Below are 56,199 nucleotides of genomic sequence, written 5' to 3' on the forward strand. Positions count from 1 at the left end.
AACGCCATACGCAGCGGCAAGACCGCACATATGAGCGATCGGACGAGAAAAACCAACGCATCACGATCCGTCCAATGGTCACTTACACTTATCCTCGACAGCCGCACCTGTCTCTTCCGCGGCTGGCCGACCTGGTGGTCATAGCGAGGGGCCCGCACCCGATCCCATCCCGAACTCGGCCGTGAAAACCCTCCGCGCCAATGGTACTGCGTCTTAAGACGTGGGAGAGTAGGTCGCCGCCAGGTCCGCCAGCCGCGGAAGAGCACAGACGACAAACAGCCGGAAAGCTAACGCTTTCCGGCTGTTTGTCGTTTTAGGTTCTCTGGCTCGGTCAATCTCTGGAAGGGCGGGAAGAAGTTTTGTAAACAAGCATTTCTGGTCCTGCTCCTTTTACAAGCGGTTACAAAACTCCCTGATACGTAGATGTTTGGTCAATCAAAGCAGGCCGATGATCGGATAGTTTCCAATAGGGGAGAAACCCGATGATCCAGAGTGTGGGCGGCCAACCGCCCGGCGGTCCGGGCGGACCGCCGCCATCCAAGGCGATGACCGACGAAGCCAAGAAGCAGGTCACCGATATCCTGAGCCAGTATGATCCGGAGAACCTCAGCACCGAAGACATGGACGCCATCAACAAAAGCTTCAAGGAAGCAGGTGTCCGCCCCAGTGGCGAACTCAAGTCGATGCTTGAGGATTCCGGTTTCGATGCTAAAGCCTTGGGCGACCGCGCTCGGGAAACTCAGGGTCCCAACGGTGGACCACCCCTTGGCGGACCTCCTCCAGGCGGTGGCGCTCCTCCGGGCGGAGGTGCCCAGCAGGCCTCCACCGACCAGCTCAAGCAGTTGAGTTCGATGCTCGAACAGTACGATCTCAATGACCTGAGCGAGGACGATCAGACCAACATCAGCCAGAAGCTGACCGAACTCGGTTTCAGCGCTTCAAAATCCAAGGTTTCCTTCACGGTCTGACACGCTTTCGATCATAGTAGTGCCACCGAGCAGCGGCTTTCCCGTCGGAAAGCCGCTGCTTTTTTGCCTGGACCGCACCACCGTCAACCGCTACCACCACCAACTGTCGGCCCGGTTATCATTCGGGATGCATCAAGTAAGGGGAGGACGCGCTTGTCGGCGCTGGCTTTATTCGTGCGCATCGTCAACCAGCTCAACGAGTGGATCGGGCGCACGGTTTCGTGGCTGACCCTTGGTGTCGTCCTGGTCTGCTTTTCCGTCGTGGTGTTGCGCTACGCCTTCAACATCGGGTTCGTGTGGATGCAGGACATCTATGTCTGGCTCCATGCCATAGCCTTCACCCTGGGCGCAGGCTATGCCCTGCTGCATGACCACCACGTCCGGGTCGATATCTTCTACCGGCCGGCCAGCGAACGCTACAAGGCCTGGCTCAACCTCTTCGGCGTCCTGCTGCTTTTGCTGCCCTTCGTGACGATCCTCGTCTACTGGGGCTGGGGTTATGTCGTGCGGTCCTGGATGCTCCAGGAGCGGTCGCAGAACGTCGGCGGCATGCATGGCCTCTATGTCATCAAAAGCTGCCTGATCGCCTTCGCCGTCCTTGTCGGACTCCAGGGCCTTTCGATCGCGTCGCGCAGCATCTTGATCCTCACCGGCAACAGGACGCTCCTGTCCCCACGCGATCTTCCGCCCGCCGAAAATATGGAAGGGGCCTGATCCCGTGGACAGCATCCTGATCGGCGAGGCGCTGAGCGTCGCCATGTTCTTCGGTGTCGTGGCGGTCCTCATGCTGGGGTTTCCCGTCGCCTTCACGCTTGCGGGCACATCCCTGATCTTCGCCGGCATCGGCTGGCAGTTCGACGCATTCAACCCGGCCCTGTTCGGCACTCTGGTCTCGCGCTACGTGGGCGCCATGGTCAACGAGGTGCTGGTGGCAGTTCCGCTATTCGTCTTCATGGGCGTCATGCTGGAGCGCTCCCGGATCGCTGAGCAACTCCTGGTGACGATGGCGCAACTCTTCGGCAGCCTGCGCGGCGGTCTCGGCCTGTCGGTCATCATGGTCGGCGCCTTGCTGGCCGCCTCGACCGGCATCGTCGGCGCCACTGTCGTGACCATGGGGCTGCTGAGCCTGCCCGCCATGCTGAAGGCCGGCTACGATCCGAAACTCGCCTGCGGCATCATCTGCGCCTCTGGCACGCTGGGCCAGATCATCCCGCCCTCGACCGTCCTGATCTTCATGGGCGACATCCTCCAGGGAGCGAACGCCCAGGCTCAGATGGCGCTCGGCAACTTCGCTCCCAACCCGGTGTCGGTCGGCGACCTCTTCGTCGGCGCCTTCATTCCGGGCTTCATCCTGGTCGGCCTATACATGGGCTGGACCATCCTGATCGCGATCCTACGGCCGCAGGCCGCTCCGGCGCTGGAGATGACCGCCGAGGAGCGCCGTGACCTTCCGAAGAATGTCGTCGTAGCGCTCGTCCCAGCGCTGGCTCTGATCGTCGCGGTGCTCGGCTCGATCCTTACCGGCATCGCAACCCCGACCGAATCGGCGTCGGTCGGTGCCGTCGGAGCCATGCTGCTTGCCGCCATCAGGAGGCAATTCAACTACGCGATCCTGCGCCACGTCATGATGTCGACAATGCAGATCACCTCCATGGTGTTCGTGATCCTGTTCGGCGCCTCCATGTTCGCGCTGGTCTTCCGGACCCTGGGGGGAGATGCCCTGCTAGAGGAGTTCCTGACGGCGCTGCCAGGAGGGGCAACCGGGGCAATGCTCTTTGTGATGTTCTTGATGTTCGTCCTGGGCTTCATCCTGGACACGTTTGAGATCATCTTCATCGTCATGCCGCTGACTGCGCCGATCCTGTTGCAGATGGGGATCGATCCGGTCTGGCTCGGCGTCATGGTCGGCATCAATCTCCAGACGAGCTTTCTGACCCCGCCGGTCGGCTTCTCCCTGTTCTACCTTCGAAGCGTGGCGCCGGCGTCGATCGGGACCAATCAGATCTACCGGGGCGTCGTTCCTTTCGTGGCACTTCAGGTAACCGGTTTGGCCCTGGTCTGGATATTCCCCCAACTTGCCACTTGGCTGCCGGCGCTCGTGTTCAAGTAAGCGGTCAGACCCGCCGCAATGCAACGATAGGGTCCAACCTGGAGGCCTGCCATGCCGGGTAGAGCCCGAAGGTAACTCCGATCAACCCAGCCCCCAAGAACGCTCCCAGTGCCGTCAGGGGATCGATCCGGGGCGCGATCTGAGTTGCAGCATCGACGGCAAGGACGCCACCGAAGCCGAGCAGGACACCAAGCAACCCACTGACCAGCGCCAATGCCGCCGCTTCAATCAGAAATTGCGACAGGATATCCCGGCGACCGGCACCGACCGCGAGGCGGAGCCCGATCTCGGCGGTCCGTTCGGTCACCGAGACCAGCATGATGTTCATGATGCCGATCCCGGCGATCAGCAGCGACAAGGCGGCGATCCCGACCAGCAGCGCTGTCAGGATACGAGCGGAGGCAGCGCGGGCTTCGGCGACTTCCGACAGGTTTCGGATATCGAAGTCGTCAGGCTCCCCCGGCATCAGCCTGTGGCGCTGACGGAGCAGTTCGCGGACTTCGTCGGTCGTGGTCCGTAGGCTGCCGGCGTCATGTGCCTGGATCATGATCGAGTTGACGGCGCCCGCGAAGACGACGGATGGGTTCGCCTTGACCTGCTCGACCTTCTGGAAGCCAGTCTTGCCGCTGCCGTCGAACCGCTTCTTGCCGGCGATGGCGCTGGCGGACTGGATCTGGGGAGCGGGCTTGTTGTTGAGGCGCATGCGGGCTGTCGCCAGGGGTACGTAGACGACGTCGTCCTGGTCCCAGCCCTGGGTCGACTGACCCTTGGAAGCCAGGACGCCGATCACCTGGAACGGCACGTTGCGCAGCCTGATGACTTGGCCGACCGGATCCTCTCCCGGTTCGAACAACCGTTTCACGACCGTCTGGCCCAGCAGCGCCACCTTGGCGACCGCGGCATTGTCTTCGTCGGTGATCAGCCGGCCAGAGACCGCTGGCCATGCGCGCACCTCCATGAAGCCCGCCGTAATGCCGTGCATCCGCGACCAGGAGTTGCGGTTGCCGTTGATCGCCTGACCGCTGCCCCACCACGTAGCGCCGACTTCCCGGACCGACGGAAGCTGCGCGCGGATGGCGACCGCATCGTCCTCCGTCAGCAGGACATTGGTGTCGCCGCTGAGACGGACGCCGCCGGGACCGGTCCGCTGGCCGGCCACCACCATCATGACATTGGCGCCCAGGTTCTGGATCTGGTCGATCACCTGTTTCTGGGTTGCGGTGCCGATCGCGACCATCAGGATCACCGCCGCGATGCCGACCGCGATCCCGGTCATTGTCAGGATGCTGCGTAGACGGTGCAGCCAGAGGGCACGGAGCGCAGTGCGCAGGGCCATCGTCATGCCGCACTGTCCTCCATCACCTGACCGTCGCGGAAGGCTATCCGGCGCTTGGCGTGCTCGGCGACACCCCGGTCGTGGGTGACCAGGACGACGGTACGCCCCTCGTCGTTGAGGGATTGGAACAGCGCCATGATCTCCTCCCCCGTGGCCTGATCGAGCGCTCCGGTCGGTTCGTCCGCCAGCAGGATGCGCGGATCGTTGACCAGCGAGCGGGCGATGGCGACGCGCTGCTGCTGTCCGCCGGAGAGTTCGGCCGGGCGGTGATGCGCCCGGTCCGCAAGACCAACGGCAGCCAGATGGCGCATCGCCCGTTCCCGCCGTTCGCGTGCGGCGACGGGAGCGTAAGTCAGCGGCAGCTCGACATTCTCCAGCGCGGTATGTGTCGGTAGCAGGTGGAAGCTCTGGAAGACGAAGCCGAGCTTGCCGTTGCGGATTTTGGCCCGACTCTGCTCCGGCAACCGCCCGACCTCTTCGCCATCGAGCAGGTATTGGCCGCCGCTGGGAGTGTCGAGGCAGCCGAGGATGTTCATGAAGGTGGACTTGCCGGAACCCGACGGACCCATCACGGCAACGTAGTCGCCGGCATCGATCGTCAGGTTGATGCCTCGGAGCGCGTGGACCGTCTGGCCGGCCATGCTGTACTGCTTCTTCAGATCAATCGCTTCGAGGAGCGCGCTCACGTCCCGGCTCCTCCGGCGGACGGCTTGCGGCCGACGACGACCTGCTGGCCCTCGGTCAGCGTGCCGCCGGCGATCTCACTGAAGCCGGTATCCGCGATGCCAACCTTGACCGGGACTGCCGTGAACGTGCCCTTCGAGTCGAGCACGTAGACTTCGCTCTCGCCGGCGCGCCGGGGGGCGGGCGAGGGGAGGGACGGCGTCGGGCGGAAGCGCAGGGCGGCGGACGGGACCCGCAGCACGTCGCGGTGTTCCGTCACCTTAATATCGACCATGGCCGTCATGCCGGGATAGAGCTGCAAGGTGTCATTGCCGGCCGTGATGACGACAACATATGTCACTACGTTCTGGATGACCTGCGGCGCCTTCCTGACCTGTGCGACGGTGCCGGTGAACTCCATGCCGGGGAAAGCGGCGACGGTGAAGCTGACGGACTGCCCGGCTTGGACTGCGCCGATATCCGCTTCATCGACGAAAGTCTCGACCTGAAGCCGGCGGAGGTCGCGGGCGATCGTGTAAAGCACGGGAGCTTCCAGGCTGGCCGCGACGGTCTGGCCGACATCGACGTTCCGCTCGATCACCACGCCGTCGATGGGCGAGCGGATCACCGTCCGGTCCAGATCGACCTGCGCCTGGGCCAGCGCTGCGACCCGCTGCTGAAGCGTGGCCTCCGCCACTAAAACTTGGGCTTCGGCGGCGCTGACCGAAGCGTCTGCTCCCTGGATTACGGTGATCTGGGCGTTGTGCTCAGCCTGAGCTGCCGCCAGGGCAGCCTGAGCCTGATCGAAGGCGCTGGTGACCCGCTCCCGCTCCGCCACCGCGACGTAGTCGGCCCGGCCGGACGCCGAAGCCCGCTGCAACTCCCGTTTCGCCTGATCGGAGACCGACTGGGCGCTCCGGACATTGGCTTCCAGGACTTGGCGGGTCGCCCGTGCGTTCTCGGCATCGGCGCGTGCCCGCGCCAGTTGCGCCTTGGCGGCGGAGATGCCGGAGGCGGCGACGTCGCGCTGGGCGGTCGCCTCTGCCACTCGAGCGGCGAAGCCTTCGGGGGCGATCTGGGCGACGATCTGATCCTGACGGACCACGGAGTTGAAGTCGGCATCGAGCGAGAGGATGCGTCCGGAAACGGCGGAGCCGACCTGGACCAGCCCGACGGCGTTGAGCGTTCCGGTAGCCGCTATGGTCCGGACGATGGTGCCCCGGTCGACGGTCGCCAGTTCCACGTCGGGAAGTTCCCGCTGGTCCTCGATCAGGGACGCGTAGCCTACGCCACCGGCAAGTACGGCGATGCCGCCGATTGCCAGCCATATTGCGAACGCACGCTTCACTCCGCACCTCTCGACCTGAACGAGAAGAGCTTATCCCACAAGATCATGGCGTTGGAATGGCGGCGGCGCCGCAGCGACGATCAGACCGCACCGGTCGGCAAGGTCACGTCCTCAAGCGCCATGCGGAACCACCCGTCGGCCCCAAGCGCCTCTAAAGGTTGAAAGCGTGCCTTATACGCCATCTTCCGGCTGCTCCTGATCCAGTAGCCGAGATAGACATGGGGAAGTCCTTCGGCCAGCGACTGGGAGATCAGCGACAGGATCATGAAGGTGCCGAGGCTCCGCCTGTCCTGGTCGGCATCGAAGAAGCTGTAGACGGCTGAGAGGCCGTCGCGCAGCCGGTCGGTCAGGATGGCGCCGACCAGTCGGTCCCGACCGTCCCGAACCTCGAACAAGCAGGTCTCCGCCCGTCCCTCATCGACCATGGCGCTATAGTCGGCCAAGCTCATGCGGGCCATGTCGCTGTCGCCATGGCGCGACATCTGGTAGGCGTGGAACAGGCGGAACTGCTCGTGCGTCGCGATGGCCGGAACCTCCGCGACGGTAAGGTCGGCATTGGCCTTCAGGATGCGCCGCATGCTGCGGCCCGGCTGGAACTCCTTGACCGGAATGCGCACCGGCACGCAGGCGGAGCAACCCGGGCAGACCGGCCGGTAGACGATGTCGTGACTCCGCCGGAACCCCGCCCGCGACAAGGTGGAATTCACTTCCGACGCAAAGGGCGCGCTTAAACGCGTGAACAGTTTACGCTCGACCCGGCCGGGCAGGTAAGGGCACGGCATCGGGCCGGAACGGAAGAACTGCTGCAACGGCCGCGGGGGCGGCGGAATGACGGACATTGCTCCTGCCTATGGCTCCAAGCCTACTGTTCCTGCTCTGCCAGTGCTCCGGCGGGGACCGCGCCGAAGAAGGCCTTGCTGATCTCCTGAGTGACATCGTTGAGGTGGAGCTGCAACCAGTCGAGATACTCGTGCAGTCCGCTTTTGATGACATCCTCGATCGAACGGGAATGGAGCGCCGCCTGGATCTCGTCGACCCGTTCCATGGCCTTGCTCCCCCCCTTCAAGATATAGCGCGACTTCAGCCTTACCAGCAATCCATCGATCTGCCGCACACAAGTGGTAACCGACCGGGGGAAGCTTTCATTGTAGAGCATGAAGCCGGCCACGGCCGACGGGGTCATGCCGCGGGGATAGACGCGGCGGAATGCGTGGTAGCCGGCGGCGGAGCGAAGGACGGCATTCCACTGGCTGACATCCAGCGGAGAACCGACGCCGTCGGCGAAGGGCAGGAGCGTGTGGTACTTGATGTCGAGCAGGCGTGTCGTCTGGTCGGCCCGCTCCAGATACTTGCCTAACTGATAAAAATACCATCCCTGGTCACGGTAGAAGGTGCCCTCCGTGATCCCGGTATGGGCTTGGCAGGCTTCCTTTACCATGCTGCACAGCCGGGTCAGGTTGTGCGGGGCGATGTCGGACGGACCCAGCGACAGCAGCTTGTTGTAGAACACGTTGATCTGCGTCCACATCTCGGTGCTGATCAGCGGGCGGAGAGTCCGGGCGTTTTCGCGGGCGGACCGGATCGCCGAGACGATGGAGGTCGGGTTCTGCGTGTCGAGGACGTAGAAGTTGACGACGTTCTGGGCCGTCGCCGACTCGTAGCGGCTGAGAAAACGCTTCTCGTCGGCATTGAGCTGGACGATCGACATCCAGTTCTTGGCGCCCCGGCTGTCGCGGGAAAAGGTTTCGTGGACGTCGAGGATACGGGCCAGATTCTCGGCGCGCTCCATGTAGCGCGCCATCCAGAAAATGCACTCCGCATAGCGGGCAAGAAGATTACTCAAGGACCCACGTGTCTTTCGACCCGCCCCCCTGCGAGGAGTTGACAATCAGCGTACCTTTGCGAAGTGCTACGCGCGAAAGGCCGCCGGGCAGGACCCACGTGCTTTTGCCGGTGATCGCGAAAGGCCGAAGATCCACGTGACGCGGCTCGACCCCTTCGTCCACCAGCGTCGGGCAAACCGACAGCGGGATCATCGGCTGGCTGATGTAGTTGGACGGATCGGCCAGCAGCTTGGCCCGGCAATCCTCCAGCTCCGCCTTGGTGGCGCGCGGGCCGATCGTGATGCCGTAGCCGCCGGCCTCGCCGACCGGCTTGACCACCAATTCGTCTAGACGGTCGAGCGTCAAGGCCAAGCCATCGGGTTCACGGCAGATGTTGGTCTCGACATTGGGGATGATCGCGTCCTGGTCCAGGTAGTACTTGATCATCCGGGGGACGTAGCAATAGACCGCCTTGTCGTCGGCGACCCCGGTGCCGATCGCGTTGGCCAGCGTGACGTTGCCTTTTCTGTAGGCTTCCATCAGGCCCGGAACGCCGAGATGACTATCCTTTCGGAACGCCAGCGGGTCCAGGAAGGCATCGTCGACACGGCGGTAGATCGAATCGACCCGGGCAAGACCGTTCGTGGTCTTCATGTAGACCCGGTCGTCCTTGACGACGAGATCTCGCCCTTCCACCAGCGGCACGCCCATCTCGCGCGCCAGGAAGATGTGTTCGAAATAGGCCGAGTTGTACGAGCCCGGCGACAGCAGGACCACCTGTGGATCATGGATATCCGCCGGAGCCACCTCGCACATCGCGTCAAGCAGCTTGACGCCGTAGTTGTCGACCGGACGGATGCCGATGTCGCTGACCAGATCCGGGAAGGCGCGCATCATCATGTGGCGGTTTTCGACCACATAGGAGACGCCGGACGGTACCCGCGCGTTGTCTTCCAGCACGCGGAAGATGCCTTGGCCATCGCGGACCAGATCGACGCCCATGATATGGACATAGGTGTCGAACGGCACGTCGATGCCGATCATCTGCGGCCGGAAGTTCTGGTTGCCCAGGACCAGATCGGACGGAATGATGCCGTCCTTCAGGATCTTCTGGTCATGGTAGATATCGTGCAGGAACATGTTCAGCGCGGTTACGCGCTGGACCACGCCGGCTTCTACCGCGGCCCATTCCCGGGCGGATATGACCCGGGGAATAACGTCGAAGGGAAGAATCCGGTCGACAGCATCCTGGTCGGAATAGACCAGGAATGTTATGCCGAGATTGTACAACTCCCTTTCTGCGTCCTTTGCCCTGCGCTGAAGGTCCGCGAAATCCATTGAGGAGAGACGCTGGCGGATCGCCGAAGTATGTTCGGCCGGATTGCCCGAACCACCGAACAGCTCATCGAAGAATCCACCAGGATCGTAGTTAGCGAGTAGGTCCGAATGGACGGTACCGGATGGGTTCACGCTTTTTCCTCGGAGCTTGACGCACGTAACGGGAATAAACCCGCAGCCGAGCAGTTGGTAGCTGAGTATGAACCGATTTTTCCGGTATTGACCAGAGTTTCCGCAAGATTTTTGCGCCGCGATAGTATTTGCCGTTATTTTGTGCGGTTGTCGAAAAGTAGGGCGGTCTCGTGCTGTGAACGAGGGGTTTGCCGAGTACCCGACGCTGCCTTTTTGCGGGTCGGTATGGACCGGTGAAATGCGCCCCTCCCTCTGAGAGACGCGCATGTCATCATTTGTCTACATTCGCCCATCGGGCGGCCTGGAGCGGCGGACCGCGACTCAGGGATTTAGACGTAAGGCACGACCTTGATGACCGTGTGATGGAAGGCGCTGTTGAAGACGTCTTCGCATTCCAGGACGTATTCCCACCAGCCTCTCTGGCGGTCCATCTCGACCTCGTAGAATTCGATGTGGGTGGCCCCGTCCGGCGGTGGTGCGGGCTGGCTTGAGGCGATCAACTGGTTGATCAGCTTGATGTGGCCCTTTTCACCCAGATAGCTTCCGTGGAAGTTGACCTCGGTCTGCATGTCGCGGAGTTCCGTCAGGCTTGACGGAGCATCGCCCAGCCAGCGCGAGGTCAGTGGGCGGCCGACGACGATGCTCTTGATGCCGTTCCCGGAATGCGGGATTTCGTTCAGGATGATGCCGCGGAGATAGGCTCCGTCGATCAGGTTGCCCGGCAGGTCGAAGCCATATTCGTAGAGGCGCAGGGCGTCGCGGACCGCGTCCGGAGTGATGGCTTCGTAGCGCACCCATTCCCTGCTGTTGCTTTTGGTGCCGAATGCGTGCCCCGTCAGATCCGCTGCCTTCCTGTTCATGAATACATATTCAAATCCTTCGACGAAGTCGTAGGCATTGAAAATGATCCCGATGCCGTGACCCTTTTCCGAGTCATCGTTAAACAGGTCGGAGATCTGCTTGAAAAGGTCGGGATGCAGGATCTTGTCCTGCGAAACCAGGGATCGGGCCGGCATCATCCTGTAGAATTCTTTCCACATCGAGAACGTTGCCGGTGCCCTCAGGAAGTCGCGCATGCTGCGCGCCATGTTGCTGGCGATGTCGCGGCCGAATTCCGGAACCGACGGCCGGATCTGCTGCATCGGCCATGTCATGAGCTTGAAGTTCAGGTTGGGGTCGATGAAGTCACTGAAGGGTTGAGCAGTTTCGAAATGCTTTGAGAGAAGCGTGTAGGGATTGAGGGTCGACCCGGGTTTCAATCCGCTCAGATAGGCGTGGACGTACCGGATCTGGCCCGAAGTGCAGGTAATGAGTTTCGGCTTCTTGCCATGCCGAAAAAGCGCTTCGATCACACCGGCGCCGTGCGCATTGTTTCCGGCCAGACCTCCAAGAGCCAGGGCGAAAGGCTTTTCTTCCTGTTTCGGCTCGGAAGTTCTCGGGCCGACTTCCTGGTATTTTTTACGAACGACTTTGGACAATGGCATCGCTGCACCGCTTGATTGAAGATGTAGTTCTTCGGTTGGCGATGGCATTGTCCGATCAAGTGATTAAGCCGAAATAATCAAATAGTAATAAAATGTCTCGAAAGCTGCGTCTTAATGTCACCAATCCCATCAAATACAACACATGGGTATGCGATAGGCGTCTCGATACAGCATTTCGTTGAAACTAGATAGTTTGATAGCAAAGATTATGCTGGAACGACGATTTGCTCTGGTGCGCCTATCGAAGAAATATGTCCTACGCCGACTTCAACCGGCAGGCGAACCAGTATATGCAAGGCGCCGGTCTCGCCCGCCACGACCGCCTCTCCGCCATGGCTGCGTGCCACCTGCCGGACGATGGCCAGCCCCAACCCGGAACCCGAACTTGCCGCCTGTCCTTTCCGGAAGCGTTCGAACACCGTATCGCGCATGTCTTCGGAAATGCCGGGACCTTCATCGGTGACTTCGAGCAGCGTAACGCCGCCGACGCGCTGCAGAGTGACCTTGATGCAGCCGTCGCCATGGGTGAAGGCGTTGTCCAGGAGGTTGCGCACCATGTCCCGCAGGTCGTCGGCGCGGCCCGTGACCGGCACGGCACCATGGGGCGCTTCGACCTCGATCGTCCTGCCGGCCTTTTCGACCACGGGCAGTACCGCCGCTGCCGCCTCGCGCGCCGTACGGGCAAGATCGACCGTCACCAGATCGCTGGCGGAGGCATAGCGCGACGCCGCTTCCTTGCGCGCCAGATCGAGCAATTGGCTGACGAGGCGTTCGATCTCCGCAAGATCGCGCCTGATGGCGCTCCAGTCTTCGACCCCGCTCAGTTCCATCCTTTGCAGGCGGAGGCTCAGCACCGAAAGCGGCGTACGCAACTCGTGGGCGGCATCCGCCGTGAACCGCCGTTCCATGTCGTATGCAACGGCAAGCCGGTCGAGGGCACCATTGACGGCATCGACCATCGGCAGCACTTCGGCGGGCAGCCCGGCAGGCGAGATGCGGGCGGATGAACATCCCGGTACGATCGCCGAAGCTTCCTGAGCTGCCCTCGCCAAAGGCTTGAGGCTCCAGCCCGCAACGAACCAGCCTATGACGAGCGCGCAGCCGATGGAGAGGACCAGCACGAAGATCGGTTCGCTGTTCTCTTCCATCAAGGTTTCGGCCAGAGCTTCAAGGTCGGTGTCGCCCCTGCCGACTACCAGAGTGTACCCGCCGGGGAGGGAGGCTCCCAGCAGGGCACGTCCCTCCGGTCCGTTGAGTTCGAGCGAACTGAAGCTCTGGCCGAATGGAACGGGGATCAGCGGCAGGGGCGCCTCGAGGCTGCTCGATCGCGCGACCGGATTGCCGTCCGCCGTGAACACGGTGTAGGAGTATCCGCCGCCCGCCCTGGAGTATGCCTGCGCCCACGATCCCGGCGGCTCGATCGTGATGGCGCCGGTGACGATGTGAATGCCACCAATCAGGTCGCGAGCCTGCTGGGTCAATGTCTGGCTGGCGATCCCGGACGTCGTTTGCCTTGTCTCGTGCATGAAGATGAAGCCAGCGGCCGTGAGGCCGATCGTGAAGACCAGCAGAAGCGCCATGGTCAGTCTCTGGCGAAGACTGTGGTTGACCCGTTTCATTCCGGCACGTCCATTTCGGACAAGAGGCGGTATCCGATGCCGCGCCGCGTTTCGATGCGCAGACCGGCTCCCGCAAGGCGGCGGCGAAGGCGCGATACCGTCGCCTCCAGCGCATTTGGAGTGACGGGCTCGTTGAAGGAGTATAGGCGTTCCTCCAGCACGTCGCGAATCACCACTTGGCCGGCTGCTTTCAGCAAGGCGTCCAGGAGGTCGGCTTCCCGCCTGGTCAGGTCGACCGGATCGCCTGCTATCGTGGCAGAACGCCGCGACGTATCGAAAACCAGGCTACCGCACGACAAAAGGAGGTTGGATCGCAAGCCCGGGCGCCTCAGTACCGCCCGGATCCGGGACTCGAGTTCGACCAGGTCGAAGGGCTTGACGACATAGTCGTCGGCGCCGGCGTCCAGACCGCGCACCCTGTCGCCGACCGCGTCCCTTGCCGTGACGATCAGGATCGGAAGCTGCCCTTTGGTCAGGGTCCGCGCCTTCATGAGGACGGAGAAGCCGTCGCCGTCCGGAAGCCCAAGATCGAGCACCATCGCGTCGTAAGTCGCCGTATCCAGCGCTTCGCAGGCTTCATCCGTCCGTGACACCGCGTCCACTGCGAAGCCGCGCTTCGCAAGATGATCCGAGACCATTTCCCTCAGCGCCGGGTGATCTTCGACCAGCAGAATCCTCATTCAACATCTCTCAAGAAGAAGTTCGGGAGCATCCCGTCGGTGCCGCATCCGTGCCCAGGGTCCGGCAAATTCATCTCACGTCAGGTTCCTGTCAGCTTCCTGGTGTCCATTGCCTGCCGGCAGAACCAGCAAGGCAGGATCATCAGCGTGTCCCCGGCGTTTTTTCCAGTCGAAGGCCTTCCGCCCAGTGCCGGTGAAATTAGTACTGGTGAAATTAGTTCCGGCGAAAGCAGCGTCCCCTCTGCGATGCGATCGGTTTCCATCGTAGCGTGTGCCAGACACGCTGCCGTGCTGCTGGGCAGTTTCTTGAGCGTAGGTCTGGGTTGGGCGGTTTTATACCTCGCGGCTCTCCAGATGGGTGATAATTTCTACGCTGTGATTCCAGGTGAGTTCTACCGTTCCGCGCAGCCTACGGCGGCAAAGATCGCCGAGTATTATCAGAATTATGGCCTCAAAACGATAATCAACCTGCGCGGAGAGAATAGCGGAAGCGGCTGGTACGATGCCGAAATCGATGGAGCCAGGAAGCTTGGCATCGCACATGTCGATTTTCGGATGTCTGCCCGGCGTGACATGACGATGGAGCAATTCGACCGGCTGATGGACGTCTTCCGGAAAGCGGAGAAACCCATTCTGGTGCATTGCACGTCTGGAGCGGATCGCTCGGGACTGGTGTCCGCCCTCTATGTCGCCGCCATCGCCAAGCTCGGTGAAGACCCGGCGGAAAGCCAGATCTCGTTCAGGTTCGGGCACCTTCCGCTGCCGATCACTTCGGCATATGCAATGGATCGCAGCTTCGAGGCACTGGAGCCGGCGCTTGGCTTTCCAGGCTCCTGATTTTGAGGACCAGGGTCGGGTTGGGCTGATCCGGGGCAGTGAAGAAACCGTTGGAGCAAGGCAGCCGGCCGGTGCTATGGCGTCGTGATCCCTTCACCGCCTCCGGTATGGCACTCCCCGGTTTCCAACTGCCCTGATGTCTCCGCATTCAAGCCGACGCCCTGAGGACTTCCGACCGGCGCTACCGCCGTGGAGCCGACCGGCGCGACCGCCGTGGAACCGGGCGGTGCGGCCATGACGGCCGGACGCCCGTCGCGCCTGGCTCTGTTTCTGCTGCTGTTCGCTCCCCTGCTGATGTCCAGCAACATGCTGGCGGCACGGTGGGTCGAGGGCAGCGTGCCGCCCGTGGCGCTCGCTTTCGGGCGCTGGTTCCTGACGCTCCTGTTCCTGCTGCCGTTCACCGCACGGGCGCTCTGGCGCTGCCGCGCCGTCATCGGCCGCGAGTGGCGCACCCTGGCGGCGCTCGGCGCCCTCGGCATGGGTGTCTGCGGCGCTCCGGTCTATCTTGCCGGACAGACCACGACGGCGACAAACATCGGATTGATCTATTCGACGACGCCGATCCTGATCGTCGTGTTCGCACACCTGTTTTGGGGTGAGCGCGTATCGTTGCGTCAGGTCGCGGGCATATCGCTGTCTCTGGTGGGCGTCGTCGTGATCGTCACGCGGGGCGATCCCGGCAGTCTCGTTCATCTCGCCTTCATGGCCGGAGATTTGTGGACCCTGCTGGCGACCGTCGGCTGGGCGCTCTATTCCGTGCTGCTGAAGTATCGGCCGTCGAAGCTCGATCTGACTGCCCGCTTCGCTGTCATCACGGCGATGGGATTGCTGATCATGCTGCCGTTCCTGGGATTGGAGATGGCGCTTGGCTATGTGGCGGACTTCGATCGGCGGACGGCGGCGACCTGGATGTTTCTGGCGCTCGTGCCGGGGCTTGGGGCCTACCTGCTATACGGAAAGCTGGTCGCGATAGTCGGGCCGGGCAGGACCGGGCTTCTGATGTATCTTGTGCCGATCTATATCGCCGGCTTGGCCTATGTGCTTCTGGGCGAAGCGCCGCAGCTTTTCCACCTGATCGGCATCGTGATGATCCTGCCGGGGATCTGGCTGGCGACGGCGGCACCGGCAACGGCACCGGCGCGGGACGGATAAGCCGGCGCGCCCATTGCGGGCGCGACCGGTACAGCTACATCCAGCCGATGTCAGGCGGCGAGGAACTCGTCGGCGGGACCGAAGAACTCGTAATGGATGCGGTTTGCTGGAACGCCGGCGGCGCTCAAGCCTTTGACGAAGGTGCGCAGGAAGGGACGGGGGCCGCACAGGTAGTAGTCGGCTTCAGCCAGCGGAGTGTGCTCGCGCAGCCAGTCGATGCTGATGAGGCCGGCGTGGTCATAGTCGCGGCCCGCCCGGTCTTCGGCCCTCGGCTCGGCATAGAAGGTCGTCGTGTTCGAGCTGGCCGCCGTGAGGGCGCGGGCATGGGTGGCGCCGTTCAGCGTACCGTGGATATGCCGGACGGGAACGGCGCGTCCGGTCCGGACGACGGTGTCGAGCATGCTGACCATCGGGGTCAGGCCAACGCCGCCGCTGATCAGGACGACGGGACGATCGGGGTTTTCCGGCAGGAAGAACTCGCCCGCCGGAGGTGCCGCCTTCAAGACCTCACCTGGTTCCACCCTGTCGTGCAGCCAGGTCGAGGCGATGCCGCCCGGTTCCCTTTTGACCGAAATTCGGTAGCCGCGGTCGTCGGGCGCACTGGAAATGCTGTAGTTCCGCTTCAGCGGGTGATGGCCGGGAATTTCCAGCCAGAAGGTCAGGTACTGGCCGGGCCGATGCCGCAGGACCGGGCCGCCGTCCCGCGGGCGCAGGACGAACGAGGTGATGATGTCGCTTTCCTTCTCCTTGCTTTCGACCACGAAATCGCGCCATCCGGACCATCCGCCGGGAGCGGTCGCCGTGGTGTCGTAGATCTGCTTTTCCCGGCCGATCAGGATATTGGCAAGGAACCAGTAGGCTTCACCCCAGGCCGCCAGGATCTCGTCGGTCGCCGCGTCGCCCAGGATGTCCTTGATGGCTCCCAGCAGCGATTCCGCAACGGCGGGATAATGCTCGGGCAGGATCTGGAGGCCGGCATGCTTCTGGGCGATCCGCTCGATCGCAGGCCCAAGGACGTCGAGCCGTTCGATGTTCTGCGCATAGGCCAGGACGGCTGACGCCAGGGCCTTGGGCTGAGAGCCGGTCTCGCCATGGTGGGACTGGTTGAAAAGGTCGCGAATGGCCTCGTCCGCGAACATGCGCTGGTACATGCGCCGGGTGATTTCCAGGCCATGGGCCTCCAGGGCAGGGACGGTCGCTTTGACCAGTGCGATGGTTCGTGCGCTCAAGTGGGCGGACATAGCGGTTCAGGTCCTTATGAAGATGTATTATTCATACATGTTAACAGGCGTTGATGAAGGTGTATTTGATCTACATCAAATGGTCCGGCAGTTAAATCCCGGATGTCAGCGGCTTGGCGGAGGCTTGATGTCCCGCAGCAGCACGATGCTGATCCGGCGGTTGCGGGGAGATTGGGGATCGTCCGGGTACAGGTGGTCCCGGTCGGCGCGGCCGACGACCGTCTCGATCCGGTCGTCCGCGATACCGCCTGCGATCAGGGCACGGCGGCTGGCGTTGGCGCGGTCGGTCGAAAGTTCCCAATTGCCATAGACATCCCCGCGCGCGAACCGGGTGGCATCGGTATGCCCGCTGATCGACAGCTTGTTCGGAAGTCGGCCGACGGCTTGGGCGACCAGACCGAGGATCTGGCGGGTCGGCGCATACATCTGGGAACTGCCGAGCGGGAACATCGAATAGTTCGCTTGATCGAGGATCTGGATGCGAAGACCTTCCGGCGTCTGTTCGATCATCAGGCTGTCCGAGAGCTGCGCCAGTTCCGGTATGCCCTGGATCGCTTGGCGAAGGGTCTTCTCCGCCTGCTCGAACTGACGCTGCTCCCGTCGCGCCATCTCCTCGCGCAGCGCCTTCTCCTCGATCTGCTGGGTGCTCATGCCGGCGCGGTCGTACTGTTCCTGCGACGTTTGGTTCGGCTCCTTGTCCGACTCGCCGGCCCGGCTTGGCGTCGGCTGAGCGAAGCTGACCGGGGCGCCGGGCGAGATCATGGCGCCGGGAACGGTTATCGTAAGGCCGCCCAGTACGCCGCCGCTGCCGCTGGTCGAGCGGGAGACGCTTGCCGGGCTGAAATAATCAGCGATGCCGGCACGCTGCTCGCGCGTCGTGACATTGAGCAGCCAGAGCAGCAGGAAGAACGCCATCATGGCGGTCACGAAGTCGGCGTAGGCCACCTTCCAGGCGCCGCCGTGATGGGCTGCATGGGGGCGCTTCCTTCGCTTCTTGATGATGATGACCGGCTGCTGATTGCCGGGGAGGGGAGGCGGGGCCATGGAATGCGCCGGTCAGGTCGGCGGCAGGGCTGAGGTAGCCTCTTCGACCTCGTAGAAGGTCGGGCGGACGTCGGACAGCAGCGCCTTGCGGGCATACTCGACCGAGACGGCCGGAGCATAGCCGTGCAGGTGCGCCAGGAGGCCGGCCTTGAGGCACTGGAAGTACTTTGCCTCGGCGTCGTGCACGGCTTTCAGCGAACTGGCGATCGGAGCCAGGAAGCCGTACGAGATCCACACGCCCAGGAAGGTCCCGACCAGCGCGCCGCCGATCAGCTTGCCCAGCACTTCCGGCGGCTCCGTGATGGCGCCCATGGTCTTGATGACGCCGAGCACGGCCGCGACGATGCCGAGAGCGGGCATGCCGTCTGCCATGGTCTGGATGGCGCCAGAGATCTGGGCGTGTTCCTCGTGGTGGGTCTCCAGTTCCTCCTCCATCAGGTTTTCCAGTTCGTTCGGATTGTCCGAACCGAGCGACATCAGGCGCAGGTAGTCGCACAGGAAGACGACGGCATGAGGGTCGCTGTAGAACTTGGGAAACTGCTGGAAGAGCGCGCTTTCCTCCGGCTTCTCGATGTGCTGCTCGAGTGCCAGGAGACCGCGCGTCTTGGCGATCTTGAAGACCTGATACTGGAGGCTCAGCAACTCCAGGTAACTATCCTTGTTGTAGCGCGACCCTCTCAGCACCGTCAGCATGGCCTTGCCGGTGCGTCCCAGCACGGTCTTGGGGTTCGATATGATGAAGGCGCCGATCGCGGCCCCGACGATGATGACGGCTTCGAAAGGCTGCCACAGAACGGCCAGATGCCCGCCCATGGCCACATATCCGCCCAGCACGCAGACTAAGACGGTAATGGAGCCGATGATGAACAACATGCCGTAAAGCGCCGCCGCCGTTATACCCGCGATTGGAAATTGCAGAGTGGGCGAGTTTCGTTAAGAAGCTTTTAAGTGCGACCGTGGCCCCCTATCCCACTTGCGCGGCGTCCTCCGCTACGATACCGAAAGGCACGACCCGTTCTTCAGCCTGAACCGAGCGACTGAGCGCCATGGAATTTGACCGGCGGGCATTCCGCAATGCCCTTGGATGTTTCGCTACCGGAGTGACCGTGGTCACCACGGTCACCGATGCGGGCGAACCGGTCGGGCTGACCGCGAATTCCTTCAGTTCGGTATCGCTGGAACCGCCGCTGGTGCTGTTCTGCCTGGACCGCTCGTCGCATAACCTGGATGCCTTCCGCGCTTCCGGTCGTTTCGCCGTGAACGTCCTGGGCGACGAACAGCGCGACCTGTCCGTGCGGTTCTCCACGACGATCGGCGACCGCTGGGACGGCGTCGCGTGGGAGCGGTGGGAGACGGGCGCCCCGGTGCTGGACGGGTGTCTGGCGACGCTCGACTGCGAGACGGAAGCCGTCCATGACGGCGGCGACCACGTCATCCTCGTCGGCCGCGTCAAGCGGCTGGCGTCGACGGCGGACGGCAAGCCGCTGCTCTATTTCCGGGGCAACTACGCGACGGTCGAGGACTGAGGAACCGCCGATTTCGCCGCTACGATGGCGATGAGGCGCGCCCGGTAGGCCGCTGCCGCGGAGCCGACGTCGCGCGCCAGCGACTGCGGGTCCTTATCGGGGCTCAGCGCCTGCATGATTTCCAGCGCGCTCTGCCGCAGGCGGTCCGGGTCCGAAGGCGGCCTGCCCGAAAGTCCCTGCGAACGGGCAATCTCAACCGAGGCGGCAAGGTCGTGCGCCAGATCGGGGATTCTGGCACGGCTGCCGGATATCGGGCTCGGCAGCCGGCGGACGATATCTTCCAGCACCGGCCCGACCCGTGCGAGATGGTCGAGCGCCAGCTTGTCGGCTTTCCCGTCGGCACCATTTCCCCCTGCCTCGGCAGGCAACGCGAATTCGATCAGGAACGCAGCCTGGAAGGCGTGGCGCAGGAGTTTCTGTTCGTTGACGTCGCGGATGCCGGCTTCGATCAGCGCCTGGGGATTGACCTTAGCGAAACTGCTGGTCGCCTTCATCTTCAACGTGTTGGGAACTTCCAGCAGCGGGATCGGACTGCCTTCGCGTGGTGCCCTGCGGCGGTCTGGTCCGATGAAGTCGCTGGTCACCACGAAGTTGCGGGGCTGGTCGATCAGGCCGTTGATCCGGTCCTGGATCTGCCGGAAGGCCACCGGCTTGACCAGCAGTGCGTCGGCGCCGCAGTTGGTCACCTTGGTCAGCAGGGCGCCGGTAGGATGGAACGCGGTCACGATGATCCCGATGAAAGGATTGGCGCCGACCAGGCTGTGCCGCACCGACTGGACTAGCTTGAAGGTTTCGCTGTCGGGACTGGTGGCGTCGGCGATCAGCAGGTCGGGGTTGCCTCCCTGAAAGGCCTTCCAGACATCCTCCATATGCCCGAAGACCTGGAGGTTCTGAATCCGGAGTCGGCTCAGGGCCTCGCGCAGGAGATGCCTGACGTTCGTTTCCGGTTCAAACAGGACGCAGTCGATCTGGCTCAGATCGTTGTCGGGCATGGTGGACGGTGTTCGATCTCAGCGGTTCCGGCGCGGCAGGGCGCCGTGTCCGGTCCGCCAGTATCGGCCGAATATACTAATGCTTTGTATCTATCAGCACGAACAGCAGAGCCGAGCGCCCGGCGACGTCGAAGCTGGTCCCGGCAGGATGCCCTGTCGTATCCGCCCGGCCGACGTCGTCGACGGTATTCAGCAGGCATCGCCACGCGGTACCGCCCGGTACCGCGGGCAGCTTGAAGGGCACCGTGTCGTGGAACGCATTGAAGACGATCAGCAGCCTGTCATCGGTTGCCGAATTGCCATCGACCGTCATGTAGTTTCCGGCCCCGCCGTTGAGCAGCAGGCCGATGCAGCGGGCCAGCCGGTCGCCCCACTGCTCGCTGGTCTTCTCGGTCCCCTGGGGCGTGTACCAAGTGATGTCCTTGACGCCGTCGGCCGAGGTCTTGGTACCGTGAAGGAACGCCGGCCGTCGCAGCGCCGGATGGCGGCGGCGAAGGTCGAGCAGCAGGCGGGTGAACTCCTCCAGGTCGCGGCCCTCTTCTCCGGCGCCGGCCCAGTCGATCCAGGAAACCTCGTTGTCCTGACAATAGGCATTGTTGTTGCCGCCCTGGGAACGGCCGATCTCGTCGCCGGCCAGCAGCATGGGCGTACCCTGTGACAGCAGCAGCGTTGTCAGGAAGTTGCGGCGCTGGCGGGCGCGCAGGATCAGGATATCGGGATCGTCCGTCGGTCCCTCGACGCCGTGGTTCCAGCTATGATTGCCAGAATGACCGTCGCGATTGCCCTCTCCATTGGCCTCGTTGTGCTTATGGTTGTACGAGACGAGATCGTTCAGCGTGAAGCCGTCATGGGCGGTGACGAAGTTGATGCTGGCCCAGGGGCGCCGCCCGTGCCGCTCGAACAGGTCGCTGGATCCCGTCAGACGGCCGGCAAGCTCCGGCAGCATCCCTTCGTCGCCGCGCCAGTAGCGCCGGACGGTGTCGCGGTAGCGGTCGTTCCACTCGGCCCAGCCGGGCGGAAAGCCGCCGACCTGATAGCCGCCGGGGCCGACATCCCAAGGCTCCGCGATCAGCTTGACACCGGAAAGCACGGGGTCCTGTCCGATCGCGTCCAGGAAGCCCGAGCGTGGATCGTAGCCGTTCGGCTCGCGCGCCAGCGTGGTGGCGAGATCGAAGCGGAAGCCGTCCACATGCATTTCCGTGACCCAGTAGCGCAGGCTGTCCATCACCATCTGGAGCACGCGCGGATGCGTGATCGCCAGGGTGTTGCCCGTGCCGGTATCGTCGATGTAGTAGCGCTTGTCGCCCGGCGCCAGCCGGTAGTAGCTGGCGTTGTCGATGCCCCGGAAGCTGAGCGTCGGCCCCATCTGGTTGCCTTCGCCCGTGTGGTTGTAGACGACGTCCAGGATGACCTCGATCCCCGCCTCGTGCAGGCGGGCCACCATTGTCTTGAACTCCGACAGGACGCCGGTGGTCATGAACCGGGGTTCGGGCGCGAAGAATCCCAGGGTGTTGTAGCCCCAGTAGTTGCGCAGCGTCCGTTCGACCAGATGGCGGTCGTCGCAGAAGGCATGGACGGGCAGCAGTTCCAGCGAGGTGATCCCCAGCCGGCGCAGCTTGTCGATCACAGACTGGGTGCTGAGGCCGGCGAAGGTGCCGCGAAGCTGCGGCCCGACATCCGGGTTGCGCATGGTGAAGCCGCGGACATGGGCCTCGTAGATGACGGTATCGCTCCAAGGTACGCGCGGTGCCCGGTCGTCGCCCCAGGTGAAGGCCCGGTCCACCACCCGGCACTTGGGCATGCCGCGCGCATTGTCGCGGCGGTCGAAGGACAGGTCCTCGCGAGTCGAACCGACGCGATAGCCGAAATGGGCATCCGACCAGCGGAGCGCCCCGAACAGGGCCTTCGCGTAGGGGTCGATCAGCAGTTTGTTGGGATTGAAGCGGTGGCCGGCGGACGGCTCGTACGGGCCATGGACGCGGTAGCCGTAGAGCGTGCCGGGACGCGCTTCCGGCAGATAGCCGTGCCAGATCTCGTCCGTGTATTCCGGCAGCGTCACGCGGTCGATCTCGCGCGTGCCGGTCTTGTCGAACAGGCACAGCTCGACCTTGGTGGCATTGGCCGAGAACAGGGCGAAATTGACGCCGAAGCCGTCCCAGGTCGCGCCGAGGGGATAGGGCCGGCCCGGCCAGACCACGGTACGCGGCGAGCCCGTCGTCTTCATGGAAGGTCACCAGGGATGGTCGGATAGCGGAGGGAGCGGGGCGTATCGGCTGTCACGGGTCCTGCTGCGCTGGTTTGTGCGTCCGGACGGCGCTGTCGGGGAACCGAAAGGTGTGGGAAATCGCCCGGCGGCGCAAGGGGTTCCGTTCGGGTCGGCTTTACGACTATCCGGCTAGATTGGCCGGCTAGATTGGCCGGCCGGATCCCCTGACTGGATCGGCGGCTCGGATCCGGCGGCTGTCCGGCGGCTGGGAGAGGACCTTGCGCCCGGCTAAGGCATCGGCGGACGCACTCTCGGCGCCGCGGCGCCGGCTGCGCGTTCATAGGCGTCGATCGCCTGCCGCCATGGTTCGATGTGGAGGCCCGACTTGAGGACTTCCTGAGCCAGGACCTGCGTGACGAAGGGGGCGGTGCCCGGTGCGGACCAGCCGCGCCGGGCAGCGTCGGCTTCAGGTGCGGCGACGGCTTCCCGCGGGAGGAATTCGGTTTCGGCGTTCCGGACCGGCGCCTCGGCCCGCTCGCTTCTGGTCTCGGCGGCGGCCTTGTCGGAGTCGTCGTCCGAAAGCTTGCGGACCTTCCTGGCTGCTTCCCGTTCGGCCTTGCTCGCCCGCGCCGGCGCGCGAACGGCAGAAACCGGCACCAGACTTCGCGAGTCGGGCAGCGGCATGATCGGCAAACGTGATACTGGGCCTACGGCCATCCTTCAGCCGAATCCGTTGAAGATGAACACTCAGGGAATAGAACAATACCGTCCGCGAAAATGCCTTAAGGAATTCCGAATCACGGCGGCGACGGCGGATTATCCGAACGGGCACGCTTCCCGCATGGGGGCCGACAAGGCTGTTCAGCCGTCGCGGCCGGACGGAGCCGTGGCCGGACGGCTCTCCTGGTTGTCGCCGGATCGCCGGCCCGCCTAGTCGGACTTCGGCTTGGTGATCGTCACGAGCTGCTTTTGGAGTTCTTCCAGCTGCTTCTGGAGATCGCTCAGGGTCTTCTCGTTTTCCGCCCGGGTCTGCTGCATGAACGCTTCGGTCTGGTCGCCCGGACCCTTGCCGCCCTGTTCGCCCTGCGGCCCGAACGGCGTGAACATGCGCATCGCCCGCTCGAACATCGCGAGGTTTTGCTTGCCCATCTCCTCGAAGGTCGTGCCGAACGGGAAGATCCCGCCGATCGTGTTCGAGAAGTAGTCGCGCATCTGCTCCTGATTGCGGGCGAAAGACTGCATGGTGTGCTCAAGGTAACGGGGCACGACCCACTGCATGTTGTCGCCGTAGAAGCTGATGAGTTGACGCAGGAAGCTGATCGGCAGAAGGTTCTGGCCCTTGCTTTCCTCTTCCACGATGATCTGCGTCAGCACGGACCGGGTGATGTCCTCGCCCGTCTTGGCGTCGTAGACGACGAAGTCCATCCCGTCCTTGACCATCTGGCAGAGGTGGTCAAGCGTGACGTAGCTGCTCGTCGCTGTGTTGTACAGCCTACGGTTGGCGTACTTCTTGATCGTGATCGGGGCAACTTTGACGTCGTCTTTTTCGGCCATTTTGTATGCTTTCACGCGGTGGCATTGCGCTTAAATCCCTCAAGACATTAGAAGTACGCGAACGGAGCGCCTTTAGGCAAGCGTTCTGCCGACCCATCCCCCGCAATTGGGATGCACCGCATCATGGGACGCATAGGCTCCGCTCTGTTCAAACGCGGTAATTCTTCATTATATTGACGGGCATGGGCAACTCACCGGATTTCGATCCACCAACCTTGGAAAGTCTGGCGCGCCGCTATCTCGATCTCTGGCAGGACCAGTGGTCGGCGCTTGCGGTCGATCCGGATGTGGCGGAAAACTTCGCCCGCCTGTTCCAGATCATGGGACAGGGTGCGGCCGCCGTGGCTCCCTTCACCGCGTTCGGCATGAACGCCGGTTCCGCTCAACGTCAGCAGTTTCATGACCCATTCGCCGCCCCCTCCATGGCCAGCCGCCCCGCCGCGGACCCTTCGTCAGGGTCCGCGTCCGCTCGCGCTCCACATGGCGGCGACGCTGACGACGCTGCTGACTTCGCCCGCAGGATTGCCCTTCTTGAAGAGCGGCTCGCCGCTCTGGAAGACGGCGCTGCGCGGCCGGGTGGAGGAACTCCGCGCGGAGGTCGCCGGAGTCGATCCTGACGATTTCGCCCGGGCCGTCGACCGCGAGATGCGGTGGCGCTTCGACGCCGTCCTGACCGGGCTGGAGCGCTATCGGAGCCACCCCTACCGCCGAAGCCTGGCCGATCCCCCTACCGTCTGGAGCGAGGGACCGGCCAGGCTGCTGGACTACGGCGCCGGTCGCGGCGGCAAGGGTGGCGGCGGTGGACGTCCCGTGATGTTCGTGCCGTCGCTGATCAACCGGCACTACATACTCGACCTGTCCGAAAACTGTTCGCTGATGCGGTGGATGGCTGGGCGCGGCATCCGGCCGCTGCTGCTGGACTGGGGCAGCACGGGTCCGCTGGAACGCAGGTTCACCCTGACCGACTTCGTCGCCGGGCGGCTGGAGCGGGCGCTCAACGCCGTGCTGGAGTTCGGGGAGCGGCCGGCCCTGGTCGGGTACTGCATGGGCGGGCTACTGACGACGGCGCTGGCGCAGCGCCGGCCGCGCGACATCGCCGGGCTGGCGCTGCTGGCGACGCCCTGGGACTTCCATGCCGACAATGCGGCGGCGGCGAAACGGACGGCGGCGGCTCTGGCGCCGTTCGAGCCGGCGCTGGACAGCTGGGGCGAGCTCCCGATCGACGCGATCCAGGCGCTCTTCGCCATGCAGGACCCGTTGCAGATGGCGAACAAGTTCACGAAGTTCGCCCGGATGGACCCGGACGGCGAGCCGGCGCGCCGGTTCGTGGCCCTGGAGGACTGGGTCAACGACGGCGTCACCCTTCCGGCGGCCGTGGCGCGCGATTGCCTGACCGGCTGGTACGGCCGCAACGATACCGCGACCGGACGCTGGCTGATCGCGGGCGAGGCCGTGGACCCCCGGCGCCTCCGGCCTCCCACATTGGTCATGATCCCGGAGAAGGACCGCATCGTGCCGCCCCGGTCGGCGCGGGCGCTGGCCGAGGCGGTTCCGGGTGCATGCATCTGCAATCCGCACCTGGGGCACGTGGGCATGATCGTCAGCGCCGGCGCCGCCGCTCTGGTGTGGGAACCGCTGGCCGACTGGCTTTGCAATTTGGAATAAACGCAGCGTTGCAGGTGGATGAGGATTTCCCCTTTTCGGACGCGCGACGTAGTGGCGCGGGTATAGCCCGATAGCGGGTAAACCGCCGCCCTGCCTTGCGCCGATAAATTGCCGGGGTTAGTTTAAACCGTGCTAAAGGCAGACCATAATAAGAACCGCCATCAGCTAAGGAGCGTTCCCCATGACCGAAGTCGTAATTGCCAGCGCCGCGCGCACGCCCATCGGTGCGTTTAACGGCTCGCTGAGCTCGGTACCCGCCCACTACCTGGGCGAAATCGCGATCCGGGAAGCGCTGAAGCGCGCAGGCGTCGATCCGAGCGAAGTCTCCGAGGTCGTGCTGGGTCAGGTGCTGAGCGCCGGCGCGGGGCAGAATCCCGCCCGTCAGGCCGCCATCAACGCCGGCATCCCGGTCGAAAAGACCGCCTACGGCATCAATCAGCTCTGCGGTTCCGGCCTGCGCACCGTCGCCCTCGGCTTCCAGGCGATCAAGCTCGGCGATGCCGACATCGTCGTCGCCGGCGGCCAGGAAAGCATGAGCCAGGCGCCCCACGTCATGCATCTGCGCAACGGCGTCAAGATGGGCGACACCCAACTGATCGACACCATGCTCCGCGACGGCCTGCTGGACGCCTTCCAGGGCTACCACATGGGCACGACCGCCGAGAACGTGGCCGAGAAGTGGCAGATCACGCGCGAGCAGCAGGACCAGTTCGCGGCCGCCTCCCAGAACAAGGCCGAAGCGGCCATGAAGGAAGGCAAGTTCAAGGACGAGATCGTCCCGGTCACCATCAAGGGCCGCAAGGGCGACGTGGTGGTCGATACCGACGAGTTCCCGAAGGCGGGCGTCACGGCCGAAAGCCTGGGCAAACTGCGCGCGGCCTTCTCCAAGACCGGCACCGTGACGGCGGGCAACGCTTCCGGCATCAACGACGGTGCCGCGGCCCTGCTGCTGATGGGGGCCGATGCCGCCGCCAAGCGCGGCATCAAGCCGCTGGCCCGCATCGTGTCGTGGGCGACCGCCGGCGTCGATCCCGCGATCATGGGTTCCGGCCCGATCCCCGCGAGCCGTCTGGCGCTTCAGAAGGCCGGCTGGTCGGTGGACGACCTGGACCTGATCGAGGCGAACGAGGCTTTCGCCGCGCAGGCCTGCGCCGTCAACAAGGACCTCGGCTGGGACCCGTCGAAGGTCAACGTCAACGGCGGCGCCATCGCGCTCGGCCATCCGATCGGCGCTTCGGGCGCCCGCGTCCTGATCACCCTGCTGCATGAAATGCAGAAGCGGGATGCCAAGAAGGGCCTCGCCACCCTGTGCATCGGCGGCGGTATGGGCATCGCCCTCACCGTTGCCCGCGACTAAGGCGGTTCGTTCGCGTTGACGTTGTGTCGATGGCGGAATGACGGCGGTCACTGGATCGTGGCCGGCGGATCATCTTCGGGATGGTTCGCCGGCCCCGCCGGATCCGTTTGATACACGTCAAGGCGAACCTTTCATCCTTTGAACCATATTGCCTGATCGAAGCATGTACAATCATGCGAATTCGGGCATGAACATCTCATCAAATCATCGCTTTAGTGGGGAGGAATCAATGGCAAGAGTTGCAGTGGTCACCGGCGGAACGCGCGGTATCGGCGAAGCCATCTCGCTCGGTCTGAAGGAAGCCGGCTACAAGGTCGCCGCCGTCTATGCCGGCAACGACGAGAAGGCCAAGGAGTTCTCCGAGCGGACCGGGATTGCCGTCTTCAAGTGGGACGTCAGCAGCTTCGACGCCTGCAAGGAAGGTCTGGCGAAGGTCGCGGCGGAACTCGGTCCGGTCGAGATCGTCGTCAACAACGCCGGCATCACCCGTGACGGCGTGCTGCACCGGATGACCTTCGAGCAGTGGAACGACGTCATCGCGACCAACCTGACGTCCTGCTTCAACATGGCCCGCAACGTGATCGACGGCATGCGCGAGCGGGGCTTCGGCCGGATCGTCAACATCGGCTCGGTCAACGGTCAGGCCGGCCAGTACGGCCAGGTCAACTACGCCGCGGCAAAGTCCGGCATCCACGGCTTCACCAAGGCGCTGGCCCAGGAGGGTGCGGCTAAGGGAATCACCGTCAACGCCATTGCGCCCGGCTACATCGACACCGACATGGTCCGCGCCGTGCCGCCGAACGTACTGGAGAAGATCGTCGCCAAGGTGCCGGTCGGCCGTCTCGGCAAGGCGTCGGAGATCGCGCGCGGCGTGCTGTTCCTGGTCGCCGACGAGGGCGGTTTCGTCACCGGTTCAACCCTGTCGATCAACGGTGGTCAGCACATGTATTGATCGACCATCCTCTTCACGATGGTAAGATCCGCGGGGCGCCCATCAGGGCGCCCCGTTTGCATTCGAGCACATGCCTGTTTCCTGGAGGCCCCATGGTCGAGTACGAGGACGCCAGTCCCGAAGTCCGCGCCGTCTACGATGACATCATGAAGACGCGCGGTACCGATCTGATCAACAATTTCTGGAAAGCGCTCGCCAGCCATCCGCCGACGCTCAAACGGACGTGGGAGAGCCTGAAGGAGGTCATGGCGCCCGGAGCGCTCGATCCGCTGACCAAGGAAATGCTCTATCTTGCCGTCAGCGTCACCAACAGCTGCGAGTACTGCATCGCCTCCCACACCGCGGCTGCCCGCAAGGCCGGCATGACCGACGAGATGATGGGTGAGCTGATGGGCGTGGTCGGCATGGCCAACGAGACCAACCGGCTGGTAACCGGTTACAGGGTGCCGGTCGACGAGCGGTTCAAGTCGTGAGCCGGGCAGGGCGGGAGTATCCCGATCGTCCCTGGGTCGGCGTCGGAGTCGTCGTCTGGCAGGGCGAGCGGGTACTGCTGATCCGGCGTGGGCGTGCCCCCAGGCTCGGACAATGGGGATTGCCGGGCGGCGCGCAGTCTGCCGGGGAAACCCTGTTCGAGGCGGCAGTCCGCGAAGTGCTGGAGGAAACCGGGCTGGAGGTCGTTCCGCATGCCGTCGTGACGGCGCTCGACAGCATCAGCCGCGACGATGCCGGCAACGTCCAGTTCCACTATACACTGGTGGAAGTGGTGGCGGAATGCGGCCCCGGCGAGCCGGTCGCGGCGGACGACGCCATGGACGCCCGCTGGGTTCCAGCCGATCGGGTCGGCGATCTTGTCGAGTGGGACGAGACCGTCCGTGTCATAGAAATGTCCAGGGAGTTCAGGGCATCCGGCTTTCAGTACGGCGGGTTCTCGGACGCCGGGGGCTGAAGCCCCCTATTCCCAGTTCACCTCGGGAATGCGCATCAGCCGAACCGGACCGAAATAGAGCCAGCCGTCCTGCGCCGTGACCGATGCCTCCACGATCGGCTGCTTGTCCGGCGTGGTGCGACGCGAGAGCAATCCTAGGGCCACTTTCGCCATGGCCGCATCGCCGGGCCGGACGATGCCGGCGCTGGCAAGACTGTCCATGGTCGGGTTGATGCCCTGGACTTCGGCGCTCAGCGCGCCGATCGGCTGGAGCGCAGGGTCCAGGGCCAGCGTTCCGGTCCCGGCCATCCGTAGCGGTCCCCAGGCAAGGTCGAGCTGGTCGATGTCGATGGTCCCGCCGTTCCGGCTCCAGGCGGCAATTTCCGGCTCGGTGAAGCGGGAGGGAAGTTGGCCCTTTATCCTGGCGACGAAAGCGGCAGTGTCGATGGTGCGGCCGAGCGGGGATTTCTGGTCGGGGGGAAGCCCGAGCTGCGAGAGATCCGCCCTGAGCGTGACGGCGGTCCCGGCATGGTCGGCCAGAGCATCCTTGGGAAACTCGGCGCTGAGCTGGACGCCGTCGGCGGTCGCTGCGTTGAGGCCACCCGGCAAGCCGGCAGTTACCCGGTTCAGGCGCAGGGAGACGTCCTCGACTCCTCCACCCATCTTCAGATTGACGTGGCCGATGCCGCCGTCCTTCGCCATGATGCTGAGCGGCGGAGCGGCCCCCCGTCCCATGATGGCCGCTTCCTGTTCGCCCGGCAGGTCTATCGTGAACTCCAGGGGGTTCCAGGGACGTGCGCGGGCAATCAACCCGGGGCCGCGCCAGCTCAAGCCGTCGGCACGCTGGATCGAAAAATCCGTTGTGGTCGCGGTCAGGGACAATGGGTAGCCGGACAGCTCCAGTCCCTTGTACTCGATGAAGCTCGCATTTGCCCGCTCAGCGGCGATCCAGCCGTCGATGCTGTCGCGCACGACGCCGGCGGCGTAGAACCACCACGCCGTATAGCCGGCGCCGAGGACGGCAAGCAGAAGAAGAGAGAGCAGGATGGGTCTGGCGCGCATGACTCGACCGGTATGGGGAAGGGCGCTGACTTATACCGGGTAGCGGCGATGGAGGTCGAGCGCCGTGTCGATCTGTGCTACGGTGGCATCTGCGCTGAGGGGACACTATCTGAGGGTCATGTCTGCCGAAGATTCCAAACGCGGCGCGATCGAAGACGATTCCGCCACCCTTTCCCAGGAGCTTGCCGAGAGCGACTTCGGCGCCACTTTGGGCGTCGAGTCGGCAATGGTCTTCCGGCCCTCCCGCGGCTCCGTACTCTTTCCGAAGATCAAGGTGCCGCCGGGAACCGACCTTTGGGTGTTCGGCTACGGATCGCTGATGTGGAACCCCGAGTTTCCCTATGCCGAGCGGCGGCAGGCGTTGCTGAGGGGCTATCACCGGCGGTTCTGCGTCTATTCGCATCGCTATCGAGGTACGCCCGACCGGCCGGGACTGGTTCTGGGCCTTGATCGTGGCGGTTCCTGCCGGGGCATCGCCTTCCGGGTCGAACCGCCGCATGTCGACTCGACGATCGACCTGCTCTGGGACCGCGAAATGGTCAGCGGCGTCTATTCTCCCAAGTTCATCAAGGTCTCGACAGATGAGGGCCGGATACCGGCCTGCACGTTCGTCGCGGACCGCGCACACCGGCAATATTGCGGCGAACTGGGGCCGGCGGATGTCGTCCGGTTCATCCGGCAGGGCGTCGGAGAGCGTGGCCCCAACCGCGACTATCTTGCCAATACGGTTGGTCATCTACGCGACCTTGGCATCGTCGATCAGGGACTGGAGAAATTGCTGGCTCAGGTCGGCAAGGCTTGAAGCGGGATCGGTTGTAACCATATAATTTTCGATGCGGGGACGACCCTGCATTTTCCCATGAGCACTTTTCGGCCGGGACGACCCAGCCACGGACAATGGAGGTCTGTGATGGCTTGGGTATTTCTGTTCCTCGCCGGAGTTTTCGAAATCGGCTGGGCCTTGGGGTTGAAGCAGACGGAAGGCTTTACCCGCCTCGTCCCTTCCGTTCTCACCGCCGGCTGCATGGTCGTCAGTCTGGGACTTCTCGGGCTGGCGCTCAGGACTCTGCCGCTGGGTACGGCCTATGCGATCTGGACCGGCATCGGCACCGTCGGAACCGTGATCGCCGGCATGGCGATCCATGGCGAGCCCGCCAACGCGCTTCGCCTTGGCTGCATCACCTTGATCGTGGCCGGCATCGTCGGCCTGAAACTGGCGCCGGGCCACTGATTCGACACCGTATTCTACGGTTACATACCTGAAGGATGGGCGGTGCAGCCGCTACAGTCGGCGTCTGAAGTTGGTTTTCACCTGGGAAAGCGTCGGCGTGTGGAGGCCAGGATGAGCGGGACGGCCGGGTTCGTATTGCACCGCTTTCCCGCCTACAGGGACGTGATCCTGCTGCGGCTCCGAACCGACTCCCGGTTCAGGACGATGTGCGCCGACTACAAGGAAGCATCGGATGCGCTGGCGTCCTGGGAACAGTCGGCAACGCCACGTGCGGGGGACTTCGTACGGGACTACAGGCGTCTGGTGGCGGAACTGGAACGTGACATACTCTCGGATCTGCTGGAGCATGACACTTGAGCGGGGGCCTGCTACCTGCGATGGAAACCTCCAAAGGGTTTCGAAAGGGGTATGACTTGCATACCGTTAAAATGTTATATTCTTTTCAACCGGGCGAGTCAGCAGTGACCACCGGATGAAGCCCCGACTAAAGACCCCGCTGCGATGCCTCCGCACCGGGGTCTATTTATGTCCGGAGTCTGTCTTCCTCCGGGTCTCGTAGCGGCACGGCGAGATGCGGATCGGTATCTGCGCTCAGCGTGCCGGTTCGCCGGTGATCGCCGGCTTGATCGCCGTCTCTTCGGCCGCCAGCGCCCGGTAGGTGAGCCCGCCCAGCACGCCGCCAATCAGGGGTGCCACCCAGAACATCCAGAGCTGCTGGAGAGCAACGCCGCCCTGGATCAGGGCCGGTCCCGTGCTGCGCGCCGGATTGACGCTGGTATTCGTGATCGGGATGCTGATCAGGTGGATCAGCGTCAGGCCCAGACCGATGGCGATCGGCGCGAAACCAGCCGGGGCGCGGCTGTCGGTCGAACCCAGGATGATCATCAGGAAGCCGAAGGTCAGGATGATCTCGATGGCGATGCCGGAGTTCAGCGAATAGCCGCCGGGAGAGGCAGCACCGAACCCGTTCGCGGCGAGCCCCTTGACCGCCAGATCGTAATCCGCCTTGCCGCTGGCGATGAGGTACAGGGCACCTGCCGCAAGGATGGCGCCGGCTATCTGGGCGATGATGTAGCTCAGGATATCCTTGGTCGGGAAACGTCCGCCCGCCCACAGGCCGATTGTGACGGCCGGATTCAGATGGCAGCCACTGATATGGCCGATCGAGTAGGCCATCGTCAGCACAGTCAGTCCAAAGGCGAACGAGACACCGAGCAGGCCGATGCCGACTTCAGGAAAAGCCGCGGCGAATACCGCGCTGCCGCACCCTCCAAAGACAAGCCAGAATGTGCCGATAAGCTCGGCGGACGCTCGACGAAGCTGCGACATTGTTTTCTCCTGATTTGATTGGTGTGTAGCGCCGTTTTCGTCGTTCTGCCTGTCCGACCGGATCATCCGCGTGCCGGATCGGTGCTCATCGCCGAAACGATCCAGGCATGTATCCCCCGAGTCCCGGGAGCGCAGCCTTGGGACACCTCCGAGACTTCAACATCGCGACCTGGATGTGCACGTACTTTACCGTAGTTTACCCGTTATCACGGTTGCCGAACGCGGCTTTGAGCCTACTGGAGGTTACCTTCCTCCGCTTGCGCTTCCATGCGTGAGGAAGTCGGCACACGGGTCGTCCCGACCGTCGGGATCGGCAGCCGGGCACCAAGACTGGCTGCCAGTGCCGTCTGCAACGTCAAAACCGGCGCGTCGGCCGGCATGTCATACGCCTCAGTCCAGACGTACGTTCCCATACGTGCATCGACGAGGCTCGCGGTGAGCCTGATAACTCCCGCATTGGACCTCACGCTGCCGGTCAGGAACATGTCGGCCTGGATCTGCGGAGCCGTGCCGTCCTTGGTGGAGTGAGCCAGAACGTCCACCGTGCCGTTCCGGATCAGCACTTGAGTGACCTCCTCCGCCAAACCGTTGGCGATCATGCCGCTCCGGTCGTCGGCAGTCGTGGTCGAGAACGGGATGATATGGATACGGGAACCGGTTTTGAGGCCGGCACCCGTCTGATATGACGGGTGGGCATACTGCCGGGACCATGCGAAGGCGGCGATGCTGACGGTCAGCAGGGCCGTTCCCATAATGGCGGCAGGTTTTCGCCATTTGTCGGATCGAGCGGGGGCGACGGATCTTGGACCGGGAGGAACAGTAACCCGGGCCATCCGGAAGACAGGAACATAGCCGCCTTTGGGCAGGTCGATGACGACCGGATCGTTGATTCCCTGCGTCAGGTAATAGCGTTCCAACCGGCGGCGCAACTGGCTTGCCTCGATGCGCACCATCGGATCTGTCTGCGGATCGAAGGTTTCGTCGCGATCCAGTACCGATATAGCGACTGAATATGCCTTGATGCGCCCGGCACGTCCTGCAAGGGTTTCCTCGACGATGTAGCTGAGGAACCGCAAGCTACGTTTCGAGCGGCGGAACTCTTCCCCAGCGCAGATCTTCGCCAGCTGCAATCGGATCTGCTGGGGAGACAGAGGAGTGTCGGACTGATGCGTGGGACTACACGGCTGGTCCGATTTATAGGACTTCAAGATCGCCTCCCCAAATGCCGGGCAGATCATCCAAAGCGACGATACGATAAACGTAGCGCAGACAAGCAGGGGACTATCTAGGGGTGTAGTACGATCGAGCCCATCCTTTGTCTTGAAATAATGGTGAAAGTGGAACCTTGATCGTTTGTCTGCTCGTGCTCTCACCAGCAGAATCGGGAGGGGCAACAGTGAAAGTCAATGGCATGACTAAGCTCGGTAGTGCAGCAACCCTGGCCTTGCTCTTATTGACGGCTGGGTCCGCTCAGGCCCAACTGCTTTTCGGCAGCCGCCTTGGGCAAGCGCACTATGAGGGTGACGACACGAAGATCATCATGAAGGTCGGCGCCGACATGCTGCGCAATGCGTGCGACGGGGAGTCGCGCCCCTGGTCCAATCCGCAGACCGGGAACAGCGGGACCATCACGGTTCTGCGGAGCTACACGCGCGGTCAGATGCCGTGCCGCGACACCCAGGTCAACAGTCAGCTGAAGGATCGTAACGTCGTCTACGTCCTGCCGGTTTGCCAGATAGCCGACGGCAGCTGGAAGTTCGCGCCGCAGTGACGTCGCGGCAGGTGAGGATGCGATAGCCTTTCGGCGCCGCATCCTCCGTGTGCAAACGGAGCCTGAGATGAGCGGTGACCATACGATCCGTGCGCGCTGGCGCCGATGGGAAGGTCTGGGGCTTGAGCACTTGGTTCTTCAGGAAGGACCGTTGGGGATAGTCGCGGAGGCAGCGGTCATCGGCGGTGACGCCGAGGAAGATTTCGCCATGACCTACAGGATCGCCTGCGGTCCGGACTGGGAAGTCCGGACCTTGGAGGCGCGCATCGTCGGCATGGCCTGTTCGATCCAGATCGCCAGTGACGGCTTGGGGGCTTGGACGACGGCCGGAGGGTCGCCACTTCCGGCCCTGGACGGTGCGATCGACGTCGACATCATGGCGACTCCCTTTACGAACACTTTGCCGATCCGCCGCCTGCGCCTTGACGAGGGGCAAAGCGCCGAGATAACCGTCGCGTATGTCAGTGTGCCCGATCTGGCGCTCTCGGCATCCCGGCAGAGATATACTTGCCTGAAGTCAGGCTCGCTTTACCGGTTCGAGTCGGTTGAGAGCGGCTTCAGCCGCGATATCGCGATCGACCGGCTCGGGCTGGTGGTGGAGTATCCCGACCTGTTCCGGCGTGTCGCCGATGCTTGACCGGAATACCGGACGCGGCGTCCCCGGACCGGACGCGCGCATGGTACCGGACCCTGACGTGACAGAGAGGGAGATCCTCGATCATCTCGAGGATATCTGTGCCACCGAGGATTTCAGGAGGTCGTCCCGGTGCAGTGGCTTTCTCCGCTACGTCGTCGGGGAAACTCTTGCCGGAAGGCCTGACCGCATCAAGGCCTATGCGATAGCCGTTTCCGTGCTTGGTCGCGACGAGACTTTCGACCCCCAGGTCGATCCGGTGGTCCGGATCGAAGCCGGTCAGCTCAGGCGGCGATTGGAGCATTACTATCTGACTGGCGGAGCCGGCTCCAGCATCCGGATCGATTTGCCCAAGGGTTCCTACGTACCGAGCTTTAGCCGGACGGCCCAGCCGATGTCGGCGGCAGCGAACGTGGGCAGTCCGTCTGTCCGCAAGGGCGGGCAGGTGCCGGTTTCAGCCATAAGGTGCGCGGCGGCCGTAGTCGGCACGGGCTTGGCCGTAGCGCTGATGTTCGGACTGGCCAGACCGTCGTCGTGGACCGTTCGTCCCGTGCCGATGGTCCAGATAAACGCCTTCGTTCCCGCCGATGCTTTGAGTGCGGAGATGGCTTCGGGCCTTCAGGACGAGCTTCGACGGGCACTGATCGGCCACGACCAGCTCACCGTCGTCAGTATGGAACACGCCGCCGAACCGGCGCCGCCCGACTTCGTGATGGAGGGAAGTGTCCGTTGCGTCGAAGGCTGGATCCGGGTCAGTGCCAGACTGATGGAAGCACGCACCCGCGCTTACGTGTGGGCGCATGCCTATGACCGTCCGCTGGCTCCGGAAGCGGTCCTTGCGGATCAGGCTTCCATCGCGGCAGCCATCGCCCGGCAGGTCGCAGTGCCGGCGAACCTATGACGGCCCATATCTACCCGAAGGCTTAAGAGCACTTCGAATAACCGCAGTTCGCGCAGAGGTCGCAGCCTTCCTGGCGTAGCAGGCCGGGCTGTCCGCATTGCGGGCATTGACGCAGGCGAACGGGAGGGGATACGTCGCCGGGATCTTCCTCGGTCGACGGCTTGGAGTTGACCCGCTGGCGGGCGCTCTCCTTTGAGTCCCCGGTCATGTACCCGGCATGGCTCTTGTGTTCCGGCAGGAAGCCGATCTCGATCATGTGCCGCTCGATCACCTCGCCGATGGCGGCAAGAAGGGATGGCACGTAGCGCCCGCCCATCCACTGACCGCCGCGCGGATCGAACACCGCCTTCAATTCCTCGACCACGAAGGCGATATCGCCGCCCCGCCGGAAGACGGCGCTGATCATGCGGGTCAGAGCCACCGTCCAGGCGTAATGCTCCATGTTCTTGGAGTTGATGAACACTTCGAACGGCCGGCGCCGTCCGTCCTGGATGATGTCGTTCAGGGTGATGTAGAGCGCATGGTCGCTTTCCGGCCAGCGCAGCTTGTAAGTCTGCCCGGGCAAAACCTCCGGCCTGTCCAGGGGCTGCGTCATATAGACTATGGCGCCCGCTTCCTGCATTTGGCTGGGCGCGGGAGCGGGCGTGCGGGGCTTCGGTTCGGCCTTGGGCTCGGTCTTCTTGACCGCCAGGACCGAACCGGTGATGTCATTGGGGCGGTATGTCGTGCATCCCTTGCAGCCCAGATCGTATGCCTGGACGTAGACGTCCTTGAAAGCTTCGAAGGACAGGTCCTCCGGACAGTTGATCGTCTTGGAGATGCTGCTGTCGATATACCTTTGGGCCACGGCCTGCATGACCACGTGGGCGGCCGGCGTCAGTGTCTGCACATCCACGAAATATTCGGGCAGGGGAGCGTCCTCACCGAACTTCTGCCGGAACAGGCGATAGGCGTGATCGGATACTTCCTCCTGCCGTCGGGATCCGTCCGGCATCAGCACTGTCCGGTCGTAGCTGTAGGCGAAAACAGGTTCGATGCCGGAGGAGATGTTGTCGGCGAACAGCGAAATCGTTCCGGTAGGAGCTATCGACGTCAGGAGCGCGTTGCGGATGCCGTGCTTCGCGATGGCTTCGCGGACATCGGCGTCCAGCGTACGGACATTGGCGCCCTCCACGAATTTCTCCGAGTCGAACAGCGGGAAGGCGCCTTTTTCAGCCGCCAATCCGGTCGAAGCCAGATAGGCATGACGGCGCAGCGCCGCCAGCCACTGCTCTGTCAGCGAAACCGCCTGTTCGCTGCCATAACGTGCCCGGCACAGGATCAGAGCATCGGCTAGACCGGTGACGCCCAGTCCGATGCGCCGCTTGGCCTTCGCTTCCGCCTGCTGTTCGGGCAGGGGAAAGCGCGATGCATCGACGACATTGTCCATCATCCGGATGGCGACCGGCACCAGTTCCGCCAGCCTGTCCATATCCAGCCGCGCCTGTTCGGTGAACGGGTCGCGTACCAGCGCCGCCAGATTGATCGATCCCAGCAGGCAGGCGCCATAGGGAGGCAGCGGTTGCTCTCCACATGGATTAGTTGCAGAAATGCTTTCCGTGTACCACAGATTGTTCTGCTGGTTGATCCGGTCGATGAAGATTACGCCGGGTTCGGCATAGGCATATGTGGCCCGCATGATGCGGTCCCACAGATCACGCGCCGGGACTGTTTTGAAGACGCTGCCATTGAAGACCAGAGGCCATGCATCGTCCTGGCGAACCGCCGTCATGAACGCGTCGGTCACTAGGACCGACAGGTTGAACATGCGCAGCCTGCCGGCCTCCCGTTTGGCCTCGATGAACGCTTCGATATCGGGGTGGTCGCAGCGCAGCGTCGCCATCATGGCGCCCCTGCGGTGGCCGGCGCTCATGATGGTGCGGCACATCGCGTCCCAGACATCCATGAAGGACAACGGGCCGGAAGCGTCCGCTCCGACGCCCAGCACCGGAGATCCCTTGGGCCGGAGCGTCGAGAAGTCATAGCCGATGCCGCCACCCTGCTGCATGGTCAGCGCCGCTTCCCGCAGGTTGGAGAAGATGCCGCCCATGTCGTCCGGGATCGTCCCCATGACGAAGCAGTTGAACAGGGTCACCGTGCGTCCCGTACCGGCCCCGGCAATGATGCGGCCCGCCGGTAGGAACTCGAAATTGGACAGTGCCTGGGCGAATCGACGCGTCCAGTCGGCTGGGTTGGTCTCGACCTCGGCAAGCGCCTTGGCGACACGCGTCCAGGTGTCGCTGACGGTTTTGTCCACAGGCTGACCGTCGAGCATCTTCAACCGGTATTTCATATCCCATATCTGCTGGGATATGGCTGCTACGGTCGTCATTCCGCTCTCCCGTCTGGCGTTCGATCCTGAGAAGACCAAATCGTCGAATACACGCAAAAACAAGAGTTTCCGAGATTTTGACGATTGGCAAGATGAACTTTACGGCCAGCGGATCATTCGATCGACAAGCTATAGTTCATGATTTGTTCCAAAAAGAGGCGCACTTGCGCCTTATGCTGGAAGGACGGGTTTGTCTTCCCTTGGACATATGGACCGGCGGAAAAGAGGCGCGTAGATCCACAGAGTTTTCCACAGGCTAAACAAACCTAAGGCACGGCGGCGGGCGCTCCATTGGGCAGCGGCCTCGACGGCTTGACCGTGGGCGGTCCACCGGCTTCCACAACCAAGCGGTCGCTTGCAGCCTCCAGCCTGGATTCCAGCTCCGCCATGACGGCATCGCGGCTCAACCCTGGCTGGATCGGCGGTAGGAACTCGACGACGATCCGGCCTGCATGCTTCCGGAAGCTGCGCCGTCCCCAATAGATGCCTGAGTTGAGAGCCATCGGTACGATAGGGATGTTCAGTTCCTTATACAGGACGGCGACCCCTACCCGATAAGGGAGATAACGCCCGACAGCCGTCCGTGTTCCCTGCGGAAAGATCACGATGGGCCGGCCTTCCGCCTTGACGCTCCGGGCTCCCTCCACCATCGAGGCGATGGCGCGGCCCCGGGCACCACGATCGACCGAGATCATCTTGGCCTTGGCTGCATACCAGCCCCAGATCGGCACCCACAGCAGTTCCCGCTTCAGTATGACGGCGGGGTCATCGAGCAGCAGGTGGAGCTTCATGGTTTCCCAGGCGGACTGGTGCTTTGCCGCCAGCACGTAGGACCCTTCACGCGGCAGGTTCTCCTGCCCCCTTACCTCATAGTCGAGGCCCAGGATCGTGCGCTCCAGGAAGTGGATGGTGCTCATGTACCATTCCACCACGTGCACCATCTGCCGACGCGGAAGCAGCAGCATCCATAGCAGGCCGAAGCAGCACACCGTCGTCCAAGTGAAGAACGCGATATTGAAGAGGAGCGAACGGGCGGCGGTCATGGGTTCCGGGGGCAAGGATATCGAGCGGGCAGCGAGTGCCGGAGGGTGTTTCTAGCGGGTTCTCGCGGCGGATTCCAGTGCGGCCTGCCAAATGGCTTTGCGTGTGGAGGTCGCGGGGGCCGGCGCCGTCGGAAGACGCGGCCTACCGTCGCGCCGTTCGCGTCAGTTCGTGGATGAGGATGGCGGCCGTCGCCGCGACGTTGAGCGACTGCACTCGCCCGGAGCCGGTCAAGGTCGCGACGCCTTCGCAGGCATGCAGGGTAGCGGCGCCCAAGCCCTCCTCCTCGTTGCCGAGCACGATCGCGACGGGGCGGCCGTCCGATGACATCCGGTCCAGGGGTTCTCCCCGGCCAAGCGCCGTCCCGAGCACCTTGTAGCTGGACTTCAACTGCTGGAGTACCTTGGGAAAACCGGTCGCCTTGTAGAGCCGGACATGCTCCATGCCGCCCTCGGCAACGCGGTAGCTGGCTTCCGACGGCCCGGCCTGCGAGGGATGGTCGGAAATGACGATGCGATCGAGGCCGAAGAAGGCCGCCGTCCGGACGATGGCGCCCAGGTTGTGCGGATTGCCGATCCCATCCAGCAGCAGCAGGGGCTTTCCCTCCGCCGCCCAGCGCTTCGCTTCCGCCGGGTCGAAGTTCATGATCGGGCGGAGCCCCGTCACGGCGACGACGCCGCCATGGAGCACGGTGCCCGCTACCCGCGCGAGTTCGTCCGCATCGACCTGACGGTACGGCTTGCGAGCCTTGCCCAACTCCTTGCAGAAGCCCGCGACGGCTGCCGCGTTCCGTTCGTCGAAGAACAGCCGTTCCACCAGCCGCCCGTTCCGCTCGAACAGCGCGGCGACGGCGGGAAGGCCGGTGATACGCAGCATCTTGGGTGCCGGCTCCGGTGGACGATCCATCAACTGCGGCTCATCGCGGCGGAGCCGAGGCGCTCTTGCCGCCGGGCGCTGGCCCTTGCCCGGCGGCCTGCTCGATGAACGCGGCCCCTTGGCGGCGGGCGTCGAATCCGTCGAAGGCGTCCGGGGCGCGGATGCCCTGTTCGAGCCTGAAGAGGGTCGGGGGCCGGAACGCGTGCCCGGCTCGGTCCGGCCGGCAGCCTCGGCGCGGGATCCGGAGGAAGCTCCCGGCGAACGCTCCGGCCGCACCCTTTCCGGACGGGATCTCTCCGGCCGTGCCTTATCTGGTCGTGCCTTATCCGGCCGTGTCTTGTCCGGGCGGCTATCCGACGGCGGGCGCGGTTCCGCAGGCGGACGGCCCGACGGGTCTCTGGAGCGGGGCGGCTTGGGCATGGGATCGAAATTCCTGCTGGAAGCGGCGTTCAGCCCCGCAGCGTGTACCGCGCCAGGGCGAACAGGTATTTGTTGTATTCGTTTACGATCAGGGCCAGCGTTCCCGGCCAGCGCCACCAGTCGGCCAGCCTGACGGCGTTGGGTGCTACGGGATGCGGCACCACGTCCGCCTCCGGCAGGGCTATGCTGAACTCCAGCAGGCTTCTGCGCATGTGGTAGTTGGACGTCACCAGACGCAACGAAGAATAATGCCGGCTGCGCATCCAGGCCGCCGTTTCCGCGGCGTTGCCCACGGTGTCGCCAGCTTGATAGCCCAGAACGATGCAGCATTCCAGCGTGCTGGGCTCCAGCCGGGATGCCCGCAGCATTTCCCGTAGTTCGACGCCCTGGTGTACGCCTGAAACGAACAGCGTGCGTCCCAATCCTTCGGACAATAACTGGACACCGGTAGCGATCCGGTCGCTGCCGCCGGTCAGGACGACGATGGCATCGGTCGCCCGGTCGGCCCAACCCTCCTCACGCGGGATGGTCTGGGCGAACCAGATCAGGCCCGTCAACCATGCCGCCAGCGCCAGACCGGCCAGGATCACCGGCGGCAGCAGCACGCGCGCCACGCGCTGCACCAGAATCACGGCAGCCGCGCCAAGGCGCGCATGACGGTCAGACGTGCCGTAACCGCCGCCAGCAAGGCCGCGATCAGCGGGACGCCGGCGAGGGACAGGAACTGCAACGGAGTCAGGCTCATGTCCGGCATCAGTCCGGCCGAAAACTCGCCGCTCGCGCGCGTCAGACCGAACAGTGTCGCCGCGGCCAGCACCGTACCGGCAATCCCGCCACGTACGGCCAGCCCCAGCACGTGGCTTTGGAACTGGCGGGCGACATAGCGGTCCGGCGCACCCATGACGTGAAGCAGTTCGACGACCGCGCCATGGATGGCAAGGCCGGCGCGCGATACGAAGATGACCGTGGCGACGGCGGCGCCGCCGACCAGGGCCACCACGCCCAGGGCCACCGTCTCGACCGCCCGCGCGATCGTCAGCACGTCCTTCAGCCATGCGGCATGGTCGTCCACCTCGGCGCCGGGCACCGCCGCCTTCAGGCGCTGGGCCAAGCCGCGTACGTCGATCCTGCCGCCGGACATTGTCACGTCGATCAGCGCCGGCACCGGCAAGCCGGCGCTGAGAGCGCCGTCGCCCAGCCAGGGTTCCAGAAGTCCGGCCATCTGTTCGGACTTCAAGGGTTCCGCCCTGGATATGCCGGGGGTCGCGCGCAGCACTCCCAGGGCGGACTCGACACGGGCGTCCAGGCTCGGTTGGCCATCGGGCAGGGGCGGGACCTGGATCGTCAAAGTGCCGGCCAATCCCCTGTCCCAACGTTGCGCCATGCCGGACAGGACCATGGACCCGGCGAGCGCCAGGATCGCCAGATAGACCATCAGCGCGATGATCCAGGGAAGGAAGCGGCCAGTAACGTCACGTTGCAGCGGCAGATCGTAGTGGGTACGGAACATCAGGCGATCCGGGTTGCGGTAGCGTTCCGTGGCAGGTGCTGGAGCATGCCCTTGTCCAGGACCATGCGCGCATAGCCGAATCGCTCGATCATCATTTCGTTATGGGTCGCGATCACGATCGTCGTGCCGAGCTTGTTCAGTTCCTCGAACAGGTGAAGCAGCCGCATGCCGATCCGGTCGTCGACGTTGCCCGTGGGCTCGTCGGCCAGCAGGAGGCTGGGACGCGTGATCACGGCGCGGGCGATGGCGACCCGCTGCTGCTGTCCTCCGGACAGCGTGGCCGGCTTGTCGTTCAGGTGATCGCCAAGGCCGACCCAGCTCAGCAGTTCGGCGACGTGCTCGCGGACCTGACCTTCCTTGGCGCCGGCGACGCGCAGGGGCAAGGCTACATTGTCCAGGGCCGACAGGTGGTCGAGCAGTTGGAAGTCTTGGAACACCACGCCGATCCGCCGGCGCAATGGCGGCAGCTCGGCCCGTTTCAGCGATGCCACGTCATGACCGAACATGGTGATGAGGCCGCGCGACGGCCGATGGGCAAGGTACATGAGGCGAAGCAGCGAAGACTTGCCGGCGCCGCTGGCGCCGGTCAGGAAATGGAACGTCCCCGGTTCCAATGTGAAGCTGACATCGCGCAGCACTTCCGGCCCCGTGCCGTAGCGCATGCCGACATTCTCGAAACGAATCAAATTCTCTGACCTCGGTAACCTGAGTCGGCGCGCAGCATCGCACGCCACCCCCGAGGGCGTCTACAACAGTGGTGCGGCCGTTGATTTCACGGCGCTTTAGGAGCATCGACAAGCCCCCGACTTGCTTAATACCTCCTTAGTTTCTATAAGACATCCTACGAATCCACGAATTATTCACGCCATTTATGATCCTCACCTGCCCGACCTGCTCTACCCGCTATTCGGTCGAACCCTCCAATCTTGGCAGGGACGGGCGGGTGGTTCGTTGCGTCAAATGCGGTCATACCTGGATGCAGCGTCCACCGGCCGATATGCCGAAATCGGTGGACCTGGATTTCACCCCTCCGCCGGAAGAGGTCAAGCCGATCCCGCCCGGATCGAACTTGCCTGCCATCCGCAAGCAGGACAAGCCGAAGGCGTCCAAGAAGCCGCTCGTCATATCGGCCGTGGCCGCGGCACTCCTTCTGCTGGTCGGCGGCGTCTTCATGCGTCAGGATATCGTCGAACTCTGGCCGCCGGCGGCGCGTCTGTTCGAAACCGTCGGGCTACCGGTCGACGCCCTGGGCGCCGGACTTCAGTTGCAGCATGTCCGGTCGGAGAAGCGGGTCGAGGACGGGATCACCGTCCTCGTGATCGAGGGACAGGTCGTCAACGTCTCCGACCGCGAGCGCCCGGTGCCGCCGCTGCGCGCCGTGTCGCTCGGTCCGGACAAGGCACCGCTCGGCGACTGGACGTTCACGGCGTCGCATGAGACGCTGCTTCCGGGCGAGATCGCGACCTTCGTCAGTCAGATGCGGGAACCCGCTGGCGTGATCTCCGAAATCGCCATCACGTTCCAGCCCGCACACGGCGGCTGAACTACCCCCGCTGCGGAAAGCGGACCTTCGGCGGCGTCATGGACCGGCGGCCCGGCGTCCGGCTTACTGGCGGGAGCAGGTTTTTCCTTTCCGCGCTCGCGAGCACAATTCGATGATGGCAGCATCCGAATCACCCACCGTCCCACGCGTCCTTGTCGCCGAGGACGACGTGGCGGTCCGTACCTTCGTCACCCGGTCGCTGACGCATGCCGGTTTTTCCGTCGTGGACGTGGAGGACGGGCAGCAGGCTTTGCAGGCGCTTGAACTGGAGCGGTTCGACCTGCTGGTCGCCGATATCGTCATGCCCGTGCTGGACGGCATCGCGCTGGCGCTGAGCGCCAGCAGCCGCCAGCCCGACCTGCGCATCCTATTGATAACCGGCTACCCGGCAGAACATAAGCGGGCTCGCAACCTGGATGCCTTGATCCATGGGGTGATCGCCAAGCCCTTCAGCCTCAAGGAGCTCGGCGCCGCCGCCCGGGCGGCGCTGGAGCGCTGAGCCGTCCGCTTCGGCTCAGAACCGGCGCAGCAGCCGGTCGATATAGTCCAATTCAAGCTGCGGCCGGTTGAAGTCGCCGGCGCGGCGGCGCAGTTCATCCAGGATCTCGCGGGCACGCTGAAGGTCGGACTGCTCCGGGATGCGCACATCGTTGTTGTCGCTCTGCCCGACGCTGGGCAGGGACCGGCCCAGCGGATCGCGTCCGCGGTTGGACTGCTGCATCTGCGGCTGTCCCGGCATCTGGCCCTGTTGCTGGCCCATCATCATCTGTTGCGCCATCTGCTCGGCCATGGATTGCAGGCCTTGCTGAAGCTCGTCCAGTGCCTGGGTCTGCGGCGGAACCGCCGCACCGGGCTGGCCCTGCTGAAGCGCCTGCCCGGCCTCCCTCATGGCTCGTTCCGCGCGGCCGAGCGGACGGGGGATCTCACCGCCCATTTCTCCGAGCTGGCGCATGACTTCGCCCAGTTCCCGCCGCAGCGCCTCCTGCTGGGCGGCACTGGAACCTTGGCCTTGCTGACCCTGCTGGCCCTGTCCTTGCTGCCCCTGTTGCCCACGCTGGCTCTGCTGCCCCTGGCCCTGCTGCCCGCGCTGGCGACCGGGCATCTGGCCCTGCTGTCCCTGCTGTCCCTGCTGTCCCTGTTGCCCCTGCTGGCCTTGCTGTCCCTGTTGCCCTTGCTCGCCCTGTTGGGATTCGCGGAAGCTCTGGTCCAGCAACTCGCGCTGACGCTCTGCCAGATCCTGCATCTTCTGCATCATCTGGCCGGCTTGGTTCTGTTGGTTCTGCTGCATCTGGGCCATGTTGCCGTTGCGCAGGTTCTCCAGCATCTGCTGCAACTGGGAAAGCATCTGCTTAGCGGCGTCGCGGGACCCCGTTTCTGCCATCTGGCGCATCTGGTCCAGCATCTTCTGGATATCCTGACGGTCCATCGTCTGGCCCATCATCTCCGGCGGGATCTGCGGCGGCTGCTCGCCGCGTTCCATGGCTTGGCGCATCTGCTCTTCCATGGCGTCCAGGAACTCGTTCAGCGCCTGCTGCAACTCGTCCATCAGCTTCTGGACTTCCTGGTCTGGTGCGTCGCGGTTAAGCGCGTCGGTCAGGCGCTGCTCGGCGTCGCGCAGGTTCCGTTCGGCCAGCGACAACTCGCCGTCCTCCACGCGAAGGGCGGTGTCCCACAGGAGCTTCTGGACCGCCGGCACGGCGTCCGGCGTTTCGTCCAGATACAGCCGCGCCACGGCGGAACGGAGCGACAGGAACACGACGATGTCGTCGTGGAACTGGTAGGGGCGGGCCGAGATGATGCCAAGACTGCGTGCGGCATCCTCGCGTCCGGTCTGGGGCCGGAGCGTCAGCTTCTTGCGTTCCTCGATGATGGCTCGGGCGACGGGATTCTGGAACTCCCGCTCCGGCAGGACGAGCGCCACGTCCTCGGTCATTCCGGTCTGCCCGGCGCCATCGGTCGCCGACAGACGCAGCGTTACCAGCAGACCGGCCCAGGGATGCGGCGTCAAATCATGGAAGCTGGTGCTCCGCGCGGTCTTGGGGCGCACGCCGGGCAGCGGCAGCTGGAGTTCGACCGGCATCCTGTCGATGCCTGGTTCGGCGACGTCGCCGCTCAGCCGGACCGTGCCGGTGACCGCAACGATGCCGTAGTCGTCGCGGGCCTCGTATTCCAGCCGCAACGCGCCGCGCTCGCCGGCGGATGGCGGCGCCGGCAGCGCGATGATGGGGGCGGTGTCCGGGACCACGGTGACCGGCCAGGAGCCCAGCGCCCTGCCGCTCTGCTCGACCGAGATCGTGCCTCCCCTGGTTACCGGCTGGGTGATCTGATAGCTGACCTGATCGACCCGTTCGAAGGCGGCCGACGTGCCGTTGGCCATAAGCGCCGGCGCACCCGACCCGCCGCTGACGCGGGCGAGAAGGACGCTTCCCGTCGGGATGGGGATCGCTTGAGGCGCTTCGGCGGGCTCGCCGTTCGTCGCGGCTTGCGCGGCCGGCGGGCCGCTGCGCAGGAAGATCGGGGGAAGGCCGGTGTAGTCGGGCGGCGTCACCCAGACGTCCAGGACGGCGTCGACGGCCTGGGCGGAGCCGTCCAGGTGGGGAGTGAAGGCGGCGGCTATGCGCGGACCCCAGTCGCCCCTGGTGCCGAATGCCGCGACGAACAGGATGAGCCCGACGGCGGCACGCAGGGCCCAGGGGTCGCGGGCCGCCAGGTTGGGATGCGGAAGCCGGACCTTCAGGTCCCGCATCCTTTGGCGCGCCTGCTCCTGGTACAGCTTCCACAGTTCGGCGGTCGCCGGATCGGAGCCGCCCGCCATTGTGTCGCGGACGGCAGCCAGCGGGCGGTGGGTCAGCCCGCTGTCGCGCTCCAGCCGGCGAAGCGCCGCGGCACCGTCGGGCAGTCGTATCCGCTTGATGCCGTAACGGACGGCGGCGCCGAAGGCGGCGGCGAACAGGAGAAGCACCAGCGCGTGCAGCCAGCCGCCCAGCGATGGCAGCACGTTGAACAGGGCCAGGGCTATGAACAGGCCCAGGACTCCGACCGCTGGCCAGAAAGCGGGCCAGATCTGTTCCCAGGCCAGTGCGCCGCGGGCCAGTCCCAATCTGAAGCGCGGCTCGTCGGTCCCGTTCATCCCGCTTCCCCTGTCATGTGCGGCCGGTGTGGCGTGTCAGGGAGCTTTAGGCAGCGCCCTTACTTTTCCAGCCACGCCGGCACCTGTTCCGCCGCCAGCATTTCCTCCACGGTGGGCCGTCGCCGGACGACCGCGTGGTCGGACCCCGAAACCAGAACTTCAGGGACCAGGGGCCGGGTGTTGTACGTCGATGACATCACCGCTCCGTACGCACCGGCCGACAGGAATGCCACCAGATCATCTTGGTCCAAATGTGGCAAGACCCGCTGCACCGCGAAGGTATCACCGGATTCGCACACCGGCCCGACCACGTCGATCCGGGTCCGGGGTGCGTCCTGGTCTTCCTCGGCCACAGGAAGGATAGTGTGCCATGCATCGTAAAGCGAGGGGCGGATCAGATCGTTCATCGCGGCATCGACGATCAGGAACTCCCGATGGACGCCGGTCTTGCGGTAGATCACCTTCGACACCAGGATGCCCGCGTTGCCGACCAGCGCCCGGCCCGGCTCCAGCGTCACGTGGCAGCCGAGATTGCCGGTGATGCTCCTGACCATGCCGGCATAGGCATCGAGCGACGGCACGTCCTCGTCCCGGTACAGGATGCCAAGGCCGCCGCCGAGGTCGAGGCGCTGGATGTCGTGACCGTCCTCACGCAGGGCATGGACCAGTTCCACCACCCGCTCGAAGGCGGCGCGGAAGGGTTCCAGGCTGGTGAGCTGCGATCCGATATGGACCGCTACAGCGACGGGCTTGATGCCGGGGAGAGCGGCGGCGCGGGCGTAGGTCTGGCGCGCGTGGTCGATGTCGATGCCGAACTTGTTCTCCTTCTTGCCGGTCGCGATCTTGGCGTGCGTCTTGGCATCCACGTCGGGATTGACCCGGATCGCGATGGCGGCGGTCCGGTCGAGCGAGGACGCGACCTGGCTGAGGGCTTCCAGTTCGGGGATGGACTCGACGTTGAGCTGGAAGATGCCGGATTCCAGCGCCGAGCGCATCTCTTCCCGCGTCTTGCCGACGCCGGAAAACACGATTCGATCAGCCGGGATACCGCCGGCCAGCGCCCGGCGCATCTCGCCCTCCGACACCACGTCGGCGCCGGCTCCGAGCTTCGCCAGCGTGCGGATGACCGCAAGATTGGAGTTGGCCTTCAGTGCGTAGCAGATGCCAGTGTCGGAGCCTTCGAAAGCATCGGCGAAGGCGCGGTAGTTCGCCTCCAGCGCCGCTGTGGAATAGCAGTAGAACGGGGTGCCGACCGTCGCCGCCAAATCAGGCAGGGCGACGCCTTCGGCATGCAGCACGCCGTCTTGGTATGTGAAGTAGGGTGAGGTCATGGCGTGCCGGGTTGTGCCTGCGTTGGGGCGGGCGCCGTCGTTGCCGGTGGCGCCTGTCGTTGAGGTTGCGGGTCGAGCGCCGGGTTGGGGTAAGTGCCGGGAAAGCGGTCGGCGGCGCGGCCCTGGGGCGGCTCGACGAAGCCGGGCTTCTTGCCGCAGCCGGCGAGGGCGACGGTCGCGAGAAGGGCAGCTGCAATGCGGAGGGTAAGGCTGCTGATCACAGGAAGCGCTCCCGAGCTGAGGAAACCGCTGCCCGTACCGTCTCGGGCGCGGTCCCGCCGAAGCTGGTGCGGCTGGCGACGGAGGCGTCGACGGTCAGCACGTCGAACACGGCCTGGTTGATGCGGGGTTCGACCGACTGAAGGTCGGCAAGGCTGAGTTCGGCCAGTTTGGCGTTGCGGTCTTCGGCCAGCTTGACGATCCGGCCGGTGACGTGGTGCGCCTGCCGGAAGGGAAGTCCGAGCACCCGGACCAGCCAGTCGGCGAGGTCGGTCGCGGTGATGAAGCCGGCTTCGGTCGCGGCGCGCATGCGGGCGGCGTCCGGCGTCAGGTCGCGGACCATGCCGGCCATCGCGGCGATGCAGAGGCCGAGCGTGTCGTCGGTCTCGAACACCGGCTCCTTGTCTTCCTGCATGTCCTTGGAATAGGCAAGCGGCAGGCCCTTCATGACGATCAGCAAACCGTTGAGGGAGCCGATTACCCGGCCGGACTTGGCGCGCACCAGTTCCGCCGCGTCGGGGTTTTTCTTCTGCGGCATGATCGAGCTGCCGGTGGTGAAGGCGTCGGTCAGGCGGATGAAGCGGAAGGCGTCGCTGCACCAGACCACGATCTCTTCGGCCAGCCGCGAAAGGTGGACGGCGCAGATCGCGGCGGCGCCGAGGTATTCCAACGCGAAGTCGCGGTCCGACACGGCGTCGAGCGAATTGGCGGTCGGGCGGTCGAAGCCCAGCGCCTGCGCCACCGCATGGCGGTCGATCGGGAACGAGGTGCCGGCGAGGGCGGCGGACCCCAGCGGGCATTCGTTCAGTCGGGCGCGGGCGTCGCGCATGCGGCCCCGGTCGCGACCCAGCATTTCCACATAGGCCAGCAGATGGTGACCGAAGGTCACCGGCTGCGCCGTCTGAAGATGGGTGAAGCCGGGCATGACTGTGTCGGTGTGACGCTCGGCCAGATCGATCATGGCGGACTGGAGGTCGGTCAGGCCCGCTTCCAGCCGGTCCAGGGCGTCGCGCACCCAAAGGCGGAAGTCGGTCGCCACCTGGTCGTTCCGCGAGCGCGCGGTGTGCAGCCGTCCGGCCGGTTCGCCGATCAGCTCGGCCAGCCGGGCCTCCACGTTCATGTGGATGTCTTCAAGTTCGGTCTTGAAGGTGAAGCTGCCGGCGGCAATCTCCTGCGCTATGCGGTCGAGGCCCTCGACGATCTTTTCGGCGTCGGAGGCCTGGATGATGCCTTGGTTAGCCAGCATGGTGGCATGGGCCTTGGATCCCGCGATGTCCTGGGCCGCCAGACGCTTGTCGAAGCCGATCGAGACGTTGATGCGTTCCATGATCGAGGACGGGCCGCTGGCGAAACGTCCGCCCCAGAGCTGGTTGGCGGCTCCCCGGTTCGAACCGGGATTCGAATCGGCGCTGGTGGATTTGGGCGTGTCTTTTTCGGTCATGGGATGCAGTTTATTGGAGGCCAAGGGGAAGAGCGTGGGACGGGATATGAAAAAGGTGGTCAGTATGCGTAATTTCACCGCCGCCGCAATGCTCGGTATCGTCTGTGCGACCGGATGGTGGTTCGCGTCGGACGCGGGGCAGGCCAATGCGGCCCGTCCGCCCATCGAGGGCAGCATGCAGAAGTTCAAGCCGGCGGATGCGCCACAACCGGCGCCTGCCCTCAGCTTCGTCGGCAAGGATGGCGAACGGATCGAACTGGCCGACTTCAAGGGTAAGGTCGTTCTGCTGAACCTGTGGGCGACATGGTGCGCGCCCTGCGTGAAGGAGATGCCGTCGCTCGACGCCCTCCAGGCGCGTCTGGGTGGAGAGGGTTTCGAGGTCGTGGCGCTGTCGCTGGACCGGGGCGGCCGCAATGTGGTGGAGCCGTTCCTGGCCAAGCTGGGCGTCCGGAACCTTGCCATGTACCTGGACCCGCAGAGCACCGCCATGAGCGCCTTCAAGCCGCGCGGCCTGCCGACCACCATGCTGATCGACCGCGAAGGCTATGAGGTTGGCCGGCTGGAAGGCGATGCCGAGTGGAACAGCGAGGAAGCCGTGAAGCTGCTTGAGCACTTCATCGACGGCGGCGTGCGTCCGCCCGCGATGATGAAAACGAGCGGGTGATCTTGCTGTATGGGGTGACCAGCTCTCCGCTCACTTCTTCAATGGATCGTGGCCCCAGTTCATGAGGCTGTAGCGCCAGCGGGAGCTTTCGATGTCGTGGCCGGGGCTTTGGGCACAGTGGCGGTGGACATAGGCGATTACCTTGCGCATATGCTGATAATCGTCATCCGACAGGTCGCCCTTGCGCTTGTGCCCGATCTCGACGATCCGTCGTCCGGACTGGTGGCCGACCGATTCGTCCTCGCCGTCATGGGTCCAGCCGACCCCTTTGCTTTCGTCGGTCTCGAGCCAGCGCTCGACCTCCTTTGGTGTCATGTTGACGGCGTCTCGGTACTCGTCCCAGATCGTTGCCTTCTCGTCGTCGCAGAACGACACGGGGATTCTCCTGTCCAGTGGTGCTCCCGGACGGAAATAGATCCACGCCCGGCAAAAGCAAAAAGGGCTCGCCGCAGCGAGCCCTTTTCGATGCCGTTCGGCGATCCGGAGCGTATCAGCGCGTCGGTACCGGAACCGGCTTGCTGTAGTCGTAAAAACCACGCCCGGCCTTGCGGCCGACCCAGCCGGCTTCGACGTATTTCACCAGCAACGGGCAGGGGCGGTACTTGCTGTCCGCCAGCCCGTCATACAGCACGTGCATGATCGCCAGACAGGTATCCAGGCCGATGAAGTCCGCCAATTCCAGCGGCCCCATCGGATGGTTGGCGCCCAGCTTCAGCGCCGTGTCGATCGCATCTACCGAGCCGACGCCCTCGTAGAGGGTGTAGACGGCCTCGTTGATCATTGGCAGCAGGATGCGGTTGACGATGAAGGCCGGGAAGTCTTCCGCGACGGCGGCTTTCTTGCCCAGCTTGACCGTCAGCTCCTTGACCGTCGAGTAGGTTTCCTCGTCGGTCGCGATGCCGCGAATCAGCTCGACGAGCTGCATCACCGGCACCGGGTTCATGAAGTGCATGCCGATGAACTTGGCCGGCCGGTCGGTCACGGCGGCGAGCCGCGTGATCGAGATCGACGACGTGTTGCTGGCGATCAAGGCGGTCGGGCTCAAATGCGGAACCAGCCGCTTGAATATCTCCCGCTTGGTCTCCTCGGCTTCCGTCGCCGCTTCGATGACGAGGTCGCTATCCCCAAACATCGCAAGGTCGGTGCCCGTGGTGATCCGTTCCAGGGCCGCGTGCTTGTCCTCGGCGGAAATCTTACCCTTGGAAACCTGACGCTCCAGGTTCCGCTCGATATTGCTCACCGCCTTGGCCAGCGCATCGGCACTGATGTCGGACAGTTTGACCTCGTAGCCGGATACTGCACAGACGTGAGCGATACCGCTCCCCATCTGCCCGGCCCCGATGACACCGATTTTCTGAATCATTGAAATTCCTTGCGGCGACGTTGGAGGAAGCGATTATCGCACCTTGTCCAGTTCCTCCGTCAGCTCGGGAATGACCTTGAACAGGTCACCCACGAGGCCGTAATCGGCGACCTGGAATATTGGCGCTTCCTCGTCTTTATTGATGGCCACAATGACCTTGGAGTCCTTCATCCCGGCCAGGTGCTGGATGGCGCCTGAGATGCCGACCGCGATGTAGAGCTCGGGAGCAACGATCTTTCCGGTCTGACCGACCTGATAATCGTTCGGCACATAGCCGGCGTCCACCGCCGCACGCGAGGCGCCGACGGCGGCTCCCAGCTTGTCGGCAAGGGATTCCAGCATGTGGAAGTTTTCACCGGACTGCATGCCCCGGCCACCGGAAACGATGGTGCGGGCGCTGGTCAGCTCGGGGCGTTCCGACTTCGACAGTTCCTGCCCGACGAACTTGGACAGGCCCGCGTCGGCGCCGGCCGTGGCTGATTCGATCGCGGCACTGCCGCCCTCGGCCGCTGCCGGATCGAAGGCGGTGCCGCGGACGGTGATGATCTTGACCGGATCGGACGACTGCACGGTCGCGATGGCGTTGCCGGCATAGATCGGCCGGTCGAAGGTGTCGGCGTCATGGACGGCGACGATCTCCGAAAGCTGCGCCACGTCCAGCAGGGCCGCCACGCGGGGCAGCACGTTCTTGCCGAAGCTGGTTGCCGGCGCCAGCACATGGCTATAGCCCTTGGCCAGCTCGACGATCAGCGGCGCCACGTTCTCGGCCAGTCCATGGGCATACTGGGCGGCGTCGGCCGTCAGCACCTTGGACACGCCCGCGATCTTCGCGGCGGCCTGGGCGGCGGCCTGAACGTCGGAGCCGACGACCAGGACATGAAGGTCGCCGCCCAGCTTGGCGGCGGCGCCGACCGTGGTCAGGGTCGCGGGCTTGACGGCACCATCGGCGTGTTCGGCGATGACGAGGACGCTCATATCAGATCACCTTGGCTTCGTTCTTCAGCTTGTCGACCAGTTCCTGCACCGTCTTGACCTTGATGCCGGCAGAGCGCTTGGGCGGCTCGGCGACCTTCAGGGTCTTCAGGCGAGGGGCGGGATCGACGCCGAGATCGGCCGGCGACATGCTGTCGATCGGCTTCTTCTTCGCCTTCATGATGTTGGGCAGCGAAGCGTAGCGCGGCTCGTTGAGGCGCAGGTCGGTCGTCACGACGGCGGGCAGCTTCAGCTCGATCGTCTCCAGGCCGCCGTCGACTTCGCGGGTCACCGTCACCGCTTCGGCGGCGGGCACGACCTTGGAGGCGAAGGTACCCTGGGACCAGCCCAGCAGGGCCGCGAGCATCTGGCCGGTCTGGTTGGCGTCGTCGTCGATCGCCTGCTTGCCCATGATGACGAGCTGCGGCTGTTCCTTGTCGACGATGGCCTTGAGCAGCTTGGCGACGGCCAGCGGCTGGAGTTCGGCGTCGGTCACGACGTGGATGGCGCGATCGGCGCCCATGGCGAGCGCCGTGCGCAGGGTCTCCTGCGCGGCCTGCACGCCGAGGCTGACGGCGACCACTTCGGTGGCTGTCTTGGCTTCCTTCAGGCGAACCGCTTCTTCGACCGCGATTTCGTCGAACGGGTTCATCGACATCTTAACGTTGGCAGTCTCGACTCCCGAGCCGTCCGCTTTGACGCGGATCTTCACGTTGTAGTCGACCACCCGCTTAACCGGGACGAGGACTTTCATTGCAAATCCTTAGCTAATCGGTGCACGACAGTGGTGCATGTCCTCGAGCGGACATGACCGCGGTGCACAAAATACACCGCGAGCGGTGGCGAAACATAGGATTTGGCATCAACCGTGTCAATCTGAAGGCATGGCCGAAGGCCTGAACAGCCTGCGGCATCCGGCCCTCGTGAGAGACTCAGCGGTTGGCGCCGGGCACCCAGAGTACGTCCAGCGCACCCTTGTCGTTGACATAGCGGCCGAGCACGAACAGGTGGTCGGACAGCCGGTTGATGTACTTCAACGCGGGCGTGCCGACCGGCTCGTGCTCCGCCAGTTCGGTCATCAGGCGTTCGGCACGGCGCGATACCGTGCGAGCCAGATGCAGGTGCGCCGCTGCAGGCGTGCCACCGGGCAGCACGAAGCTCTTCAGCGGCGACAGCTCGGCATTCATCACGTCGATTTCGTGCTCCAGGCGGTCCACCTGGGCCTCGACGATGCGGAGCGGCGGGTACTGCGGGTTCTCCTGCTCGGGCGTACACAGGTCGGCGCCGAGATCGAACAGGTCGTTCTGGATGCGCGACAGCATCGCGTCGATATCGGGAGTGTCCGCCGTGGACAGACGGACCAGCCCGAGGATGCTGTTGACCTCGTCGACCGTCCCGTAGGATGCCACGCGCAAGTCGTGTTTAGGAACGCGCCGGCCGTCACCCAGCGAGGTTTGCCCCTTGTCGCCGCCCCTGGTGTAGATCCGCGTCAACTGCACCATGGGATGCCGTCTCCTGTCGTGTACGTTAAAACTTCAGTTCATGCGGAAGAGGCGATCATGGCCAGCAGGAACATGACCAGCGCCACTCCCTGAAGGATAACGCGCAGCCGCATCAGCCGGTTGCCGTATTTCGCGTTGAACTCGCCGCCACGTACCATGGCGAACAAACCGAGGAAAAGCGCGCCGAGTACGGCGAGCATCGCCACAACCAGGAGACTGGTGAAAAATCCGCTCATCCCCTGGATATAGTATGCCGCCGTATCGAAGTCAGGGCCGTTGCCGGCCAGCGATGACGGAGAAGCGGCGCTTAGTTACGCCGCCCGAGCAGCCCACGCGCGATCACCTGCGCCTGGATCTCCGCCGCACCCTCGAAGACGCTGAGAATACGAGCGTCGCACATCACGCGGCTGATCTGGTACTCGGTGGCGTAGCCGTTGCCGCCGTGGATCTGGAGCGCGTTGTCGGCGTTCGACCATGCCACGCGCGCTGCCAGCAGCTTCGCCATTCCGGCTTCGATGTCGCAGCGCCGATCCTCGTCCTTCTCGCGCGCGGCGAAATAGGTCAACTGGCGGACCAACATGGTTTCCACAGCCATCCAGCCGATCTTGGCGGCGACGCGCGGGAAGTTGATCAGCGCCTTGCCGAACTGAACGCGGTCCTGGGCGTATTTCAGCCCCAGCTCCAGCGCGTTCTGAGCGACGCCGGTTGCGCGCGCCGCCGTCTGGATGCGGGCGCTCTCGAAGGTTTCCATCAGCTGCTTGAAGCCCTGGCCCTCGACGCCGCCGAGCAGGTTGGCGACCGGGACCTCGAACCCGTCGAATCCGATCTCGTATTCCTTCATGCCGCGATATCCCAGCACTTCGATCTCGCCGCCGGTCATGCCGGGAGCGGGGAACGGCTCTTCCACGGTGCCGCGCGGCTTTTCCGCCAGTAGCATCGACAGGCCGCGGTAGTCGGTCGTGGTCGGATCGGTCCGGACCAGGAGCGTCATCAGGTCGCTGCGCGACGCGTGGGTAATCCAGGTCTTGTTGCCGGTCACCTTATAGACGTCGCCGTCGCGGACGGCGCGGGTGCGCAGCGATCCCAGGTCGGAGCCGGTGTTGGGTTCGGTGAAGACGGCGGTCGGCAGGATCTCGCCGCTGGCCAGCAGGGGCAGCCACTTCTCCTTCTGCTCCTGCGTGCCGCCCAGCCGGATCAGTTCCGCCGCGATCTCCGACCGGGTGCCGAGCGAGCCGACGCCGATATAGGCCTGGCTCAGCACTTCCGACACGACGCACATCGACGTCTTGCCCATGCCCAGGCCGCCGAACTCCTCCGGCACGGTCAGGCCGAACACGCCCAGCTCGGCCATCTGCTCGACCACTTCCAGCGGGATCAGCACGTCGCGCATGTGCCACTCGTGGGCATTCGGCACGACCACGTCCTGCGCGAACCGGCTGAACTGGTCGCGGACCATGTCCAGCGTCTCGTCTTCCAGGGCCAGCTTGCCGAAATTGTGATGGTCGGAGACAAGTTCCGCAATCCGCAGACGCACGGGAGCGGAAGCGCCCCGGTCGATCAGCGCCGTCACCGCCGGGGTGCGGTAGGCTGTCAGAGCCTCCGCCGGAATGCCCAAATCGCCCGGACGGACGATCTCGACCTGGCTGAGCGGAATGCCGCCGGTCATCTGCGCCAGATATTCACCGAACGCGGCCTGAAGGATCAGGCTTTCAAGCTCGGTCAGTTCGCCGGACGCTTCCAGCCGGTTGGCCCAGCCCAGGATCTGCCGAAGGCCCTCGACATATGTCGCCATCCAGGCATAACCATGGGCGGCGGTCTGGTTCGCTTCCAGCAGATCGGCGTCGATCTTGCCTCCGGCAGGGGCCACGATCGCCAGCACGGAGGTCCGTGCGGCTTCGAGCAGCCGTTCCGCCGCAGGCAGCGCTTCGGCGCAGAG

The 56,199-nt window shown here is 64.3% G+C and carries 57 protein-coding genes, 1 rRNA gene and 1 pseudogene (1 of these 59 only partly in view); 22 read left to right on the forward strand and 37 right to left on the reverse strand.

All coding sequences use genetic code 11. From position 1 onward, the window contains the following. Positions 1-130 precede the first annotated feature (130 nt). The 4 genes from rrf to N826_RS29845 all read left to right on the forward strand — a co-directional run bounded on the left by rrf (position 131) and on the right by N826_RS29845 (position 3,078). Positions 131-245: ribosomal RNA gene (rrf, locus tag N826_RS29830) — 5S ribosomal RNA — on the forward strand. 237 nt (positions 246-482) lie between these two features. Then, on the forward strand, positions 483-968 hold the full coding sequence (locus N826_RS40655) for a hypothetical protein (RefSeq protein ID WP_052832271.1): 486 nt from the start codon (positions 483-485) through the stop codon (positions 966-968). A 153-nt stretch (positions 969-1,121) separates the two neighbouring features. Then, positions 1,122-1,682: a TRAP transporter small permease subunit gene (locus tag N826_RS29840; RefSeq protein WP_044434982.1), complete on the forward strand. Its 561-nt coding sequence runs from the start codon at positions 1,122-1,124 to the stop codon at positions 1,680-1,682. Positions 1,683-1,686: 4 nt separating this feature from the next. Beyond that, positions 1,687-3,078, forward strand: a complete 1,392-nt coding sequence (locus tag N826_RS29845; RefSeq protein ID WP_044434985.1) for a TRAP transporter large permease — start codon at positions 1,687-1,689, stop codon at positions 3,076-3,078. 4 nt (positions 3,079-3,082) lie between these two features. Here the strand turns inward: N826_RS29845 and N826_RS29850 are convergent, their stop codons facing one another. From N826_RS29850 to N826_RS29890, 9 genes are all read right to left on the reverse strand, one after another. Continuing rightward, the gene (locus tag N826_RS29850) at positions 3,083-4,420 is read right to left on the reverse strand and encodes an ABC transporter permease (protein ID WP_044434987.1); all 1,338 of its coding nucleotides are present in this window, start codon (positions 4,418-4,420) and stop codon (positions 3,083-3,085) included. Continuing rightward, a complete protein-coding gene (locus N826_RS29855; RefSeq protein WP_147041083.1) occupies positions 4,417-5,100 on the reverse strand; it encodes an ABC transporter ATP-binding protein in 684 nt (227 codons plus the stop codon). Before N826_RS29855 ends, N826_RS29850 begins: the two co-directional genes overlap by 4 nt. Beyond that, positions 5,097-6,425, reverse strand: a complete 1,329-nt coding sequence (locus N826_RS29860) for an efflux RND transporter periplasmic adaptor subunit (RefSeq protein WP_052832274.1) — start codon at positions 6,423-6,425, stop codon at positions 5,097-5,099. The genes N826_RS29855 and N826_RS29860 overlap by 4 nt, the downstream gene beginning before the upstream one ends. Before the next feature lie 80 nt (positions 6,426-6,505). Then, on the reverse strand, positions 6,506-7,264 hold the full coding sequence (locus tag N826_RS29865) for an arginyltransferase (RefSeq protein ID WP_044434990.1): 759 nt from the start codon (positions 7,262-7,264) through the stop codon (positions 6,506-6,508). A 23-nt stretch (positions 7,265-7,287) separates the two neighbouring features. Next, positions 7,288-8,268 (reverse strand): alpha-E domain-containing protein, encoded by a 981-nt coding sequence (locus N826_RS29870; protein WP_084721286.1) that lies wholly within the window; start codon positions 8,266-8,268, stop codon positions 7,288-7,290. Then, on the reverse strand, positions 8,261-9,718 hold the full coding sequence (locus N826_RS29875; RefSeq protein ID WP_044434994.1) for a circularly permuted type 2 ATP-grasp protein: 1,458 nt from the start codon (positions 9,716-9,718) through the stop codon (positions 8,261-8,263). Before N826_RS29875 ends, N826_RS29870 begins: the two co-directional genes overlap by 8 nt. 329 nt (positions 9,719-10,047) lie before the next feature. After that, positions 10,048-11,202 (reverse strand): hypothetical protein, encoded by a 1,155-nt coding sequence (locus N826_RS29880; RefSeq protein ID WP_147041084.1) that lies wholly within the window; start codon positions 11,200-11,202, stop codon positions 10,048-10,050. 206 nt (positions 11,203-11,408) lie between these two features. Then, a complete protein-coding gene (locus N826_RS40660; protein ID WP_084721287.1) occupies positions 11,409-12,821 on the reverse strand; it encodes a sensor histidine kinase in 1,413 nt (470 codons plus the stop codon). Next, on the reverse strand, positions 12,818-13,501 hold the full coding sequence (locus tag N826_RS29890; RefSeq protein ID WP_044434999.1) for a response regulator: 684 nt from the start codon (positions 13,499-13,501) through the stop codon (positions 12,818-12,820). The genes N826_RS40660 and N826_RS29890 overlap by 4 nt, the downstream gene beginning before the upstream one ends. Between N826_RS29890 and N826_RS29895 the strand changes: the two genes are divergently transcribed. Continuing rightward, positions 13,475-14,338 (forward strand): fused DSP-PTPase phosphatase/NAD kinase-like protein, encoded by an 864-nt coding sequence (locus N826_RS29895; protein ID WP_211099419.1) that lies wholly within the window; start codon positions 13,475-13,477, stop codon positions 14,336-14,338. The genes N826_RS29890 and N826_RS29895 overlap by 27 nt on opposite strands. A gap of 189 nt (positions 14,339-14,527) precedes the next feature. Continuing rightward, positions 14,528-15,490 (forward strand): DMT family transporter, encoded by a 963-nt coding sequence (locus tag N826_RS29900; RefSeq protein ID WP_244619710.1) that lies wholly within the window; start codon positions 14,528-14,530, stop codon positions 15,488-15,490. A 50-nt stretch (positions 15,491-15,540) separates the two neighbouring features. Here the strand turns inward: N826_RS29900 and hmpA are convergent, their stop codons facing one another. From hmpA to motA, 3 genes are all read right to left on the reverse strand, one after another. Continuing rightward, complete coding sequence (gene hmpA / locus N826_RS29905; RefSeq protein ID WP_044435001.1) at positions 15,541-16,731, reverse strand: NO-inducible flavohemoprotein; 1,191 nt, start codon at positions 16,729-16,731, stop codon at positions 15,541-15,543. A gap of 105 nt (positions 16,732-16,836) precedes the next feature. Continuing rightward, positions 16,837-17,775: a flagellar motor protein MotB gene (motB, locus tag N826_RS29910; protein WP_044435004.1), complete on the reverse strand. Its 939-nt coding sequence runs from the start codon at positions 17,773-17,775 to the stop codon at positions 16,837-16,839. A gap of 12 nt (positions 17,776-17,787) precedes the next feature. Further along, positions 17,788-18,648, reverse strand: coding sequence for a flagellar motor stator protein MotA (gene motA / locus N826_RS29915; RefSeq protein WP_044435006.1), 861 nt, complete (start codon positions 18,646-18,648; stop codon positions 17,788-17,790). Positions 18,649-18,821: 173 nt separating this feature from the next. Between motA and N826_RS29920 the strand changes: the two genes are divergently transcribed. Then, positions 18,822-19,301: a flavin reductase family protein gene (locus tag N826_RS29920; RefSeq protein ID WP_044435009.1), complete on the forward strand. Its 480-nt coding sequence runs from the start codon at positions 18,822-18,824 to the stop codon at positions 19,299-19,301. Here the strand turns inward: N826_RS29920 and N826_RS29925 are convergent. The 5 genes from N826_RS29925 to N826_RS29945 form a co-directional block, all read right to left on the reverse strand. Further along, positions 19,280-20,293 carry a response regulator transcription factor gene (locus tag N826_RS29925; RefSeq protein ID WP_044435011.1) on the reverse strand — a complete coding sequence of 338 codons (1,014 nt, stop codon included), beginning with the start codon at positions 20,291-20,293 and terminating at the stop codon, positions 19,280-19,282. The genes N826_RS29920 and N826_RS29925 overlap by 22 nt on opposite strands. 76 nt (positions 20,294-20,369) lie before the next feature. Continuing rightward, the gene (gene glgX, locus N826_RS29930) at positions 20,370-22,517 is read right to left on the reverse strand and encodes a glycogen debranching protein GlgX (protein ID WP_044435013.1); all 2,148 of its coding nucleotides are present in this window, start codon (positions 22,515-22,517) and stop codon (positions 20,370-20,372) included. A 270-nt stretch (positions 22,518-22,787) separates the two neighbouring features. Next, positions 22,788-23,183, reverse strand: coding sequence for a hypothetical protein (locus tag N826_RS29935; RefSeq protein WP_147041085.1), 396 nt, complete (start codon positions 23,181-23,183; stop codon positions 22,788-22,790). 246 nt (positions 23,184-23,429) lie between these two features. After that, a complete protein-coding gene (gene phaR, locus N826_RS29940; RefSeq protein ID WP_044435017.1) occupies positions 23,430-24,053 on the reverse strand; it encodes a polyhydroxyalkanoate synthesis repressor PhaR in 624 nt (207 codons plus the stop codon). Between the two features lie 191 nt (positions 24,054-24,244). Next, positions 24,245-24,454, reverse strand: a complete 210-nt coding sequence (locus tag N826_RS29945; RefSeq protein ID WP_044435020.1) for a hypothetical protein — start codon at positions 24,452-24,454, stop codon at positions 24,245-24,247. 79 nt (positions 24,455-24,533) lie between these two features. Between N826_RS29945 and N826_RS29950 the strand changes: the two genes are divergently transcribed. From N826_RS29950 to N826_RS29970, 5 genes are all read left to right on the forward strand, one after another. Beyond that, the gene (locus tag N826_RS29950; protein WP_244619711.1) at positions 24,534-25,718 is read left to right on the forward strand and encodes an alpha/beta fold hydrolase; all 1,185 of its coding nucleotides are present in this window, start codon (positions 24,534-24,536) and stop codon (positions 25,716-25,718) included. A 181-nt stretch (positions 25,719-25,899) separates the two neighbouring features. Beyond that, a complete protein-coding gene (locus tag N826_RS29955; RefSeq protein ID WP_044435025.1) occupies positions 25,900-27,075 on the forward strand; it encodes an acetyl-CoA C-acetyltransferase in 1,176 nt (391 codons plus the stop codon). 229 nt (positions 27,076-27,304) lie between these two features. Continuing rightward, complete coding sequence (gene phbB, locus N826_RS29960; protein WP_044435027.1) at positions 27,305-28,027, forward strand: acetoacetyl-CoA reductase; 723 nt, start codon at positions 27,305-27,307, stop codon at positions 28,025-28,027. A 92-nt stretch (positions 28,028-28,119) separates the two neighbouring features. After that, positions 28,120-28,500, forward strand: coding sequence for a carboxymuconolactone decarboxylase family protein (locus tag N826_RS29965; protein WP_044435028.1), 381 nt, complete (start codon positions 28,120-28,122; stop codon positions 28,498-28,500). Then, the gene (locus tag N826_RS29970; RefSeq protein WP_044435030.1) at positions 28,497-28,973 is read left to right on the forward strand and encodes an NUDIX hydrolase; all 477 of its coding nucleotides are present in this window, start codon (positions 28,497-28,499) and stop codon (positions 28,971-28,973) included. Before N826_RS29965 ends, N826_RS29970 begins: the two co-directional genes overlap by 4 nt. Positions 28,974-28,979: 6 nt before the next feature. Here N826_RS29970 and N826_RS29975 read toward each other — a convergent pair whose 3' ends face one another. Then, positions 28,980-30,014 carry a DUF2125 domain-containing protein gene (locus N826_RS29975; RefSeq protein WP_044435032.1) on the reverse strand — a complete coding sequence of 345 codons (1,035 nt, stop codon included), beginning with the start codon at positions 30,012-30,014 and terminating at the stop codon, positions 28,980-28,982. Between the two features lie 118 nt (positions 30,015-30,132). Between N826_RS29975 and N826_RS29980 the strand changes: the two genes are divergently transcribed. From N826_RS29980 to N826_RS29990, 3 genes are all read left to right on the forward strand, one after another. Beyond that, positions 30,133-30,816, forward strand: coding sequence for a gamma-glutamylcyclotransferase (locus N826_RS29980; protein ID WP_308518310.1), 684 nt, complete (start codon positions 30,133-30,135; stop codon positions 30,814-30,816). A 108-nt stretch (positions 30,817-30,924) separates the two neighbouring features. Continuing rightward, positions 30,925-31,245 (forward strand): quaternary ammonium compound efflux SMR transporter SugE, encoded by a 321-nt coding sequence (gene sugE / locus N826_RS29985; RefSeq protein ID WP_044435034.1) that lies wholly within the window; start codon positions 30,925-30,927, stop codon positions 31,243-31,245. A gap of 111 nt (positions 31,246-31,356) precedes the next feature. Next, positions 31,357-31,602, forward strand: a complete 246-nt coding sequence (locus tag N826_RS29990; RefSeq protein ID WP_147041086.1) for a hypothetical protein — start codon at positions 31,357-31,359, stop codon at positions 31,600-31,602. Between the two features lie 234 nt (positions 31,603-31,836). Here N826_RS29990 and aqpZ read toward each other — a convergent pair whose 3' ends face one another. Both aqpZ and N826_RS30000 read right to left on the reverse strand, forming a co-directional pair. Further along, positions 31,837-32,574, reverse strand: a complete 738-nt coding sequence (gene aqpZ, locus N826_RS29995) for an aquaporin Z (RefSeq protein WP_044435038.1) — start codon at positions 32,572-32,574, stop codon at positions 31,837-31,839. A gap of 233 nt (positions 32,575-32,807) precedes the next feature. After that, positions 32,808-33,812 carry a hypothetical protein gene (locus tag N826_RS30000; protein ID WP_147041087.1) on the reverse strand — a complete coding sequence of 335 codons (1,005 nt, stop codon included), beginning with the start codon at positions 33,810-33,812 and terminating at the stop codon, positions 32,808-32,810. Between the two features lie 158 nt (positions 33,813-33,970). Between N826_RS30000 and N826_RS30005 the strand changes: the two genes are divergently transcribed. The 3 genes from N826_RS30005 (at position 33,971) to N826_RS30015 (ending at position 35,880) form a co-directional block, all read left to right on the forward strand. Continuing rightward, on the forward strand, positions 33,971-34,345 hold the full coding sequence (locus N826_RS30005) for an RT0821/Lpp0805 family surface protein (RefSeq protein WP_147041088.1): 375 nt from the start codon (positions 33,971-33,973) through the stop codon (positions 34,343-34,345). 67 nt (positions 34,346-34,412) lie between these two features. Next, positions 34,413-34,982, forward strand: coding sequence for a putative glycolipid-binding domain-containing protein (locus N826_RS30010; RefSeq protein ID WP_044435041.1), 570 nt, complete (start codon positions 34,413-34,415; stop codon positions 34,980-34,982). After that, the gene (locus tag N826_RS30015) at positions 34,975-35,880 is read left to right on the forward strand and encodes a hypothetical protein (RefSeq protein WP_044435042.1); all 906 of its coding nucleotides are present in this window, start codon (positions 34,975-34,977) and stop codon (positions 35,878-35,880) included. The genes N826_RS30010 and N826_RS30015 overlap by 8 nt, the downstream gene beginning before the upstream one ends. A 22-nt stretch (positions 35,881-35,902) precedes the next feature. Here N826_RS30015 and N826_RS30020 read toward each other — a convergent pair whose 3' ends face one another. From N826_RS30020 to ftsE, 6 genes are all read right to left on the reverse strand, one after another. Next, positions 35,903-38,251: an adenosylcobalamin-dependent ribonucleoside-diphosphate reductase gene (locus N826_RS30020; RefSeq protein ID WP_044435043.1), complete on the reverse strand. Its 2,349-nt coding sequence runs from the start codon at positions 38,249-38,251 to the stop codon at positions 35,903-35,905. A 266-nt stretch (positions 38,252-38,517) separates the two neighbouring features. Continuing rightward, a complete protein-coding gene (locus tag N826_RS30025; RefSeq protein WP_044435044.1) occupies positions 38,518-39,294 on the reverse strand; it encodes a lysophospholipid acyltransferase family protein in 777 nt (258 codons plus the stop codon). A 142-nt stretch (positions 39,295-39,436) separates the two neighbouring features. Next, complete coding sequence (locus tag N826_RS30030; protein WP_044435045.1) at positions 39,437-40,198, reverse strand: TrmH family RNA methyltransferase; 762 nt, start codon at positions 40,196-40,198, stop codon at positions 39,437-39,439. A gap of 419 nt (positions 40,199-40,617) precedes the next feature. Next, positions 40,618-41,220 (reverse strand): YdcF family protein, encoded by a 603-nt coding sequence (locus N826_RS43510; RefSeq protein ID WP_244619712.1) that lies wholly within the window; start codon positions 41,218-41,220, stop codon positions 40,618-40,620. After that, entirely contained in the window at positions 41,217-42,098 is an 882-nt protein-coding gene (locus N826_RS43515) for a cell division protein FtsX (protein WP_044435046.1), read from the reverse strand. The genes N826_RS43510 and N826_RS43515 overlap by 4 nt, the downstream gene beginning before the upstream one ends. Next, positions 42,098-42,784 (reverse strand): cell division ATP-binding protein FtsE, encoded by a 687-nt coding sequence (gene ftsE / locus N826_RS30045; protein WP_084721288.1) that lies wholly within the window; start codon positions 42,782-42,784, stop codon positions 42,098-42,100. The genes N826_RS43515 and ftsE overlap by 1 nt, the downstream gene beginning before the upstream one ends. Positions 42,785-42,969: 185 nt before the next feature. Here ftsE and N826_RS46020 point away from each other — a divergent pair. The 3 genes and pseudogenes from N826_RS46020 to N826_RS30055 form a co-directional block, all read left to right on the forward strand. Continuing rightward, positions 42,970-43,071: pseudogene (locus tag N826_RS46020) on the forward strand (MJ0042-type zinc finger domain-containing protein); the annotation flags it as partial. Between the two features lie 3 nt (positions 43,072-43,074). After that, a complete protein-coding gene (locus tag N826_RS30050; RefSeq protein ID WP_373866648.1) occupies positions 43,075-43,641 on the forward strand; it encodes a hypothetical protein in 567 nt (188 codons plus the stop codon). A gap of 112 nt (positions 43,642-43,753) precedes the next feature. After that, entirely contained in the window at positions 43,754-44,140 is a 387-nt protein-coding gene (locus N826_RS30055) for a response regulator (RefSeq protein WP_211099420.1), read from the forward strand. A 15-nt stretch (positions 44,141-44,155) separates the two neighbouring features. Here the strand turns inward: N826_RS30055 and N826_RS30060 are convergent, their stop codons facing one another. The 4 genes from N826_RS30060 to argH are packed head-to-tail and all read right to left on the reverse strand — an operon-like array spanning position 44,156 to position 49,762. Continuing rightward, on the reverse strand, positions 44,156-46,771 hold the full coding sequence (locus N826_RS30060; RefSeq protein ID WP_044435048.1) for a TIGR02302 family protein: 2,616 nt from the start codon (positions 46,769-46,771) through the stop codon (positions 44,156-44,158). Positions 46,772-46,830: 59 nt separating this feature from the next. Continuing rightward, entirely contained in the window at positions 46,831-48,102 is a 1,272-nt protein-coding gene (gene lysA, locus N826_RS30065; protein ID WP_044435049.1) for a diaminopimelate decarboxylase, read from the reverse strand. Then, complete coding sequence (locus N826_RS42115; RefSeq protein WP_147041089.1) at positions 48,099-48,323, reverse strand: hypothetical protein; 225 nt, start codon at positions 48,321-48,323, stop codon at positions 48,099-48,101. Before N826_RS42115 ends, lysA begins: the two co-directional genes overlap by 4 nt. Further along, positions 48,320-49,762 carry an argininosuccinate lyase gene (gene argH, locus N826_RS30070; RefSeq protein WP_044435050.1) on the reverse strand — a complete coding sequence of 481 codons (1,443 nt, stop codon included), beginning with the start codon at positions 49,760-49,762 and terminating at the stop codon, positions 48,320-48,322. The genes N826_RS42115 and argH overlap by 4 nt, the downstream gene beginning before the upstream one ends. A gap of 64 nt (positions 49,763-49,826) precedes the next feature. Between argH and N826_RS30075 the strand changes: the two genes are divergently transcribed. Continuing rightward, complete coding sequence (locus N826_RS30075) at positions 49,827-50,426, forward strand: TlpA disulfide reductase family protein (RefSeq protein WP_280178495.1); 600 nt, start codon at positions 49,827-49,829, stop codon at positions 50,424-50,426. Between the two features lie 30 nt (positions 50,427-50,456). Here N826_RS30075 and N826_RS30080 read toward each other — a convergent pair whose 3' ends face one another. The 7 genes from N826_RS30080 to N826_RS30110 all read right to left on the reverse strand — a co-directional run. Continuing rightward, a complete protein-coding gene (locus N826_RS30080; RefSeq protein WP_084721290.1) occupies positions 50,457-50,801 on the reverse strand; it encodes a DUF3140 domain-containing protein in 345 nt (114 codons plus the stop codon). A gap of 115 nt (positions 50,802-50,916) precedes the next feature. Next, positions 50,917-51,789 carry a 3-hydroxybutyryl-CoA dehydrogenase gene (locus N826_RS30085; RefSeq protein WP_373866647.1) on the reverse strand — a complete coding sequence of 291 codons (873 nt, stop codon included), beginning with the start codon at positions 51,787-51,789 and terminating at the stop codon, positions 50,917-50,919. Positions 51,790-51,822: 33 nt separating this feature from the next. Continuing rightward, positions 51,823-52,764, reverse strand: a complete 942-nt coding sequence (locus tag N826_RS30090) for an electron transfer flavoprotein subunit alpha/FixB family protein (protein ID WP_044435052.1) — start codon at positions 52,762-52,764, stop codon at positions 51,823-51,825. Position 52,765: 1 nt separating this feature from the next. Beyond that, positions 52,766-53,515: an electron transfer flavoprotein subunit beta/FixA family protein gene (locus N826_RS30095; RefSeq protein WP_044435053.1), complete on the reverse strand. Its 750-nt coding sequence runs from the start codon at positions 53,513-53,515 to the stop codon at positions 52,766-52,768. A gap of 178 nt (positions 53,516-53,693) precedes the next feature. Beyond that, positions 53,694-54,263, reverse strand: a complete 570-nt coding sequence (locus N826_RS30100) for a cob(I)yrinic acid a,c-diamide adenosyltransferase (RefSeq protein ID WP_044435055.1) — start codon at positions 54,261-54,263, stop codon at positions 53,694-53,696. Positions 54,264-54,301: 38 nt separating this feature from the next. Next, entirely contained in the window at positions 54,302-54,499 is a 198-nt protein-coding gene (locus N826_RS30105; RefSeq protein WP_044435057.1) for a twin transmembrane helix small protein, read from the reverse strand. 71 nt (positions 54,500-54,570) lie between these two features. Beyond that, on the reverse strand, positions 54,571-56,199 hold the 3' portion of the coding sequence (locus tag N826_RS30110; protein ID WP_044435059.1) for an acyl-CoA dehydrogenase family protein. 69 nt of this gene lie beyond the right edge of the window; the window shows 1,629 of its 1,698 coding nt (coding positions 70-1,698); its start codon lies off the right edge, out of view; the stop codon is at positions 54,571-54,573.

The sequence above is a fragment of the Skermanella aerolata KACC 11604 genome (assembly GCF_000936425.1).
Classification (GTDB): Bacteria; Pseudomonadota; Alphaproteobacteria; order Azospirillales; family Azospirillaceae; genus Skermanella; species Skermanella aerolata.

Bases quoted from the DNA above. Each gene is read 5' to 3' on its own strand.
- N826_RS30000 (WP_147041087.1), bottom strand. From the start codon at position 33,812: ATGATCTGCCCGGCATTTGGGGAGGCGATCTTGAAGTCCTATAAATCG.
- N826_RS29865 (WP_044434990.1), bottom strand. From the start codon at position 7,264: ATGTCCGTCATTCCGCCGCCCCCGCGGCCGTTGCAGCAGTTCTTCCGT.
- N826_RS29950 (WP_244619711.1), top strand. From the start codon at position 24,534: ATGGCGGCGACGCTGACGACGCTGCTGACTTCGCCCGCAGGATTGCCC.
- aqpZ (WP_044435038.1), bottom strand. From the start codon at position 32,574: ATGTCGCAGCTTCGTCGAGCGTCCGCCGAGCTTATCGGCACATTCTGG.
- N826_RS30010 (WP_044435041.1), top strand. From the start codon at position 34,413: ATGAGCGGTGACCATACGATCCGTGCGCGCTGGCGCCGATGGGAAGGT.
- N826_RS40660 (WP_084721287.1), bottom strand. From the start codon at position 12,821: ATGAAACGGGTCAACCACAGTCTTCGCCAGAGACTGACCATGGCGCTT.
- phaR (WP_044435017.1), bottom strand. From the start codon at position 24,053: ATGGCCGAAAAAGACGACGTCAAAGTTGCCCCGATCACGATCAAGAAG.
- N826_RS30055 (WP_211099420.1), top strand. From the start codon at position 43,754: ATGATGGCAGCATCCGAATCACCCACCGTCCCACGCGTCCTTGTCGCC.
- N826_RS30020 (WP_044435043.1), bottom strand. From the start codon at position 38,251: ATGACGACCGTAGCAGCCATATCCCAGCAGATATGGGATATGAAATAC.
- glgX (WP_044435013.1), bottom strand. From the start codon at position 22,517: ATGAAGACGACGGGCTCGCCGCGTACCGTGGTCTGGCCGGGCCGGCCC.
- N826_RS30025 (WP_044435044.1), bottom strand. From the start codon at position 39,294: ATGACCGCCGCCCGTTCGCTCCTCTTCAATATCGCGTTCTTCACTTGG.
- phbB (WP_044435027.1), top strand. From the start codon at position 27,305: ATGGCAAGAGTTGCAGTGGTCACCGGCGGAACGCGCGGTATCGGCGAA.
- N826_RS29975 (WP_044435032.1), bottom strand. From the start codon at position 30,014: ATGCGCGCCAGACCCATCCTGCTCTCTCTTCTTCTGCTTGCCGTCCTC.
- N826_RS29990 (WP_147041086.1), top strand. From the start codon at position 31,357: ATGAGCGGGACGGCCGGGTTCGTATTGCACCGCTTTCCCGCCTACAGG.
- argH (WP_044435050.1), bottom strand. From the start codon at position 49,762: ATGACCGAAAAAGACACGCCCAAATCCACCAGCGCCGATTCGAATCCC.
- N826_RS29980 (WP_308518310.1), top strand. From the start codon at position 30,133: ATGTCTGCCGAAGATTCCAAACGCGGCGCGATCGAAGACGATTCCGCC.
- N826_RS40655 (WP_052832271.1), top strand. From the start codon at position 483: ATGATCCAGAGTGTGGGCGGCCAACCGCCCGGCGGTCCGGGCGGACCG.
- N826_RS30075 (WP_280178495.1), top strand. From the start codon at position 49,827: ATGCGTAATTTCACCGCCGCCGCAATGCTCGGTATCGTCTGTGCGACC.
- N826_RS29945 (WP_044435020.1), bottom strand. From the start codon at position 24,454: ATGAAACTGCTGACGTTGAGCGGAACCGGCGTTCATGCCGAACGCGGT.
- N826_RS30095 (WP_044435053.1), bottom strand. From the start codon at position 53,515: ATGAAAGTCCTCGTCCCGGTTAAGCGGGTGGTCGACTACAACGTGAAG.
- N826_RS30050 (WP_373866648.1), top strand. From the start codon at position 43,075: ATGCAGCGTCCACCGGCCGATATGCCGAAATCGGTGGACCTGGATTTC.
- lysA (WP_044435049.1), bottom strand. From the start codon at position 48,102: ATGACCTCACCCTACTTCACATACCAAGACGGCGTGCTGCATGCCGAA.
- N826_RS30105 (WP_044435057.1), bottom strand. From the start codon at position 54,499: ATGAGCGGATTTTTCACCAGTCTCCTGGTTGTGGCGATGCTCGCCGTA.
- N826_RS43515 (WP_044435046.1), bottom strand. From the start codon at position 42,098: ATGTTCCGTACCCACTACGATCTGCCGCTGCAACGTGACGTTACTGGC.
- N826_RS29890 (WP_044434999.1), bottom strand. From the start codon at position 13,501: ATGAGGATTCTGCTGGTCGAAGATCACCCGGCGCTGAGGGAAATGGTC.
- N826_RS30030 (WP_044435045.1), bottom strand. From the start codon at position 40,198: ATGGATCGTCCACCGGAGCCGGCACCCAAGATGCTGCGTATCACCGGC.
- N826_RS29965 (WP_044435028.1), top strand. From the start codon at position 28,120: ATGGTCGAGTACGAGGACGCCAGTCCCGAAGTCCGCGCCGTCTACGAT.
- N826_RS29880 (WP_147041084.1), bottom strand. From the start codon at position 11,202: ATGCCATTGTCCAAAGTCGTTCGTAAAAAATACCAGGAAGTCGGCCCG.
- motA (WP_044435006.1), bottom strand. From the start codon at position 18,648: ATGTTGTTCATCATCGGCTCCATTACCGTCTTAGTCTGCGTGCTGGGC.
- N826_RS29850 (WP_044434987.1), bottom strand. From the start codon at position 4,420: ATGACGATGGCCCTGCGCACTGCGCTCCGTGCCCTCTGGCTGCACCGT.
- N826_RS29935 (WP_147041085.1), bottom strand. From the start codon at position 23,183: ATGCCGCTGCCCGACTCGCGAAGTCTGGTGCCGGTTTCTGCCGTTCGC.
- motB (WP_044435004.1), bottom strand. From the start codon at position 17,775: ATGGCCCCGCCTCCCCTCCCCGGCAATCAGCAGCCGGTCATCATCATC.
- sugE (WP_044435034.1), top strand. From the start codon at position 30,925: ATGGCTTGGGTATTTCTGTTCCTCGCCGGAGTTTTCGAAATCGGCTGG.
- hmpA (WP_044435001.1), bottom strand. From the start codon at position 16,731: ATGTCCGCCCACTTGAGCGCACGAACCATCGCACTGGTCAAAGCGACC.
- N826_RS29920 (WP_044435009.1), top strand. From the start codon at position 18,822: ATGGAATTTGACCGGCGGGCATTCCGCAATGCCCTTGGATGTTTCGCT.
- N826_RS29925 (WP_044435011.1), bottom strand. From the start codon at position 20,293: ATGCCCGACAACGATCTGAGCCAGATCGACTGCGTCCTGTTTGAACCG.
- N826_RS29955 (WP_044435025.1), top strand. From the start codon at position 25,900: ATGACCGAAGTCGTAATTGCCAGCGCCGCGCGCACGCCCATCGGTGCG.
- N826_RS30090 (WP_044435052.1), bottom strand. From the start codon at position 52,764: ATGAGCGTCCTCGTCATCGCCGAACACGCCGATGGTGCCGTCAAGCCC.
- N826_RS30060 (WP_044435048.1), bottom strand. From the start codon at position 46,771: ATGAACGGGACCGACGAGCCGCGCTTCAGATTGGGACTGGCCCGCGGC.
- N826_RS30085 (WP_373866647.1), bottom strand. From the start codon at position 51,789: ATGATTCAGAAAATCGGTGTCATCGGGGCCGGGCAGATGGGGAGCGGT.
- N826_RS30100 (WP_044435055.1), bottom strand. From the start codon at position 54,263: ATGGTGCAGTTGACGCGGATCTACACCAGGGGCGGCGACAAGGGGCAA.
- N826_RS30015 (WP_044435042.1), top strand. From the start codon at position 34,975: ATGCTTGACCGGAATACCGGACGCGGCGTCCCCGGACCGGACGCGCGC.